Annotated in this window: 49 protein-coding genes (2 of these 49 cut by a window edge); 34 read left to right on the top strand and 15 right to left on the bottom strand. The window is 49.1% G+C overall.

What is annotated here, in order from left to right:
* The 4 genes from KJS65_RS20525 to KJS65_RS20510 all read left to right on the top strand — a co-directional run.
* Nucleotides 1–703 carry the 3' portion of a substrate-binding domain-containing protein gene (locus KJS65_RS20525; RefSeq protein ID WP_213651707.1) on the top strand. The gene continues 287 nt to the left of window position 1, outside the view, so only the last 703 of its 990 coding nucleotides appear in the window; the start codon falls outside the window, past its left edge; its stop codon occupies nucleotides 701–703.
* Nucleotides 700–2,169 carry a sensor histidine kinase gene (locus KJS65_RS20520; RefSeq protein ID WP_213651706.1) on the top strand — a complete coding sequence of 490 codons (1,470 nt, stop codon included), beginning with the start codon at nucleotides 700–702 and terminating at the stop codon, nucleotides 2,167–2,169. Before KJS65_RS20525 ends, KJS65_RS20520 begins: the two co-directional genes overlap by 4 nt.
* Entirely contained in the window at nucleotides 2,144–3,499 is a 1,356-nt protein-coding gene (locus tag KJS65_RS20515) for an AraC family transcriptional regulator (RefSeq protein ID WP_213651705.1), read from the top strand. The genes KJS65_RS20520 and KJS65_RS20515 overlap by 26 nt, the downstream gene beginning before the upstream one ends.
* Before the next feature lie 245 nt (nucleotides 3,500–3,744).
* The gene (locus tag KJS65_RS20510) at nucleotides 3,745–5,133 is read left to right on the top strand and encodes a sugar porter family MFS transporter (protein WP_374706202.1); all 1,389 of its coding nucleotides are present in this window, start codon (nucleotides 3,745–3,747) and stop codon (nucleotides 5,131–5,133) included.
* A 102-nt stretch (nucleotides 5,134–5,235) separates the two neighbouring features.
* Here KJS65_RS20510 and KJS65_RS20505 read toward each other — a convergent pair whose 3' ends face one another.
* On the bottom strand, nucleotides 5,236–6,153 hold the full coding sequence (locus tag KJS65_RS20505) for an aldo/keto reductase (protein ID WP_136607407.1): 918 nt from the start codon (nucleotides 6,151–6,153) through the stop codon (nucleotides 5,236–5,238).
* Between the two features lie 254 nt (nucleotides 6,154–6,407).
* On the opposite strand from KJS65_RS20505, the gene KJS65_RS20500 reads away from it, so the two are divergent.
* The 6 genes from KJS65_RS20500 to KJS65_RS20475 all read left to right on the top strand — a co-directional run bounded on the left by KJS65_RS20500 (nucleotide 6,408) and on the right by KJS65_RS20475 (nucleotide 13,532).
* Complete coding sequence (locus KJS65_RS20500) at nucleotides 6,408–8,108, top strand: sigma-54-dependent transcriptional regulator (protein ID WP_213651704.1); 1,701 nt, start codon at nucleotides 6,408–6,410, stop codon at nucleotides 8,106–8,108.
* Between the two features lie 170 nt (nucleotides 8,109–8,278).
* On the top strand, nucleotides 8,279–9,241 hold the full coding sequence (locus KJS65_RS20495) for a 2-keto-3-deoxygluconate permease (protein WP_213651703.1): 963 nt from the start codon (nucleotides 8,279–8,281) through the stop codon (nucleotides 9,239–9,241).
* A gap of 15 nt (nucleotides 9,242–9,256) precedes the next feature.
* Nucleotides 9,257–10,555: a four-carbon acid sugar kinase family protein gene (locus KJS65_RS20490; RefSeq protein WP_213651702.1), complete on the top strand. Its 1,299-nt coding sequence runs from the start codon at nucleotides 9,257–9,259 to the stop codon at nucleotides 10,553–10,555.
* Between the two features lies 1 nt (nucleotide 10,556).
* Nucleotides 10,557–11,564 carry a 4-hydroxythreonine-4-phosphate dehydrogenase PdxA gene (gene pdxA / locus KJS65_RS20485; RefSeq protein ID WP_213651701.1) on the top strand — a complete coding sequence of 336 codons (1,008 nt, stop codon included), beginning with the start codon at nucleotides 10,557–10,559 and terminating at the stop codon, nucleotides 11,562–11,564.
* Between the two features lie 153 nt (nucleotides 11,565–11,717).
* Complete coding sequence (locus KJS65_RS20480) at nucleotides 11,718–12,527, top strand: alpha/beta fold hydrolase (RefSeq protein ID WP_280531342.1); 810 nt, start codon at nucleotides 11,718–11,720, stop codon at nucleotides 12,525–12,527.
* A gap of 27 nt (nucleotides 12,528–12,554) precedes the next feature.
* On the top strand, nucleotides 12,555–13,532 hold the full coding sequence (locus KJS65_RS20475; protein ID WP_213651700.1) for a sensor domain-containing diguanylate cyclase: 978 nt from the start codon (nucleotides 12,555–12,557) through the stop codon (nucleotides 13,530–13,532).
* 70 nt (nucleotides 13,533–13,602) lie between these two features.
* Here KJS65_RS20475 and KJS65_RS20470 read toward each other — a convergent pair whose 3' ends face one another.
* Nucleotides 13,603–14,151: a helix-turn-helix domain-containing protein gene (locus tag KJS65_RS20470; protein WP_213651699.1), complete on the bottom strand. Its 549-nt coding sequence runs from the start codon at nucleotides 14,149–14,151 to the stop codon at nucleotides 13,603–13,605.
* A 148-nt stretch (nucleotides 14,152–14,299) separates the two neighbouring features.
* Here KJS65_RS20470 and KJS65_RS20465 point away from each other — a divergent pair, with 148 nt between their 5' ends.
* The 6 genes from KJS65_RS20465 to KJS65_RS20440 all read left to right on the top strand — a co-directional run bounded on the left by KJS65_RS20465 (nucleotide 14,300) and on the right by KJS65_RS20440 (nucleotide 23,648).
* Nucleotides 14,300–14,710, top strand: a complete 411-nt coding sequence (locus KJS65_RS20465; RefSeq protein WP_213651698.1) for a DoxX family protein — start codon at nucleotides 14,300–14,302, stop codon at nucleotides 14,708–14,710.
* Between the two features lie 23 nt (nucleotides 14,711–14,733).
* Nucleotides 14,734–15,504, top strand: coding sequence for a DODA-type extradiol aromatic ring-opening family dioxygenase (locus KJS65_RS20460; protein WP_213651697.1), 771 nt, complete (start codon nucleotides 14,734–14,736; stop codon nucleotides 15,502–15,504).
* 161 nt (nucleotides 15,505–15,665) lie between these two features.
* Nucleotides 15,666–17,033, top strand: coding sequence for an RCC1 domain-containing protein (locus KJS65_RS20455; protein ID WP_213651696.1), 1,368 nt, complete (start codon nucleotides 15,666–15,668; stop codon nucleotides 17,031–17,033).
* Complete coding sequence (locus KJS65_RS20450; RefSeq protein WP_244864668.1) at nucleotides 16,990–22,068, top strand: AAA family ATPase; 5,079 nt, start codon at nucleotides 16,990–16,992, stop codon at nucleotides 22,066–22,068. The genes KJS65_RS20455 and KJS65_RS20450 overlap by 44 nt, the downstream gene beginning before the upstream one ends.
* Nucleotides 22,065–22,718 carry a response regulator gene (locus KJS65_RS20445; RefSeq protein WP_213651695.1) on the top strand — a complete coding sequence of 218 codons (654 nt, stop codon included), beginning with the start codon at nucleotides 22,065–22,067 and terminating at the stop codon, nucleotides 22,716–22,718. Before KJS65_RS20450 ends, KJS65_RS20445 begins: the two co-directional genes overlap by 4 nt.
* 90 nt (nucleotides 22,719–22,808) lie before the next feature.
* Entirely contained in the window at nucleotides 22,809–23,648 is an 840-nt protein-coding gene (locus tag KJS65_RS20440; protein ID WP_213651694.1) for an SDR family oxidoreductase, read from the top strand.
* Between the two features lie 98 nt (nucleotides 23,649–23,746).
* On the opposite strand, the gene KJS65_RS20435 is transcribed toward KJS65_RS20440, so the two are convergent.
* Both KJS65_RS20435 and KJS65_RS20430 read right to left on the bottom strand, forming a co-directional pair.
* Complete coding sequence (locus tag KJS65_RS20435; RefSeq protein ID WP_213651693.1) at nucleotides 23,747–24,799, bottom strand: bifunctional transcriptional activator/DNA repair enzyme AdaA; 1,053 nt, start codon at nucleotides 24,797–24,799, stop codon at nucleotides 23,747–23,749.
* A gap of 108 nt (nucleotides 24,800–24,907) precedes the next feature.
* The gene (locus KJS65_RS20430; RefSeq protein WP_213651692.1) at nucleotides 24,908–25,951 is read right to left on the bottom strand and encodes a C40 family peptidase; all 1,044 of its coding nucleotides are present in this window, start codon (nucleotides 25,949–25,951) and stop codon (nucleotides 24,908–24,910) included.
* A gap of 175 nt (nucleotides 25,952–26,126) precedes the next feature.
* On the opposite strand from KJS65_RS20430, the gene KJS65_RS20425 reads away from it, so the two are divergent.
* From KJS65_RS20425 to KJS65_RS20410, 4 genes are all read left to right on the top strand, one after another.
* A complete protein-coding gene (locus KJS65_RS20425; RefSeq protein WP_213651691.1) occupies nucleotides 26,127–26,879 on the top strand; it encodes a hypothetical protein in 753 nt (250 codons plus the stop codon).
* A gap of 165 nt (nucleotides 26,880–27,044) precedes the next feature.
* Nucleotides 27,045–27,728 carry a hypothetical protein gene (locus KJS65_RS20420; protein WP_213651690.1) on the top strand — a complete coding sequence of 228 codons (684 nt, stop codon included), beginning with the start codon at nucleotides 27,045–27,047 and terminating at the stop codon, nucleotides 27,726–27,728.
* A gap of 190 nt (nucleotides 27,729–27,918) precedes the next feature.
* Nucleotides 27,919–28,980 carry an LLM class flavin-dependent oxidoreductase gene (locus KJS65_RS20415; RefSeq protein ID WP_213651689.1) on the top strand — a complete coding sequence of 354 codons (1,062 nt, stop codon included), beginning with the start codon at nucleotides 27,919–27,921 and terminating at the stop codon, nucleotides 28,978–28,980.
* Nucleotides 28,981–29,185: 205 nt separating this feature from the next.
* Nucleotides 29,186–30,142: a bile acid:sodium symporter family protein gene (locus KJS65_RS20410; protein ID WP_213651688.1), complete on the top strand. Its 957-nt coding sequence runs from the start codon at nucleotides 29,186–29,188 to the stop codon at nucleotides 30,140–30,142.
* A gap of 116 nt (nucleotides 30,143–30,258) precedes the next feature.
* On the opposite strand, the gene KJS65_RS20405 is transcribed toward KJS65_RS20410, so the two are convergent.
* A complete protein-coding gene (locus tag KJS65_RS20405; RefSeq protein WP_244864699.1) occupies nucleotides 30,259–31,395 on the bottom strand; it encodes an SEL1-like repeat protein in 1,137 nt (378 codons plus the stop codon).
* A gap of 265 nt (nucleotides 31,396–31,660) precedes the next feature.
* On the opposite strand from KJS65_RS20405, the gene KJS65_RS20400 reads away from it, so the two are divergent.
* From KJS65_RS20400 to KJS65_RS20355, 10 genes are all read left to right on the top strand, one after another.
* Nucleotides 31,661–32,638, top strand: a complete 978-nt coding sequence (locus KJS65_RS20400) for a ring-cleaving dioxygenase (RefSeq protein ID WP_213651686.1) — start codon at nucleotides 31,661–31,663, stop codon at nucleotides 32,636–32,638.
* A 253-nt stretch (nucleotides 32,639–32,891) separates the two neighbouring features.
* The gene (locus KJS65_RS20395; RefSeq protein ID WP_213651899.1) at nucleotides 32,892–33,476 is read left to right on the top strand and encodes a CatB-related O-acetyltransferase; all 585 of its coding nucleotides are present in this window, start codon (nucleotides 32,892–32,894) and stop codon (nucleotides 33,474–33,476) included.
* Nucleotides 33,477–33,552: 76 nt separating this feature from the next.
* Nucleotides 33,553–34,500: a phosphotransferase family protein gene (locus KJS65_RS20390; protein WP_213651685.1), complete on the top strand. Its 948-nt coding sequence runs from the start codon at nucleotides 33,553–33,555 to the stop codon at nucleotides 34,498–34,500.
* Nucleotides 34,501–34,606: 106 nt separating this feature from the next.
* The gene (gene ypfJ / locus KJS65_RS20385) at nucleotides 34,607–35,437 is read left to right on the top strand and encodes a KPN_02809 family neutral zinc metallopeptidase (RefSeq protein ID WP_213651684.1); all 831 of its coding nucleotides are present in this window, start codon (nucleotides 34,607–34,609) and stop codon (nucleotides 35,435–35,437) included.
* 443 nt (nucleotides 35,438–35,880) lie between these two features.
* Nucleotides 35,881–37,494, top strand: a complete 1,614-nt coding sequence (locus KJS65_RS20380) for an ABC transporter substrate-binding protein (RefSeq protein ID WP_213651683.1) — start codon at nucleotides 35,881–35,883, stop codon at nucleotides 37,492–37,494.
* Nucleotides 37,495–37,625: 131 nt separating this feature from the next.
* On the top strand, nucleotides 37,626–38,576 hold the full coding sequence (locus KJS65_RS20375; RefSeq protein WP_213651682.1) for an ABC transporter permease: 951 nt from the start codon (nucleotides 37,626–37,628) through the stop codon (nucleotides 38,574–38,576).
* A gap of 4 nt (nucleotides 38,577–38,580) precedes the next feature.
* Entirely contained in the window at nucleotides 38,581–39,426 is an 846-nt protein-coding gene (locus KJS65_RS20370) for an ABC transporter permease (protein WP_213651681.1), read from the top strand.
* A gap of 41 nt (nucleotides 39,427–39,467) precedes the next feature.
* Nucleotides 39,468–40,481 (top strand): ABC transporter ATP-binding protein, encoded by a 1,014-nt coding sequence (locus KJS65_RS20365; RefSeq protein WP_213651680.1) that lies wholly within the window; start codon nucleotides 39,468–39,470, stop codon nucleotides 40,479–40,481.
* A complete protein-coding gene (locus KJS65_RS20360; protein ID WP_213651679.1) occupies nucleotides 40,478–41,365 on the top strand; it encodes an ABC transporter ATP-binding protein in 888 nt (295 codons plus the stop codon). Before KJS65_RS20365 ends, KJS65_RS20360 begins: the two co-directional genes overlap by 4 nt.
* A 21-nt stretch (nucleotides 41,366–41,386) precedes the next feature.
* Nucleotides 41,387–41,821, top strand: a complete 435-nt coding sequence (locus tag KJS65_RS20355; RefSeq protein ID WP_213651678.1) for a hypothetical protein — start codon at nucleotides 41,387–41,389, stop codon at nucleotides 41,819–41,821.
* A 130-nt stretch (nucleotides 41,822–41,951) separates the two neighbouring features.
* On the opposite strand, the gene KJS65_RS29930 is transcribed toward KJS65_RS20355, so the two are convergent.
* The 5 genes from KJS65_RS29930 to KJS65_RS20335 all read right to left on the bottom strand — a co-directional run bounded on the left by KJS65_RS29930 (nucleotide 41,952) and on the right by KJS65_RS20335 (nucleotide 46,057).
* Complete coding sequence (locus KJS65_RS29930; protein WP_244864697.1) at nucleotides 41,952–42,389, bottom strand: WYL domain-containing protein; 438 nt, start codon at nucleotides 42,387–42,389, stop codon at nucleotides 41,952–41,954.
* Between the two features lie 25 nt (nucleotides 42,390–42,414).
* Entirely contained in the window at nucleotides 42,415–42,867 is a 453-nt protein-coding gene (locus KJS65_RS29925) for a helix-turn-helix transcriptional regulator (protein ID WP_244864666.1), read from the bottom strand.
* Between the two features lie 115 nt (nucleotides 42,868–42,982).
* Nucleotides 42,983–44,152, bottom strand: a complete 1,170-nt coding sequence (locus KJS65_RS20345; protein WP_213651677.1) for an epoxide hydrolase family protein — start codon at nucleotides 44,150–44,152, stop codon at nucleotides 42,983–42,985.
* 105 nt (nucleotides 44,153–44,257) lie between these two features.
* Nucleotides 44,258–44,911, bottom strand: a complete 654-nt coding sequence (locus KJS65_RS20340; protein ID WP_213651898.1) for a response regulator transcription factor — start codon at nucleotides 44,909–44,911, stop codon at nucleotides 44,258–44,260.
* Nucleotides 44,912–44,914: 3 nt separating this feature from the next.
* Nucleotides 44,915–46,057 (bottom strand): sensor histidine kinase, encoded by a 1,143-nt coding sequence (locus tag KJS65_RS20335; RefSeq protein ID WP_213651676.1) that lies wholly within the window; start codon nucleotides 46,055–46,057, stop codon nucleotides 44,915–44,917.
* Nucleotides 46,058–46,247: 190 nt separating this feature from the next.
* Between KJS65_RS20335 and KJS65_RS20330 the strand changes: the two genes are divergently transcribed.
* Complete coding sequence (locus KJS65_RS20330; RefSeq protein ID WP_213651675.1) at nucleotides 46,248–47,099, top strand: CPBP family intramembrane glutamic endopeptidase; 852 nt, start codon at nucleotides 46,248–46,250, stop codon at nucleotides 47,097–47,099.
* Between the two features lie 72 nt (nucleotides 47,100–47,171).
* On the opposite strand, the gene KJS65_RS20325 is transcribed toward KJS65_RS20330, so the two are convergent.
* From KJS65_RS20325 to KJS65_RS20310, 4 genes are all read right to left on the bottom strand, one after another.
* Complete coding sequence (locus KJS65_RS20325) at nucleotides 47,172–48,179, bottom strand: FecCD family ABC transporter permease (RefSeq protein ID WP_213651674.1); 1,008 nt, start codon at nucleotides 48,177–48,179, stop codon at nucleotides 47,172–47,174.
* Nucleotides 48,176–49,183, bottom strand: coding sequence for a FecCD family ABC transporter permease (locus tag KJS65_RS20320; protein WP_213651673.1), 1,008 nt, complete (start codon nucleotides 49,181–49,183; stop codon nucleotides 48,176–48,178). The genes KJS65_RS20325 and KJS65_RS20320 overlap by 4 nt, the downstream gene beginning before the upstream one ends.
* 5 nt (nucleotides 49,184–49,188) lie before the next feature.
* Nucleotides 49,189–50,130 carry an iron-hydroxamate ABC transporter substrate-binding protein gene (locus KJS65_RS20315; RefSeq protein ID WP_213651672.1) on the bottom strand — a complete coding sequence of 314 codons (942 nt, stop codon included), beginning with the start codon at nucleotides 50,128–50,130 and terminating at the stop codon, nucleotides 49,189–49,191.
* 63 nt (nucleotides 50,131–50,193) lie between these two features.
* Nucleotides 50,194–50,979, bottom strand: a complete 786-nt coding sequence (locus KJS65_RS20310; RefSeq protein ID WP_213651671.1) for an ABC transporter ATP-binding protein — start codon at nucleotides 50,977–50,979, stop codon at nucleotides 50,194–50,196.
* A 210-nt stretch (nucleotides 50,980–51,189) separates the two neighbouring features.
* On the opposite strand from KJS65_RS20310, the gene KJS65_RS20305 reads away from it, so the two are divergent.
* The 3 genes from KJS65_RS20305 (at nucleotide 51,190) to KJS65_RS20295 (ending at nucleotide 57,125) form a co-directional block, all read left to right on the top strand.
* Nucleotides 51,190–52,239, top strand: a complete 1,050-nt coding sequence (locus KJS65_RS20305) for an NAD(P)/FAD-dependent oxidoreductase (protein WP_213651670.1) — start codon at nucleotides 51,190–51,192, stop codon at nucleotides 52,237–52,239.
* A 376-nt stretch (nucleotides 52,240–52,615) separates the two neighbouring features.
* Nucleotides 52,616–55,414, top strand: coding sequence for a bifunctional diguanylate cyclase/phosphodiesterase (locus tag KJS65_RS20300; RefSeq protein WP_213651669.1), 2,799 nt, complete (start codon nucleotides 52,616–52,618; stop codon nucleotides 55,412–55,414).
* Between the two features lie 73 nt (nucleotides 55,415–55,487).
* Nucleotides 55,488–57,125 carry a thiamine pyrophosphate-binding protein gene (locus KJS65_RS20295; protein WP_136607373.1) on the top strand — a complete coding sequence of 546 codons (1,638 nt, stop codon included), beginning with the start codon at nucleotides 55,488–55,490 and terminating at the stop codon, nucleotides 57,123–57,125.
* Nucleotides 57,126–57,190: 65 nt separating this feature from the next.
* Here the strand turns inward: KJS65_RS20295 and KJS65_RS20290 are convergent, their stop codons facing one another.
* Nucleotides 57,191–57,671, bottom strand: partial view of a hypothetical protein gene (locus KJS65_RS20290; RefSeq protein ID WP_244864665.1) — the 3' portion only. The gene runs 269 nt beyond the window's last position; 481 of the gene's 750 nt are visible here — the last part of the coding sequence; its start codon lies beyond the right edge, outside the window; its stop codon occupies nucleotides 57,191–57,193.

The following is a 57,671-nucleotide window of genomic DNA, read 5'->3' as shown; positions in this document are numbered from 1 at the left end:
GCTGCTTGAAAAATCAATTGCCGCGAGGCCTGATGCGATATTGGTGCAAGGAATCAATGACCCGGACTATGATCTTCTTATTGGCAAAGCGATAGATCAGGGTATACCCGTCATTACAGTAGATGCGGATGAACCTGGGAGCCGGAGGCTTGCTTACGTTGGGACGGATAACCGGGAAGCAGGCGTACGGATGGGAAAGCTTGTTGTAAAAGATGCTGACGGAAGCGGCAGGATCGGTGTCATGATTGGCAGTGAACTGGCAGATAATCAAAGGCTTCGTTTGGAGGGATTCCGCTCGATCATTTCAGCGACACCCGGCTTTGAGATTGTAGATGTGCGCTCATCCAATATCTCGCGCATTGGAGCAGCTAAGCAGGCGGAGGCCATGCTGAAAGAGCACGGCAGCATCGACATTATTGTTGGATTCAGTGCCTTGGATGCAGCCGGCATTCTGGAAGGGGTAGAAGCAGCCCGCAAGGAAGCCGTGCAGATTTATGGGTTTGATGATTTGGAAACGACCCGGAAAAGCATCTCGCAGGGAGAAGTGATGGCTTCCATTGTTCAACAGCCTAGAGAGATGGGCTCGCAATCTATTCGTTTATTAGATCAATTGTTCAAGGGAAAGAAGCTCTCCGCGCATCATTTTATAGATATCTATATTCTGGATCGAGAGCACATCAAATCCGGGGGGAGCGGCCGATGAATATGCGTAGAATGCTGTTCATTGTCATCCCTTTGTTGTTTGTTTTAAATAATGCGGCCTCTTTCTTTATCTTTCAAAGCGGACGGACCGTGCAGCAGAGCTATAATATGATGCTGGATCGGGTATTATTATACAAACAGATTGATGGGAAAACGCGTGAGAATCTTCGTGCTATCAATGGTTACATCATGGACCGCAGCGACAGCAGCATGGAGAAGTATCGAAACGAGAGTGAAGAATTGACGCAGCTGCAGACAAGCTTGTCTGCACAAAATGCGATTCCATCAACCGAGCTTAACGTCCGGAGTTACCGTCATATGCTGGATTTATTCATTTCGCAGGAAGCGAGCATGATGAATGCATTAAACAGCCAGACACCCTTGGCTTATGCCGTTTCTTATGCCGAGGCTGAGAAAACAGCCGCTTTCATTCAGGAAGAAGCCTATCAACTCATTGACCTGGAGCTAAGCTATTATCAGCCGCTATACAAGAAGATTCTGGTGCAGACTGAAGTCATGAATCATTGGGGAGTTGCTGTTTTTATTCTGAATACGATCGTCAGCGTTCTGTTGGCTTATTGGATTTCACTTCGGATTACGAGACCCATCAAGGAGCTGGTGCAGACAGCTCGGCAAATTTCGGATGGGAATTTACAAGTTATTCCTCCTCAGATGAGCGCCCATAATGAATTCCGGGTTTTATCCGAGGCATTCAGTCAGATGCAGGAAAACCTGAAGCTGCTCATCAGCAAAGAGAAGGAAGGCTTGGAGAAGGACCGTCTGGTTAAAGAGCTGGAGCTGGAAGTGCTGCAGAATCAAATCAATCCCCATTTTCTGTTTAATTCCTTGAACGTGCTGTCCAAGCTCGCATTAATTGAGGGTGCGGAAAAAACGAGTGATCTTACGGTATCCATGTCGAATCTGCTTCGCTATAATCTCCGGAAGCTGGACCGCCCGGTACCCCTCAGGGATGAGGTAGAGCATGCCCAGGAATACTTCATTATCCAGCAGGCCCGTTTCCGCGAACGGATCCGGTTTGTAACCGAGATTGAGGAGGCAGGGCTGGAGGTGCTAGTGCCTGTGCTGACGCTTCAACCTATCCTAGAAAATGTATTTGTGCACGCAATGGAAGGAATGGAAGAAGGGGCTGTGATTAAGCTTTCGATTTCATGCAAAGCGGATGAGACCTGGGTTGCAATATCGGATAATGGAGTCGGCATGAGCGAGGAAGTGCGCAAGTCTTTGCTGGATGTGGATTCGGAACGACCGGGGGGGCAGGAAATTCAGGGGAAGGGCCAATCTACCGGCCTGGGTACACGTAATGTATTCAAGCGGCTGCAGTTATTTTATAACAAAAAGGATATGATCAACATTCACAGTGAGCCGGGCAAGGGGACGACGGTCCTCATACGGATTCCTGCTGCAGGAAAGGAGGATGGGCATGTATCGCCTACTGATCGCAGATGATGAGGCATTGGAAAGAGAAGGTATCGAATGGATCGTTAACCGGATGATGCCGGATACCTTTGAAATTTCCCATGCGGAGAATGGGCGAATTGCCATTCAGAAGGCCGCAGAGTTCCATCCTCATATCGTGATGATGGACGTGAGAATGCCGGGTATTCAAGGGCTGGAAGCGTTAAAGGAAATCAAAGCACTGAATCCGAATGTCAAAATGATTATGATTACCGCCTATGAATATTTTGAATATGCCAAGCAGGCGTTATCCCTTGGAGTGCAGGAGTATTTGGTCAAGCCGGCCAAGAGGGAGCAGATCGCAGCCGTGCTGGAGCGGTTCGTGCATGAAATTAAGGAAGACAAAAGAAAGCGCGATGAGCAGCTGGCAATCAGGGATAAGTTCTTTCAATTGCTTCCGCTGGCGGAAACGGAAATGGCGCTTCATCTGATGTCCGATCAGGTGAATGAGACGGAAGTAGATTACCTTGCCGATATTTTGCAGCTTTCGATCCATAAAGGATGCGCGCTGGTGCTTGCCTTTCCGGAAATGGGGGATGAGAAGAAAAAGGTCTATGACACGGTCAAAACCTTAACGCATGGGATGGTCAAAGGCAAGTGCGGCTCCGTGGTCAGTTCCATGGTTCACAGCCATATGGCCGTATTTCTGCTCGGAAAGCTCCAGAACGGTGATGAGGCGATCAGAGATGGCGCTGTGCAAATTGGATCGAAGCTGGCAGAAGCCCTTTACGGGCAGTGCGGTATCACGGTTTCTGTAGGAATCGGGTCTGTGCGGCCGGAAGTAACGGGAATCAGACGATCGTATTATGAGGCTGTGTTCGCATCCAAATTTGATAACAAATGGGGCAGCCTCTACCGGTTTGAGGATCTGAAAATTTCTGATAAAGCTGAATCGGGATGGGCTGCGGATCAACCACTGCCGGCTGATGATGCTCCGGCTGGGGAGAATATATACGTAGAATTAGCCATTAGACAAATCCGCGAAGAACGTGAGCAGAGTACAACGAATATGCTGGACCGGGCTATGGTTTATATGCGTGAGAGATTTGGGGAGGAGCTTTCCCTGGAGGATGTGGCGGAGCATGTTCATTTGAATCCGTATTATTTTAGCAAAGTGTTCAAGCAGCAGACAGGGGAAACCTTTATTGATTATGTGACCCGGCTTCGCATTGATAAGGCGAAGGAACTGATGAAGGATGGAGAGCTCAGCCTGAAGGAGGTTTGTTATTCCGTCGGCTACAAGGATCCTAACTATTTCAGCCGCGTCTTTAAAAAGGTTACAGGAGTTACTCCCTCGGAGTATCGTTTACAGCTTCAATAGATGATGTTCCAAGCGTCCATGCCATGAGGTGTGGACTTTTTTGTTGTGGACAGGAGAATTTGTGCTAATATACTGAGCCGCGAGGAAACGAAAGGATCCGGAAGCGATTTTATGCTGGTATAACGCAAATTAGTGAAGGGATTTGGCCGTTAGTTTGAAGAGAAGCCATGTTAAAATAATTCTTGTCATCCCGATTATTCGAGACGGAATCTTATGAGTTAAATACAGCTTAGAAGGGACATCAGATGATGAGCTCAAATATAAAGGAACAAGGCGAACAACAGGTGAGCATGAAGTTCGTTACCTTGGTATCTATTGTCGCGGCATTAGGCGGATTGTTATTCGGATTTGATACAGCTGTTGTATCGGGCGCCGTCGGCTTTATGAAAGAACGCTTCAGCTTAAGTGAGTTTGAAGTGGGCTGGGCTGTGTCCAGTTTGATTATCGGCTGTATCGTCGGTGCGCTTAGCACCGGGGTGTTGAGTGAAAAATTCGGCAGAAAAAAAATACTGATCACGGCTGCGCTTCTCTTTATTATCGGGTCAATTGGTTCGGCGCTCCCGGATACGTTCAGCGGTTTTATCATTGCCCGTATCATTGGAGGTATCGGAATTGGTATTACTTCGACCTTGTGTCCTCTCTATAATGCAGAGATCGCACCCGCCAAATACCGCGGTCGGCTGGTAGCTCTTAACCAGCTTGCTACCGTGACAGGGATCTTCCTCGTCTATTTCGTTAACCTGTGGATTTCAGGTCTCGGTGACGATGCCTGGGATGTATCTACCGCATGGCGCTGGATGTTTGGATTTGGCATCATCCCCGGCGTATTATTCCTGGTGCTTCTGTTCTTTGTGCCTGAAAGTCCAAGATGGCTGATCAAGCAGGGACGGGCAGCGGAATCTCTTCCGATCCTGCTCCGGATTCATGGCGAGGAGCTGGCCAAGCAGGAAGTGTTGGATATTAAGGAGTCATTCAAGCAGGAAAACGGCTCATTCCATCAATTATTCAGCCCTACGGTGAGACTGGCTCTGATTGTGGGCGTAGGATTAGCGATTCTTCAACAGGTTACGGGCATTAACGCCGTGATGTATTATGCACCGGAGATTTTCAAACAGACGGGTGCAGGCACGAATGCCGCATTCATTCAGACCATTCTCGTCGGTCTGATTAATTTCCTGTTCACGATTCTGGCCATCTGGCTTATCGATAAAGTGGGACGCAAGGTATTATTGCTTATCGGCTCTTCGGCCATGACGATCTGTCTGGCGGTCATCGGCATTGCTTTCCAAACGGGACATACTTCGGGTCCGTTGGTACTCATCTTTATTTTAATATACGTAGCTGCCTTTGCTGTATCCCTGGGACCAGTGGTCTGGGTGGTGATATCCGAGATTTTCCCGAACCGTATTCGCGGAATAGCCACATCCATTGCTTCCATGGCATTATGGGCGGCGGATTATGTGGTGTCTCAAGCCTTTCCCCCGATGCTTACATCGGCAGGCCCGGCGATTACTTTCTGGATCTTCGGCCTTATGTCTCTGATAACCTTCGTGTTTACTTGGCGTGTCATTCCAGAGACCAAAGGGAAGTCGCTGGAGGATATGGAATCTTTGTGGGCTCCGAAAAAGGTTTAGGTTGAATCAAAAGAGGATGTTCCAAGGTCACTGGACCTTTGGAACATCCTCTTTTTTTAACTTCGCATATAAATTTACTTGCCGCGTATTCCTGTTGCTTATTTATGGAAGAATATTGCCTGCCGAACGGTAAATGTCGTACCACTCTTCACGAGTAAGGCGAATTTCGGATGCTTTACAGCAATCTTTCAGGCGCTCGATGTTCATCGTACCGATGACCGGCTGCATGTTTGCCGGGTGGCGAAGCAGCCAGGCGACAGCGATCGTCGTGTTGCTCACTTCGTATTTGGCAGCAACCTCGTCAATTTTTTTGTTCAGCTCAGGGAACTTAGCGTTGCCAAGGAATACGCCCTCAAAGAATCCATATTGGAACGGGGACCAAGGCTGAATGGTAATATCATGCAATCTGCAGAAATCGAGGACGCTGCCATCACGGTTCACGGCCGCATCATTCTCCATGTTCACATTGAAGCCTTGGGAGATCATGGTGGTGTTCGTGATGCTTAATTGAAGCTGGTTGGCTACAATCGGCTGCTTTACATACTTCTGAAGCAGCTGAATCTGCATCGGGTTCTGGTTGGAAACACCGAAATGACGCACTTTTCCTGAGCTCTCCAGCAGATCGAAGGCTTCTGCCACTTCTTCCGGTTCAACAAGTGTATCCGGACGGTGCAGCAGCAGTGTATCCAAATAGTCAGTTTTGAGCCGTTTTAGAATGCCGTCAACCGAATTAAGAATATGTTCTTTGGAGAAATCGAACATTCCAGGGCGGATGCCGCATTTCGATTGCAAAATAATTTTTTCGCGAATGCTGGGGTTCATATGGATTGCTTCAGCGAATCGTTCTTCGGACTTGCCTCCTCCGTAAATATCCGCGTGTTCGAAGAAATTTGCACCTTCTTCAAGCGCCGTCTGGACGAAGCGCTCGGTTTGCGGCATGTCCAGCGAATCGATACGCATGCAGCCTACTGCAACAACAGGCACCTCTAACGTACTGGTGCCCAGCTTTATCGTTCTCATGATATGTACCTCCGTTTTTTTATAATTGGACGTATGACGGCGTTAAAGACGTCTCCTTATATATTGTGGCATACACGAAAAACAGTTTCAATGCAAGGATGCGATAACATCTCAAAATCATTTGATGCCGGTGGTAATTCTTTAGATGGCAAGGGTATTCCGAAACATTGATGCTAAGCTCACCTGAATTGCATACCACCTGAATATATGCTATGACTGAACTACAAAATAAAGGGATATAGGTGTGGTTAAGGATGAAGATAAAAGCTCTATTTGTGGCCCCGTATGCGGCAATGGAGAATTTAATAGAAGAATGCCGGGAAGAAGAGCATGAGCTGGATCTTCAGATCCTGATCGGAAACCTGCAGGAAGGAGTTAAGCTGGCGAAACAGGCGAAGGCAGAGGGCTTTAATGTCATCATTAGCCGGGGCGGAACGGCAAAACGGATCAGTGAAGAAGTAGATATTCCGGTGATTGATGTCCATGTCTCCGGATATGATATGCTTCGGGTGCTTACGCTGGCCAATGATTTTCCCAGGAAGAAGGCAATCGTGGGATTCCCTGCGATTACGGGCGGAGCCAAAGCGATTATTGACCTGCTCGATATTCCGATTGATATGTTCACAATCCATGATGAGGATGAAACGGAGGCCCTCTTGAGAAAACTAAAGCAGGAAGGGTATCAGCTGATCATGGGCGACGTTGTCACTTTCGAGACGGCTTCCAGGCTGGGACTGCTGGGGATTTTGATTCAATCCGGGAGGGAGTCTATTTTTGATGCGTTCAAGGAAGCTAAGACGGTTTCCCGCTGGATGACAAAAAGCAGACTCGAGATCGACCGGTTAAAAGGGATATTACATACGACCGCACGGGACGTTATGGTTCTGTCGGAACAAGGGGATGTTGTCTATGAACAGTGGACAGATTTCAGCTTCAGACCCGTAGCGGAAATCCCGTTTGAGAAGGATGTAATTCAGGGCGGCAGCTCCGGTCCGGAAATCATCCATACAGCCGATCAGAACGGCCAGCCCATAAAGCTGATTACAACGAGGATGGTTATCCACGAATCGCCTTATCTGGTGTGTGAATTTTCACGATATCCTGTTCATCAGGCAGCTCATGAAAAGGTGAAGATCCTGATGCAGCCGGCGCCTCTGATTATTCACCAAAGCGAAGCGATGAATACATGCTTAACGATGATCCACCGCAGCCTGTCTTACAGCCAATTTATCTTTATCGGCGGAAGGGGAACAGGCAAGAAGATGCTGGCCCGGTATGTTCATGATCAAAAGTTTCATGGCGAGGGTTTATTCGCATCGGTTAAAGCGGCAGATTTACTGTCCATGAGTCCCGAAGAAATCGATGCGGAGATCAGAACACTCTACATTCACTCCTTCGGCCCGTCGGATGACGAATTGAAAAATGTCCGTTCGCAGACGATAGATGCTCTTAAGGGACGGGGGGTAACTCTGATTTTTTCCATGACTGAAGAGCATCCCTTTGGGGAAAACAGGATCTATGAAGATGAAATGATCCGTATTCATATCCCCGATCTGGCGGAGCGCAAAGAGGATCTGAGGGAGCTGGTGACATCATCTTTGCTCCATTTTAGCCAGACGCTGGGCACCTCGGCGATTCGAATCACCGAAAAAGGCTTAGCCTTACTTGCCGATTATCGCTGGCCCGGCAATATTTCTGAATTAAAAGCACTGCTTCAGGAGGCGGTTATCCTGGAAAAGGGCTATGTCATCGAACATCCTTTAATTGAGCGCCTGCTAAACCGAAAAGGCGTAGAAACGGCAGTGATTTCCTCTGGACTTCTAAGCGGCTCCTTGGAGCAAATCGAGAAGAGAATTATTGAAAAGGTACTGGAGGAAGAAGGATTCAACCAGACGAAGGCTGCTAAGCGGCTAAATATCAATCGATCTACGCTCTGGCGTAAATTAAAGGATTAGCTACACCGCGTCATCTTCAAATGTGTTTAATAATGCAACGTTTTTGATCTGTTACTATTTAACAGGCCGAAAACTGTTGCATTTTATTTTGTAAGCGATTAATATAATGAGCGTAAACGCAATCATTTATTATAACTGTTGAAAAATACAACACAGGAGATGACACAGATATGAAAATCAAGGCGGCCATAGACAAAATTCCTGGCGGAATGATGTTAATTCCTTTGCTGATCGGAGCCGTTATCCGTACGTTTTTTCCGGGGATCTTTGATTTGCCTGAGTTCAAAAGCTCATTCACAGGCGGACTCTTAACAGGTACCTCCGCACTGCTTGCAGCTTTTTATATTTGTTTGGGATCAACGATTCGCTTTCAAGCAACCGGTTACATTTTGAAAAAGGGCGTCAGCATGTGGGTAGGCAAGATCGGTACTACATTTATTATCGCACTGCTGATCAAAGCCATTTTCCCGGATCAAAACAATTTGTTCTTGGGTCTGTCGGCTTTGGCTATCATCGCGGCCTTCTCAGACACGAACGGTGGACTTTACATGGCGTTGATGGGACAGCTGGGTAAGAAGGCTGAGGATGTTGCCGCTTACTCCATTATGTCGCTGGAATCCGGCCCCTTCTTCACGATGCTTATTCTGGGTGTTGCGGGTCTGGCGAGCTTTCCGATTACGGCGTTCGTCTTTGCAATTTTGCCGCTGATCCTCGGCATGGTACTGGGTAACCTGGACGAGAAAATGCGCGAGTTCCTCAGTAAAGGCCAGGATGTCATGATTCCGCTCTTCTCGCTGGCAATCGGTGCAAGCATTAACCTTGCCAACGTCGTTAAAGCCGGATCCTCCGGCATTATTCTGGGGCTTGCCGTTGTTGTTATCACAGGCGGCATGCTGTTCTTGATTGACCGTCTGACAGGCGGGGATGGCGTCGCTGGGATCGCGGCTTCTTCGACAGCCGGCAACGCAGCTGCGGTACCCGTGGCGGTAGCGGCTGTATACACCGGCTATAGCGACATTGCAGCTACGGCTACGCTTCAAGTGACTGCGGCTGTGATTGTGACAGCCATTTTAACGCCGCTCCTGACCACATGGTTTGCCAAACGGGCACAACGCCGGAAAGCACAAGTATAAGGGAGTCGTTCAGATATGCAGCATTTTTACATTATTGCAGATGATTTAACGGGAGCAAACGATGCCGGTGTGCAGTTATCGAAGATCGGGATTTCCTCTACGGTATTTCTTGATTTTAAGGAGTCGAAGGTGCAGCCAACCGGCGATGTTGCCATTATAGATACGGACAGCCGTGCGGTTAGTGAACAGGAAGCGTATGATCGGGTAGCTGAAGCGAGTACTATTTTTCATGAGCAAGGATATGAGCATGTATATAAAAAAATGGACTCTACGCTAAGAGGGAATGTGGCTGCGGAGCTGGCGGCCGTTGTCTCGGTCCATCAACCGGAATTGGTTGTCGTTGCTCCGGCCTATCCGAAAATGAACCGCCAAACGCTTCAGGGCTCCCAATATGTGAACGGGCAGTTAGTATCCGAGACAGAATTCGGCCGAGACCCGAAAACGCCGGTAAAAGACAGCTTTATTCCCAATCTGTTTCAGCAGTATGTGGATATGAACCGGATATGCCTTATCGGACAGGAGCTGCTAGGCGGCACAGAAGAGCGCATGATGGAGGAGGTTCTGGCGAATATAGCACAGGGCAGAACATGGTTTATATGCGATGCCAGGACAGATGATGATTTGCTCGTCATTGCGGAGCTATTTGCACGGGTGCGGAAAAGAACGGTATGGGCCGGGTCCGCAGGCTTGATTGAATATTTGCCGGAGGCCCTCCAGCTGCAAAAGACTACCGGACAGTCGCAAGAACAGCTTGCAATCCGCAAAACATTGACCGTTTCAGCAAGCTTGTCGCATGTGACGAAGCTGCAGCTCGAGAAGGTGCGGGCCATGCCGGATACCTGTTTTGTAGAACTCGATCCGGTGGATCTCATCCGTCAAACGTATGTATTGCAGGACGTGATGGATGTACTGTCCGGGGAATCGGATAAGAAGCATTTTGTATTGTTCGTGGACTCATCGGATAAGAATAGAGATGCGACAAGGCAGCTGGAAGCGGAGCTTTCTTTGGGCAAAACAAAAATCAGTGAGGCGATATCGGGAGAGCTCGGAAAAATCGCCCGCGAAATCGTAAGCTCCTTCGATGATATTCACGGGTTAATCCTGACGGGGGGCGATACGGCAAAGGCCGTGTGTAACCAGCTGAACATGAATCAAATGCAGCTGTATACCGAAGTCGAAGCTGGACTGCCGCTCGGGAAGCTAAAGGATGCAGCGGGCACGAGCATGTACTGGACTGTAACGAAGGCCGGTGGGTTTGGTAACGAGAATTCTTTAATGAATGTTCTGAAATATATGAGTGGAGAGGATGAATGAAATGAATCATACAAAACCGATTATCGGGATTACAATGGGAGACGGCGCAGGGGTTGGACCGGAAATAATTCTGAAAAGCCTGCAAAGCCGGGAAATTTACGAGCTGTGCAATCCTGTGGTCATTGGGGACAGCAAAATCCTCAGCCGGGCACAGTCTTTTGTAAATAGTGATCTGCAGATCAAGACCATTACCGATGACCAGCTGGATCAGCTGGCGTTCGAGTTTGGAACCGTCTATTGTCTGGACCTGGATTTACTCCGTGCAGATTTGCCAATCGGGCAGGTCTCCGCTGAAGCGGGACATGCTGCATTCGAATACTTGGCCAAAGCGATTGATCTGGCTAAAAAGCAGCAGATTGATGCGATCTGTACAGCCCCGCTCAACAAAGAGGCACTGCATAAAGGCGGGCATCAATACCCTGGACACACCGAAATTTTGGCTGATTTAACGAATACAAGTGAGTTTTCGATGATGCTTTCCGCCCCTAACCTAAAGGTGATTCATGTGACCACGCATGTCGGTATCATCGATGCGGTAAGAATGATTAATCCGGAGCGGGTCTACCGTGTTATTCAATTGGCACATGAAACGCTGACGAAATCGGGTATCGAAAATCCGAGAATCGCGGTCTGCGGAATCAACCCGCATGCGGGAGAGAATGGTTTGTTCGGTTACGGCGAGGAAGACGAGAAAGTGGTGCCCGGCGTCAAAAAGGCGCAGGAAGAAGGCATTAACGTTGTCGGACCGCTGCCGGCAGACACTTTGTTTTTCCGCACCGTACGCGGAGACTTTGACATTGTCGTTGCCATGTATCATGATCAGGGGCATGGACCTGTTAAGGTGCTTGGCCTGGATGCAGGCGTAAACATTACCGTAGGCTTGCCGATTATACGGACCAGTGTCGACCATGGAACCGCGTTTGACATTGCCGGCAAAGGAATCGTTGAAGAGAAAAGCATGATGGAAGCGATCCGCCAGGCGGTGGAGCTTGCGCCAAAAAGAAAGTAAGCCGGATAAACGGTTGTAACGAGACGGGAAAGACCATTCCAGTGACGGGATGGTCTTTTTTGGCATGATACCAATCCTCAAGTATTTACTTGATATTTCCAAGCCGTACCTTCAGAATGATAGGAAAGCTATTGATAAAGGGAGTTATACGAAATGATCGATGTTGCAGTACGCAATAATGTGAAAGTGATTGGCGAAGGAGAGCGAACCATCATTTTTGCGCATGGATTTGGTTGCGATCAGAGCATGTGGCAGTATATTGCGCCTTCATTTGAGAAAAAGTTTCGAATCGTTCTGTTTGACTACGTGGGCTCCGGAAACTCGGATTTAACCGCATATTCCTCAGAAAAATATAGCTCGTTTCATGGTTATGTCCAGGATGTACTGGATATTATTGAATCGCTACAGCTTAAAAACGTGATTTTCATAGGTCATTCGGTGAGTTCGATGATCGGGATGCTGGCATCCATCGAGCGGCCGGATGTTTTTGATAAATTGATTATGATCGGACCATCCCCGCGTTATTTGAATGATGGGGAGGATTATTTCGGAGGCTTCGATCGAAGTGATATTACTGAACTGCTGGATATGATGGAAATGAATTTTGCAGGCTGGGCCAGCTTTTTGGCGCCGCTTGCGATGAACGCCCCAGAGTCGCCAATGTTAACCAAGGAACTGGAGCGGAGCTTTATTTCGGGAGATCCGGTCATTGCGAGAGAGTTTGCCGAGGTAACCTTTTTATCCGATCATCGACAGGAATTATCCAATTCTACGGTCCCCACACTCATTATGCAGTGCTCGGATGACAGTATCGTACCGATTCAGGTTGGGGAATATTTGCATGAGCATCTGAAGCACAGCACGCTGCGTCTTATGGAGGCCAAAGGCCACTATCCGCATATCAGCCATCCGGAGGAAACGATTCGTGATATTCATGAATATCTTGGAGTGGATTTGCTCTGATGATGCGTATGGAAAGGATATTGGATCATGGATGAGCGGCTGAAATATGCACCATGTGGATATGTCTCTATTACTCATAAAGGAACAGTAACAGATGTGAATCAGACCTTCCTGGATTTGATGGGATATCAACCGGAGGACTTGGTGGATCAGCATTTGGAATCCATCATGTCTACGGCCAACAAGCTTATTTTCCACTCCTACTTTTACCCGCAGATCAATCTGAATGGACATGTAGAAGAGCTGTTTATCAGTTTGAAAGATAAAGAAAAGCAGTCGATACCCTTTATACTCAATGGAAGACGATTCGAAAACGATGGCGTAGAGGTTATTGATTGTGTACTCGTACAGATGAGAAAACGCATTGACTACGAACAGGAGCTCCGATCTGCGAAAAAGCAAATCGAAGAGGCCTATTGGGAGAAGGATCAGGCGCTGGTGAAGCTCGAACAAATCCATAAGGAGATCGAGCAGAAACAAGCTGAGCTGATGGAGATCAATGCGGTCTTAGTCGAGCTGTCTATGACGGATAAGCTGACGGGGCTCAAGAATAGAAGATTTTTTCAAGAGAAGCTGGAAGAGCAAATGAATCTATACAGCGAACAAGGATTGCGTTTTTCACTGGTTATCATAGACATTGACCATTTCAAGCAGGTGAATGACACATGGGGACACCAGGCGGGTGATGATGTTCTGGAATCGCTCGCGAAAATCCTTACCTTCCATGTCCGTGAAGAGGATATGGTGGCACGGCTAGGCGGGGAGGAGTTTGTGTTGATCCTGCCTAACACCGCTGGACCTGACTCTAAGAAAATAGCTGATCGTCTACGGACTGCAGTCGCCGAATCCTCTTGGGAAATCGGCCGCATTACGGTGAGTATGGGCATAGCTACATCGAGTCCGGGTGATTCCGAGACATCCATACTGAAGAATGCGGATCAAGCCTTGTATGCTTCAAAAGAAAACGGAAGAAACCAGGTTACTCATATCATGGAAATTAAATAAGTCATACAAAAAGAGCTCTTCTCCACACTGGGAGAAGAGCTTTTTGCGGTTTGAGAAACTCTGTATTTACTTAGAACAAATCCCCGGCCTGATCCGATTCTGTATAAACCGCGATCAGGATAATGGCCAGCTCATCACCAATATTTTTCACTAAATGCGGTGTACAGGCATTCCACGAGAAGGAATCCCCTTCGGTAAACTCAGCCGAATCCTCTCCTTGCTCAGCATAAATTTTCCCTTTTATTACTACATGCACCTCTTCGCCCTCGTGAGCATGGGCTTCTCCGGTTGAGGCTCCGGGAGGGGCCTCGACGATCATCATTCGTACGTTCTTTGTCGAGCTGAGATGGGCCACCTTGAGCTTTTCGATGCCGCTAGTCGTAATCTTCCGTTCGTCTTTACGGACAATATGCATGCGGTCTTCTTTTTTTAGCAGCAAATAAGCCAAGGGAACCTTGAGAGCCTGTGCAATATTTTCTAGTGTGGCAATGGATGGCGAGGTTTTATTCGTTTCAACCTGGCTTAAAAAGCCTTGCGAAAGTCCTGTTTCCTCACATATTTGGGCAATGGTGATATTTTTTCGTTTCCGGATTGCACGGATGTTGGAGCCGATGTCCATGGATTCACGCGTCCTTAAAAATATTTGTAATACTGATTTAATATTTATATTAACAAATAAATTGTTGACATGCCAGTAAATGACGAGTTATATTTCTTATATAAAATATATTTTATTATTACTAATATTTTAGGATGGAGAGGATCAAATGATTAAGAATATATGGGTACCAACTCTACTGCGTGTGGTACTTGGAATTATATTTCTCGCGCACGGCATCAGTAAATTTCAGATGGGACTTGGCAATGTGGAGGCGTGGTTCAGCTCCATGAGCGTGCCCGGATTTATGGCTTATGTGGCGGCGATTGCCGAAGTGGTTGGCGGTATTTTGCTGATTATCGGATTGTTCACCCGTGTGGTATCTGCGCTGTTTGTCGTATTGATGATTGGAGCGATCGTGACAGTGAAGCTGTCTGCCGGTCTGCTCGGTCATGATCAGGTGGCCGGTTATGAGCTGGAGCTAAGCCTGATTCTCATCTCGGTATATCTGCTTGCATCGGGACCAGAAGCTCTTTCGGTGGATCATTTCATTTATAAAAAGCGTAGTAAGGTCCAATAATATAAAAAAGGGAGTGAGTTCATATGATGCCATCTTACTTTTTCGCGCATGGTGCGCCTTCGCTTGTACTCGAGGAGCATGCATATACAGATTTATTAAAAAAATTTGCAGCAGGGATGCCGAAACCAAAGGCCATTGTGATCTTTTCTGCCCATTGGGAAGAATCGGTTCAAACGGTGAGCTCAGTGGATCGGTATAGTACCATTTATGACTTTGGCGGGTTCCAGGATGAGCTGTACCGGATGACCTATCCGGCTCCAGGGGAACGTTCACTTAGCGAACAGATCCGGTCGCTTTTCACCAAAGGCGGAATCCCGAGCAAGCCGGATGAGGCAAGAGGGCTCGATCACGGTGCTTGGGCAGTTCTGAAGCTGATCTATCCGGATGCGGATATACCGGTCGTGGCGCTCTCTGTTAACCGTTACCTCACGAATGAGCAGCAATATGAGATCGGCAAAGCATTGTCTGAGCTAAGAGAGCAGGATGTGCTTATTATTGGCAGCGGCGGGACCGTTCATAACCTGCGGAGCGTCAATTGGCGTGCGCAGGGTGTTGACGAATGGGCGGGAGCATTCGATAACTGGCTGCAGAGCAAGCTGGAGGCTTGGGATACGGCTTCGCTGTTTAACTATGAGACGCTTGCTCCTAACGCCCGCATGGCGGTACCGACAAGCGAGCATTTTATTCCGCTGCTGATCGCGATGGGTACGGGGGATGCGAACCGGAAGGCAAAATTGCTGCATCGCAGCTATCAGTACGGTAATTTAAGCTTAAGCTGCTGGCAGTTTGATTAATAGAAAGAAGAATGATTTCTGAAAAGACCACCCTGATGCGTTCATCGCATCAGGGTGGCTTTTTTTGTCACATGACAAAAGTCATGACAACGCTCACTATATTACTTCTAACAATTGCAATATATTAGAAGCGACAATTGAAATAAGAAGGAGTGATGAGCGTGCACCCGATCCCGAAGAAGTGGAGGATACTTCTCAGTAAGACATCTGTGATCCATTTTTATCCGAAATTTTCGATCTCCAGGGCAGATTCAGTCGCCCAGCTGAGTGTCACAGAAGTTAGCGCTGCAGAAGACCACTTCCTTGCTCTGATGAGTGATGGAACGGTGATGGCTATGGGCTGCAATCAACACGGACAACTGGGAAACAACACATGGATTACCGGGCAGGCGGCGTCCTTTGTAGTAACCAATGAAGGGGAAGATCGTCTCTCTAACATAAAGGCAGTTTCGGCGGGGAACTTTCATAACCTCGCACTCGATGAGCAGGGTCAGGTTTGGGCTTGGGGAGATCATCGAAAGGGTCAGCTTGGTATTGGCCAAATGAATACGGTGAGATCGATCGCTGCTGCAGTTCAGATTAAGTTTCCTCATCATGCGAAAATAGCAGCTATTGCTGCGGGTGCCGAATTCAGCCTGGCGCTGGATGAAGAAGGACAGGCCTGGGCCTGGGGAGATCATGAGGAAGGCCAGCTGGGCACTGGACATCAACCATGTGCACAGCAGCAATATTCTCCGGTCCGGGTGGAGACAGAGCAGGGACCCTTAAACGGCATCCGCTCCATTTCCGCGGGCTTGTATCACAGTCTCGCACTGGATGAAGAAGGACGGATTTGGGGATGGGGAGCGAATTGGGAAGGTGCACTGGGATTTGAAAGAGGTACTCATGCAGACTTTCTCATTGGAGACACCGTAAGCACGAAAGATTTCTACGCGTTCATAGATCATATGACTGAGCATGACGCACAGAATATGATTTGGACGCTTGCCAGACCAGTAACGGGTGCCGGGGATATCTTTACGGGAATATCGGCAGGATTAATGCAAAGCCAAGCGTTGAAGGCAGATGGCTCGGTGTGGGCTTGGGGGTATATGAAGGATCAAACGAATGATGCAGGAAGATTGGTGAATGGTGAGAGACTGGAGTCAAGGGCTGAATCGACTGGAACGAAAGAAAACGGAGGGAATATGTCACAGGCGTATGGCGATTATTTCCCGCCTCGTACCGGATCAAAATGGAGCCTGATTCTATGCGCGGATGAGCCGGATATTGAAGCTTACCCAAGCCCATATGTCCCCCTTCAAATGAGTGAGTCGGTTGATTTTGGTACAAATGGTCTGGGATATTTCAGGGCTGGCCGCAGCAGATATACGACAGAATGGGTATTGGGGAAATCGGTGGTTCATCTGGGCGGTCTAATGTATTCAGAGTATAATGGGCTTAATCTATCATCGGAGTTGTACCAGTGGAGGGAGAGGGCGGATTTTGAAAGTTCCAGGGCATCAAATCATAGAGGAAATGGGGCATAACGGTGAAGTCATACTCTACCGGACGGTAAGGATCATTGACCAGAAAAGATTTGTTGCCAAAACGACCTGTGACGAATATCCGCCTTTTGCTCTTGCAGCTTCCTTTCAATATGAATATGAAATGCTTCAAAAATTGAAAGGTAAAGGAACTGCAGCAGCATACCACCTGGAAAAGGTGGGAGAGCGGCCTGTAATGCTGCTGGAGGATACCGGGGGAATGACGCTCGAACGGTTCATACATAATCATACCGTACCCATAGAGCTTACGGACTTTCTGCGCATAGCCGTGTCTGCGGCTGATTGTCTCAGTCAGCTGCACAAGGAGCATATCACGCTTAATGAGCTGACTCCCTTTCACTTTGTGGTGAATCCGGATACTTGCGAGGTGAGGTTGACCGACATCCGGATGTGTTCGAGTGATAGCGGTGAAAGTCCGCTGGCACAGGTCAAGAGCAGGCCTATTTTCGCCCTGCCATACATTTCTCCGGAGCAGACGGGCAGAACGGGGATTATTCCCGATGATCTTTCGGATATCTACTCATTTGGTGTGATTCTTTATGAATTCTTTTCGGGACAGCTGCCGTTTGAGTCCGGGGATAAACTGGGGACGATGTATCATCATCTTGCAAGCGTTGCCTATTCCGTTCATGAAAGATCCCCTTTTATTCCGGAGATTGTGTCCGAGATGATTGGCAAATGCATGGAGAAAATGCCAAATGCACGATATGCCAGCGCATATGGGATTAAGCATGATCTGGATGAGTGTCTGATCCGGCTTTGTGCCTCGGGGCATATCGAACCTTTCAAGCTTGGGGAACGGGATGTTTCGGACAGATGGGTATTTCCCTCCACTTTTTATGGGCGGCATGAAGAGCGGCAAATCCTTCACGAAGCAATCCACCGGGCTGCCAAGGGGGCTGTGGAAATCATATGGGTTAGCGGAAGCGTGGGAAGCGGGAAGACGACCTTTGTTAAGGAAACTCTGGATCGGGAGAATGCTTTGATTGGCTTTATGGCTTACGGTAAATTCGGTCCGGATGATGAAGCTGGGCCCTACCACAGCTGGGTTCAGGTGCTGGATGGTCTTGTGCGGCAATTACTGACAGAGAGCGAACTGCAGCTGGAACTGTGGAAGCTGCGGATCATGAATGCGGTAGAGGCTTACGGGCAGCTGCTAATTCAGCTCGTTCCCAGGCTGGAACTCCTCATTGGAGAGCAGCCCAAGGTTCCGGAGCTTCCGCCTTTCGAAGCGCAGCAGCGGTTTCATTTGATCATGACCCGGTTTATCAAGCTCTTTCTTGACGAGGAGCATCCTTTAGTTATATGTCTTGATAATCTCCAGTGGAGCGATGAGGCATCTCTGCAGGTGCTTAATTATTTGTTAGGCGATAGCGAAATGAAAAACCTCATGGTGATTGGTATTTACCGGGGCGTGGAGGTTGCTTCGCAGCATCCATTTTATCAATTCATGACGGAGCAGGTCATTCAGAAACGAAAGACAGAATCCATCCATCTGAGGGAATTAACCATGACCGATTTGATGGAGCTTCTTGGAGATGCGATGCACTGCGAGCAGGCAAAAACCCATGATCTGGCCGTGGAACTGCTGTATAAGACCGACGGTAATCCATTTCTTCTGAAGCAATTGTTACAGGATATGATTCAAGAGCAGCGGATAAGCTTTGATCAGGTCAGCCGCTGCTGGCAGTGGGAATTAAAGGGGATTTCCGATATGAGTGTTCCTAATAATTCGGCTGCGTACCTGCTGGAAAAATGGGTGCATCTCCCGAACCAGATGATTCAGGTTCTTAGACATGCCGCACTCTTAGGTAACCAAGTCCATGTGGATGCCCTGTCCTCCATTATGGAATGCAGCAGCGCCCAGTTAAAAGAGGTGCTTGATTATGCTGTACGTGAACGCCTGCTGCAGTCGGCCGATGCGAATGGCCTACACTATCGTTTTCAGCATGACCGAATTCAACAGATTGCCTATGGACTTATTCCGGAATCAGAGCGGTCCGGGCTGCACTTACGGATGGGGCGCATCCTCCTGGAACGGCGTAAGGCGGGTGAGGATGTAAATGTATTTGAGGTTGTTCACCAGCTAAACCGCGCTATAGAGTCGATCGACAACAGGGATCAGAGGCTGGAGCTTGCGGAATTGAATCTACAGGCGGGACTTGCCGCCAAACAGTCGACGGCGTACGAGAGATCCCGGGTTTATCTGCGTCAGGCTACGGAGCTGCTGGACGGGGAAAGCTGGAATACTCACTACAAACTGGCTGTTCAGGCATATCAGGAGTGCGCTATGGCAGAGTATCTCTGCGCCAGCTTCGAGGCGGCGAATGAACTGTTCGACCTGCTTCTTCATAAAGCAGCTACCCCTTTAGATCAAGCGCGTGTTTATATTTTAAAGATACAGCTCGAGTCTAACCAGGATAACTATGAGGAAGTCATTTTCATGGGGAGAAAAGCGCTGAAGCTGCTGGGCATCCATAACGTCTATGAATCAGGAAAAATCAAGGCGTCGCTACGGTGGATACGACTGCGGCAGCGGCTTCGCAAGCACAAAAGTGAATCTTTGGATCTGCTGCCCCCCATGGAAAGCGAAGTTAGCAAGGCTGCCATGTCAGTACTTGATTATACAAGCCATGCCTATTATACGGTTGATCCCACAAACTGGGCAGCCTCGGTACTTGCAATGGTGGAATTGACGCTGAAGGAGGGCTGGACGCCAGAGTCTTCGGTTGGATTTGCGGGGTATGCATTGATGCTAAACTATGTTTTTCGGGATGATGAAGCAGCTTACTATTGGGGGATGTTTGCTTATGAAAAGTCCCGGCCGTATCCGATGCTGCATACCAAAGTGCTTTCAGCCTTCTCGATTTGCTTTGACAGCTGGCGCCGCTATAATCCGAATTTGCTGGAAGCCTTCAGCGAGCATGCGAGCAGAGTGGGTCTGGAGTCTGGCAATCTGTGGCATGGCAATCAATCGGTTATCTTGATTAGTGTCTTGCTGTTTCAATACGGTTATCCGCTCGGGGATATTTATGATCGCTTGCTTTCCCAGGCTTCCAATCTCCGGAGAAACAACAACAGCTTGCACTGGAGTCAAGCCGTCATCTTTTCGGCATTACTCGCCAAGTTAACCGGGGAACGGGCTTCGGATGATCCGTTTATGATTCAGGTTGATGAAATGAAGGACTTTGCTGCCAATGTACAGGGGGATCCCCATCATATCGTACGTGAACTCGTATATACGTTCCACTATTTAACGGCATATCTCCTTGGGAATTATCCGGCCGCGAATGAAGCTCTTATACAGGCAAGATCGGTCTTAAATGGGCGGAGGAAGGATATTTCCGAATCCTTTGTATGCAGTCATTATGAGTCACTCGTCTGGGCGGAGCTGTGGGAGGATGCAGAACCTCACGAACAAAAAGAGTATGTGGCCAAGATCCTGGATCGATTGACTTTGATGAAAGCGTACGCTTCGCGTTGTCCGGAGAATTACAAAGATAAATATTTGCTGGTTAAGGCAGAGCTGTCTCGTCTGAAAGGGGAGTATAAACAGGCAGAGGAGCTGTATGAGCAGTCTATTGAGCTGGCAAGCCATCACGGACATCTTCACGATGCGGCGATTGCTTCAGAATGCTATGGCAAATACGGACTCCGTCAAGGGAAAATGAGGCATGCCAAGGTTTATCTGACCGAGGCGTATGACTACTATTCTAAATGGGGTTCCAAGACAAAGACAGAGGATTTGCAGCGGAAGTATGGGCATCTTCTGCAGGTGAAACGGTATTCGGAGCTCGATCAGACGGATTATCTGTCCGTTGTATTGTCGGCGCAGGCTTTATCGGGTGAAATGGAAATGGATCGCTTGCTAAATGCACTCTTGCGTATTATGCTGCAGAGCGCTGGAGCGGATTATGGCGCCCTCGTTTTCATGAACCAGGAACGATGGGTTGTGGAAGGGTATGGAACGGCGAAGGAAACGCATCTGGAATCCGTTCCGCTGGAGGAAGCGGGCCGCATTGTTTCAACGGCTATTATCGGGTATGCAGCCAGGACGAAAGAGGAGGTCGTATTGCATGATGCTGCGCACGGGGGCCTATTCATGAGGAATCCTTATGTGAAGGACAGCGGGCTGAAATCCGTCCTTTGTCTTCCGGTTATGCATCAGAATAAGCTGATCTGCCTGCTGTATATGGAGAATAAGCTGTCGGCGGGCGTCTTTACACCGGAGCGGATGGATGTGCTGAGGATTCTCTGCTCGCAATGTGCCATTTCCATTGAAAACGCCAGGTTATACTCCGGTATACAGCAGCTCAAAAATAGCCTGGAAGCACAAGTGAAAGAGAGAACGCTCCGTCTTGAACGTTCGATGCGCGAGACGTCTGCGGCATTGGCTGAAAAGTCTATTTATGAGGAGCGCAGCCGTATTGCCAAGGAGATCCATGATATTGTCGGTCATACGCTGACTTCAACCATATTGCAGATTGAGGCCGGGAAGCGCCTGCTTCAAAAGGATATGGACAGTGCGGTGGAAAAGCTGCAGGAAGCGCAGCAATTGGTCCGTCACAGTCTTAATGAGATCCGCGGCTCAGTGCACATGCTCAAGGAGGACAAATTCTATCAGCTGGAACAGGCCTTGCATCAATTGATCCGGAATACAGAACATAATACAGGCGTAACGATACATGCCATGATCCATGAGCTGCCGAATCTATCCATCGCTCATAAGAAGGCGATCTACTTCGCATTGCAGGAAGGATTAACCAATGGACTTCGGCATGGTGGGAGTACGGAGTTCCGCTTTAGTCTAGAGCATACAGAGGATGCCTTGGTGTTCCGGCTTGCAAATAACGGGAGAAGCACAAGCGGGATTGTGAAAGGATTTGGTCTCAAGGCTATGGAGGAGCGCGCAGAGCAGCTGGGCGGAAGTTTATCATTCGAATCCGGATCCAATCAGGGCTGCCTGCTGCGAATCGAACTTCCCTACCCGAAGAGTAGAGTGGGGGATAGAATATGAAACCAATAAGGATCGTCATTGCCGACGATCAAATGTTAACCCGTGAAGGACTTCGAACCATTCTCGATTTGGAGGATGATCTGGAGGTCGTCGCGCTGGCCAGGAATGGGCTGGAGGCCTGCGAGATAACGGAGGAACTGCGGCCCGATCTGGTGCTGATGGACATCCAAATGCCCGAAATGAGCGGGATCACTGCCCTCAAGAGAATTAAGCGGAGCTGTCCGGAAACGTCGGTCCTCATATTGACTACTTTTATGGAAGATGAATATATCATTGAAGGTCTGGCTAGCGGAGCCAGCGGTTATATGCTGAAAGATATGGAAAGTGACAAAATGATTGCTTCGATCCGGGACACGGTATCGGGTCAGTTTATTTTACCGTCAGCAGTGGCTTCCAGATTGGCGTTAAGAATGACTCGTCTTACGGAAGAGCATGATCTGTGGCAAAGGAATAGTCTGGAGCGGATTAAGCTGACGGAGCGGGAAAAGGAGCTGGCTCAGCTTATCATCAGGGGATTGAATAACCGCGAAATAGCTGATGAGCTGTTCATTGCTGAAGGTACGGTCCGCAATTACATCAGCAGTCTCTACGGAAAGCTGGGAGTAGTCGATCGGGCGCAGGCTATCGTTCGTTTGCAGGGCTTGATCTAATCAGAACAGTTGATTTTGTTCCGCGGGTACGTAGCTGCAGACTTGGATTATATTAGACTTGGAATGAATGATAAAAAGGAGTGTTGATGGATGAGCCGGACTATCGCTATAACAGGTGCCTCTTCAGGAATCGGATTAGCCACAGCCCTGATGCTGGCTGAGAAGGGATGGCGTGTATATGCCGGGACACGGCATGTTGACCGGGATCAGGAACAATATGCAGGAATAGACAACCTCCATTTTGTTGAAATGGAGGTCACAGACCCCTCTTCGCTGCAGCTGGTGTTTGATCGAATCGATCATGAGCAGGGGAAGCTGGATGTCCTGTTTTGCAACGCGGGCTTTGGATACTTACGTGCCTTGGGACAAGCTGATCCTGCTGATATTCAGCGTGTGTTTGATACGAACGTGCATGGTGTCATGCACAGCATACGCGGAGCTTTGCCTCTCCTGCGCAAGTCAGATAACGGTTATATCATTGCTACATCCAGCGTTGGCGGTCTGGTCGGGCAGCCTTTTAACGAGATTTACTGCGCCAGCAAATTTGCCATAGAGGGTTTGCTTGAAAGTCTTGCAACATATTATAAGCCGGCATTCAACATTGATATTACGCTGCTTGAGCCAGGTGCGATAGCGACGAATTTTACAGATACCGTCATGGATCAATTGAACCGGACAGGCGGTATTTTGGATGATGAATACAAACCGATTCTAACGAGCTACCTCGATGCATTCAGCAAACGAACCTCCGTACCGCAAACGGCAGAATCCGTTGCCGAGGTCGTGTGTGATTTATTACAGATGGATACGAAGCCGCTGCGCCAGCGGACCTCCGAGTCCGCGGAAACCTTTGTCCGCTTCAAGGCAGAGAATGATCCGACAGGCCTCGAAGGGATGCTCAATACCCGCAAGCTTCATTTGAATATGTAGGCAGAATGTACAGATATAAAAAAAGACTATTCCGATGGCAGCCGCAATCAGCGCCAAGGGATAGCCTTTTTTTGAGAGATGATTTGTTATTTAACAGGTTACTCGGATATAAAGGATTTTTCATGCTGCAGCAGCCAGTCTTTACGTGTCAGTCCGCCGCCGTAACCGCCCAAATCTCCGCTTGAATTAATAACACGGTGGCAGGGGATCACCAGCGCAAGCTGATTCGCGCCATTGGCCTGGGCCACAGCCCGATAGGCGGTGGGCTTACCGAGCGAAACAGCGATTTCGGCATAGGACCGTGTCTCTCCCGGAGGTATTTTCATGAGCTGCTCCCACACGCTTTTTTGAAAAGGTGATCCCAGTAGATGCAGCGGCGTTGTAAATTGGCTCCGCGTTCCGTCAAAGTATTGGGTGAGCTCATGCTCAATCGAGCGGATCGGCCCCGTGGTTCCCGGGATAATCGCTGTTTTCGTTCTTTGCCGCAACCGTTCCACTTCGCGCTCAAGACCCCGGCGGTCTACAAACTCCAGCAGATACACGGCTTCGTCATCCCCAATAGCCATCATGGGGCCAAGCCGCGTATCGATCCAGGAGGCTTTTAGTACCTTGCCATCCTCGAGCAAAGACGGGGCTGCGCCCATAATGCGGGAAAAGGCGTCCCTGAAGCCGCTGCTGGATTCATAACCGGTTGAGAGCTGCGCATCCAGGACCGTTTGTCCTGAGCGGATGTTCTTCATCGCAAGCCCCATGCGGCGGGCACGGGCATATTCTACAAAGGTCATGCCGAAACGCTTTTTGAATTGGCGCCGCGCAGTGGATTCATCCACCGAGAGCTTCTTGAAGTCTTCTTCCTTCCACCGCTTTTCGGGATTTTCCTCAACTGCCTCGACAAGCAGACGGACAATGTCAGAGACATGATTCGGATGCGATAGCGGCCGACAGCGTTGACATGGGCGGTAGGAAGCCAAAAGCGCCTGCTGGGCATTGTCAAAAAATTCGCAATTTTCAAACTTTGGCTTCCGGGCCGGACAAGTCGGGCGGCAGAATACGCCGGTTGTCTTGACCCCTACATAAAATACGCCTTCATATTCCGTCCGTTTTTCCAACAAGGCTTTGTAGTATTCTTCATTCCGTGTGTCTGTCGCCATGCTTACACTTCCTAACCTCGGATATTGTCCTTATTATATCCTCTCCTTCACATCCATGCGGCCGAAAATCAGGCATCTATTTTTAGAAATGGGAACCGTTTTTGTCTTCTAAAAAACCCGGCGTGCGGTGACGAACCGCTTTTTCCATTGTCCGTCAAAGGTTTCCACATGAACGCCAAGCTCTTTGGAGTACGTGTGCAAAATCTGATTGTTTCCTGCATAAATGGCAACATGGCCGATATCCAGATTCCGGGCGCTGAAGAATAGCAGATCGCCTTTACGCAGCTCGTTTATGCTGACTTCTTTGCCAGCCTTGGCTTGATCATAGGAAACCCGCGGAAGATCGACCGACAGTGTATCCTGGAATACACGCTTCACAAAAGAGGAGCAGTCAAAGGTATCCGTTTGATCTGGGGAAGCCCCGAACACGTATGGCGTGCCCAGATATTTCTTGCCGTAAGCAATCAGTGCATCACCCTGCTGGTCAACAAGAGAAGGGCTCGAGTAATTGGTATATTTTGGTTTGGCCGATATGTATCCGGTCTGGTTATCCTGGGTTCGCACCTCAAGCCAAGTGGCGTTAACTTCCCGGGTGACATGGACCTTCTCACCTGCAGCCAGCATCTTCAGGGAGGAGCCTTTCCCGGCATCCGGTAAACTCCGCAGATTGACACCCCACAGGATGGATGTTTCATAGTTGACTGTGGATGTGATGCGGACTGTCTTGGTGGCTGGATCCCACTTCACGTTGCTACCCAAGGCTTCGCTGACAAAGCGCAGCGGGATTAAGGTATACCCATTCGTAATTTGACCGGGAACATCCACGGTGAGCGCTTGTCCATTGAGAGAAGCCGTATGTTCGCCAATACGATAGGTTAACGTTGTATTTCCTTTGGTTGCTGTAACGGTTTTACTTGTGTTATTCCAGGTTAGCTTGGCACCCTCTTCTTCAAATACTCCGCGCATCGGAACGAGTACCGTTCCCTCTACATTGAGCGGGGCTACTTCAGGTTGAAAATGGTGTCCATCCAGATAAATGGTGACCGGTTTAGAAGCCCCTTGAGCTTGAGTTGCCGTTTCTGCATGAGTAGGGACCGAATATAACAGGGAAGCGGTTAGTAGAAAAAGAAGAGCGGGTTTACTTTTTGTCATCTGTTCATCACCTTACTGTTAGATTTGTTCATTCTATATATTGGACGATGGCTGGCATCATTGGTTTTGGTGCCAAATGATGGTAATGGGTTAGCGGTTATCTTGAAAATCAGTAACATTATCCGTTTTACGAGCGTCTGAAAGGGTAAGTTTGGAATAAAAGGGGAGGGAGCTTATGGCAATCGCAAGAAGAATGGGATGGATAACCGCGGTCGCTCTCATACTGCTGATCGCTGCGTGCAGCGGGAAACCTAATACGACAACGGAGCCGCAGCAGACGCAGGGAAGTCCACAGGAACAGCCGCAGCAGGAACAGCCGAAGCAGGAACAGCCGCAGCAGGAGCAACCGCAGCAGGAGCAACCGCAGCAGGAGCAGCCGCAAAATGAGAAGGCGCCGGACCCAAACGATCAAGAAGGAGTCCCGCCGACGGCACTGGAGGCGGCGGCAACGGTGATGACTGCGCTTCAGAATGGGAATATGAAGGCTCTTGCGTCATGGGCACATCCCGATAAAGGGATACGTTTTTCGCCATATGCATATGTCGATACGAAGACAGACCTCGTGTTTAGCAGGAATGAAATTGAAGGTTTGATGCAGGATTCCAAAAAACGCGTTTGGGGGACATTTCCCGGCTCAGGCGAGCTGATCAAGAAGACATTTGCCGATTATTATAAGAGCTTCGTTTATGATGCTGACTTTAAAAAGGATGGAGAAATAGCGCTTAACAAAGGACTCGGACAAAGTACGATGATCAATAATTTGAACGAGGTGTATCCCAAGGAAAGCTATGACTTCGTCGAGTACTATATCGACGGTATCAGTCCCGCGATTGATGGGACGGACTGGCGCAGTCTTCGGCTTGTTTTCGAAAAAATAGGCGAAGATCATGCACTGGTAGGCATTATTCATGATCAATGGGCGCCTTAGATTAAGGCTATCTGCCATCAGCACTATTCCCCGGCTTTTGTTCCTTGGAAACGGGGAATTCTTTTATGGGAAGTTTTTTAATGATCTGATAACATTGTGCTGATATAACCGAAATGCTTCACTGATAGGATAAATGAACCAAATCCTATTTGTGAGGTGTATGGAATGCATGAACAGGGCAAGGCGAAGTGGTTCGCGGTTCTGATGATGTTATCCGTTGCATTTGCTGCGGCTTTTCACGGATCGAGCATTCAAGCGGTTGCTGATTTTTTCCCGGGAGGAACTTCGGCAGAGGTTCATAATCAAAGTTTGACCAGCTCGGAAAAAACCAACATCCAACTTCTGCATTCAAACTCCACCTGGAGATATCTCGATAATGGCTCCGATCAGGGAACGGCATGGCGGACGACGGAATATAACGATTCGGCATGGAATGTAGGAATGGCTCCTCTTGGCTATCCGGTATTCAAGACAACCTCCTTGTTTGGCGGCATTAGAAAGACGATCAGCTACGGAGCAAACAGCAGCATGAAGCATCGGACATCTTATTTCCGGACAGCCATAAACGTCTCCGACCTGGCCGATTACAGCAAAATCATAGGGACCTTCGGGATGGATGACGGGGTAATTCTATACGTTAACGGACAAGAGGTATACCGTTATAACATGCCGGAAGGCGAAGCGAATGATCAGACGCTTAGTAGCGCGACTGTAGAGGAACCTGTCACGGAAACGGCCGACTTGACCCAAGCTTTGAAGGAAGTTTTACATGAAGGTGTTAACACATTTGCCGCAGAGGTCATCAGCGCAGCGACAACAGCTCTGACCTTTACTGGGAAATGCAGCTAATCGCGAATCCAGCCGGGAGCATCTAAGTGTTCCTGGCCTTTTCTTATTAGCAGTAGCCGCCCCCATTTCGGACTTCAATCCAACTTGAAATTTACCGCATAATAGTTCAATATAAAGATATCAATTATTAAAATTTACATGCTTATTAAAGTAGCTTATAAAAAACGTGTTGATATAGGAGGGACTGCTCATGGAGATCGGAATTAGTACATTTGTAGAAACAACGCCGGATGTTCATACCGGTGAGGTGATAAGTCATGCACAACGTCTGCGTGATGTTGTGGAGGAAATTGTCCTTGCAGATCGGGTGGGGCTGGATGTGTTTGGTGTAGGTGAGCATCACCGGAAGGATTATGCGGCCTCTTCTCCAGCAATGGTGCTCGCAGCAGCAGCGCCGCAGACGAAACGTATTCGTCTGACCAGTGCAGTAACCGTGCTTTCGTCCGCAGACCCAGTGCGCGTATTTCAGGATTTTGCCACACTTGATGGCATCTCGAATGGACGAGCAGAGATCATGGCAGGCCGTGGCTCCTTCGTTGAATCCTTCCCGCTGTTTGGCTATGATCTGAACGATTATGATGAACTGTTCGACGAGAAGCTCGAGCTGCTGCTCAAAATCCGGGAGTCCGAGAAGGTCACATGGAAAGGCGGACACCGGCCGGCGATTAACAATCTGGGCGTATATCCGCGTCCGGTTCAGGATCCTTTGCCGGTATGGATTGGAAGCGGGGGCAACCAGGAATCCGTTATCCGTGCGGGTCTCTTGGGGCTGCCGCTGGTGTTGGCGATTATTGGAGGAAGACCCACGCAGTTTGCGCCTCTGGTCGAGCTCTATAAGCGAGCGGCTGCTCATGCGGGCCATGACATATCGAAGCTGCCTGTAGCATCTCATTCCCATGGCTTTATCGCTGAAGAAACAGAGCTTGCTGCAGATAAATTCTTTCCGTCCACACAGGCCAGCATGAATGTGCTCGGCAAGGAGCGGGGCTGGGGGCCTTATGACCGTTCGAGCTTCGACTTCGCGCGGAGTTTTGAAGGTGCGCTGTATGTAGGTGATCCGGAGACGGTTGCCAAGAAGATCATTCATCTCCGCAAAAATGTAGGTATCTCGCGCTTTATGCTCCATGTACCGGTGGGAACCATGCCGCATCAGGATGTGATGAAAGCCATCGAGCTGCTTGGAACCGAGGCCGCACCCATGGTGCGCGAGGAAATCGCCAGATGGGAAGCTGCGGGTGAACCGAAGGAATAAAGTTAGCTATAATAACGAAGAGGGGGCGCTGAGCCTCCTCTTTATTTATTGTGCAGCACCTCATGCAGGATGCCTACCCGTATCGGCAATGATTAATCCGGAGCAGATTTCAGTAATATTTTCCCATTGTCGGGAATCGTGGATAGGCGTAGAATAATCCCTAATTATTACGTAGATGTTTACATGGGAAGTGAGGTTTGGTGCGATGAACACCGTTGCAAAAGTAAGCCGTTTTGTAGGAGGAACATTTTCTCTTTGGGTCATTCTATTTGCTTGCTTAGGCTTTTTTTTACCCGAGGCCTTTAGCCATTTAAAGGGGTACATTTCTCTTTTTCTCGGCATTGTTATGTTCGGAATGGGACTTACGCTATCTTCGGCTGACTTTCGCGAAGTTTTCCGCCGCCCCCTGGAAGTGTTGATTGGCGTTGTCGGCCATTTCGTGATTATGCCGCTGCTCGCTTATGTACTGGCACTTGTGCTGAATCTGCCGCCCGATATCGCAGTAGGAGTCATTCTCGTTGGTTGCTGTCCAAGCGGCACCTCCTCGAACGTCATGACACTGCTTGCCAAAGGTGATGTTGCGCTTGGCGTTTCTATTGCTTCCGTGTCCACGATAATCGCTCCACTGGCCACACCAGCTCTGATCAGTCTGCTTGCGGGACGCTGGATGCCCATTGATGGGGGAGCGCTTATTAAAGACATTCTGATGGTCGTTATTGTTCCTATTATCTTAGGTGTTATCGTTAAGACGCTGTTTAAAAAGCAAGCCGAAGCCAGCGTTCAGGCGCTTCCGCTCGTATCCACACTGGCGATTGTCCTCATCGTGGCGATTGTGGTCGGCGGCAGCAAAGCCAAAATTATCGAGAGCGGCATGCTGATCTTTGCCGTCGTTATTTTGCATAACATGCTCGGTTACGCCCTGGGATACTTATTTGCCAAGCTGTTCCGGATGAATCTGGGCAAACGTAAGGCGATCCTTTTCGAAACAGGAATGCAGAATTCCGGACTCGGAGCTGCGCTCGCAGCAGCCCATTTTAACCCGGTCGCGGCCGTTCCAAGTGCGATCTTCAGTGTATGGCATAATATTTCCGGCTCTCTGCTGGCCACCTGGTTTGCACGCAGGGCTGAGAAAGAGAACATGAAGGTAAGCCAAACGGGTTAAGACGGACTGTGAAATCTATCCATTCAAAATCACAAATAAAGGCCATCCCATAACGGGATGGCCTTTTCAAGCTAAAACAGTTATCGATTATATATGGATCGCCCGGCGGCATTGAACTACCATTCCACGCCGTTTTTCTCCAAGAACCGCTGACTGACTTCGAGCCCTTGTCTTGCAGCAGCCTTGTACATATCCAGCGCTTCCTCGATTTGTCCGATTTGCTGGAGCATGATGGCATAGTTATACTGCGCCATGGAATCTCCCTTTCGCGCAGCTTGCCCGAACCACTCAAATGCTCCGTTGGTGTCTCCTTGTTCGCCCAGGAGAGAAGCCAAATTATATTGTGCGTCTACATTTCCTTGTTCTGCAGCGAGAGTATACCACTTGATGGCTTCCTTTGGTTGATTCTCCTCTTCAAGCAGGGAGGCGATGGTAAACTGGGCACCAACATGACCTGCATTCGCCGCCAGCGTATAGTGCTCCAGTGCTTCCCTCATCCGGCCTTGCTTTTCATACAGGGAGCCAAGGTTATAATCTTCGAGTGGATTGCTGCTTTCTGGCTTCTCCTGTTCATGACTGTCCTCTGAAGCATCCATTAATGCCTGCTTGGCCTCTGGATGTCCATGCTTTACGGCCTCTTTGAGCCACGGAATGGCTTCATTCGTATACCCCGCTTCAATTAAGAGAGAACCGATATGATAAGAGGCCTGCAAATCCTGATGATCATAAGCTTTTTTATAGTAGATGATGGATTGCTCGGGATTTCCTTCATTTCGCTCCAACATGCCAAGGCTGTTCCAGGCATCCACCTCACCGAGTTCAGCAGCCTTTAAATAATATTCCCTGGCTCCGGCGATGTGTTCTTCTTCATAGAGCAGATCCCCATAGGTATGAAAAGCAAGAGGGTAATTGTCTTCCAGCGCTTCTTCAATAAGTGTTAGACCCGCTTCACGAGAACCGGATTGTATATATAGGATGCCCAAATTATATTTTGCCGCAGTGTTATGGTCCTTGATGGCAAGCTTGTACCACTTTTCCGCCTTCTTCGGCTTGTCCAGTAAGCGGTATGCTTCGGCAGCTCCGTTTTTGGCTTGGGCATTGCCCTGCTTGGCTGATTTTTTATACCAGTTCAGGGCACTTTTATAATCACCCTCGTCCATATAATAACTTCCCAAGGCGCACTGGGCGTGATTGTCACCCCTCTTGGCTCTACGCGTCATTTCTTCAATTTCCATGTGTTCTTCCACTTGCATACTCAAGCCGTATCCATCTCCTTTTCTTCTCCTCTTAAATTCATGGTAGCAGGATGGTCAGACCGATAAAGATATACTTCATAATTTACACTATAAAGATAGGTCATGGAAACCTTAGGTTGTTTTCATGCATGATAGTTGACATAGAATAATCATCGTGATATTATTATCTTAAATTAAAGATTCTTTATTAGAAGTTATCGACGTCGGTTTGTTGATTTTAAATATTCATTTGGGAAAACCTAAATACGAGGAGGAAATGATGATGAACGGATTAAAAGGTATACACCACGTGACTGCGATTACAAGCAGCGCAGAGAAAAACTATCAATTTTTCACATATGTGCTGGGGATGCGTCTGGTTAAGAAAACGGTAAACCAGGATGATATACAGACCTACCACTTATTTTTTGCGGATGATAAAGGCAGTGCGGGAACGGATATGACGTTCTTCGACTTCCCCGGAATTCCCAAGGGAGTGCATGGTACGAATGAGATTTCCAAGACCTCGTTCCGGGTACCCACGGATGCAGCGCTCACTTACTGGGAACAACGCTTTGATCGCTTGAATGTCCAGCATTTTGGCATCAAAGAAATGTTCGGGAAAAAGACGCTGTCCTTCGTGGACTTCGATGATCAACAGTACCAGCTTATTTCTGACGAACATAACAAGGGCATTGCTTCCGGTACGCCATGGCAAAAGGGACCGATCCCACTGGAGTATGCCATCACGGGTTTGGGTCCGATTTTCGTACGGATCGCGAATTTCGATGATTTCAAAGAAATGCTGGAGAAGGTCATGGAGTTTAAGGAAATCGGGCAGGAGGATTCATATCACTTGTTCGAGGTGGGTGAAGGCGGCAATGGAGCGCAGGTCGTTGTAGAATATAACGCCGTATTGCCTCCTTCCCGGCAGGGCTTTGGCACTGTGCACCATGCGGCGTTCCGGGTGGAGGATCGCAAAGTGCTGGAACAATGGATTACGCGCTTGGATCAGTTCGGATTCTCAACCTCCGGCTACGTAAACCGCCATTTCTTCGAGTCGCTGTATGCGAGAGTGGCTCCGCAAATCCTGTTCGAGCTTGCTACCGACGGTCCGGGCTTTATGGGTGATGAGCCTTATGAAACGCTTGGTGAGCTATTGTCTCTGCCGCCGTTCCTGGAGCCTAAGCGTGAACAGATCGAGAAGCTGGTTCGTCCGATTGACACGGTTCGCAGTACGATTGAATTCACCAAAGAATAAGGGAAGCAGCAAAGAGGAGTGCATATACACATGCACTCCTCTTTGTAATACATAATCGATGAATCTGCAGTTAACGCGCAGCGCATGACCTCTTCCCGTACAGCCAATTCCCCTAGCATGATAACAGGATCCTTCTAATATATATGGCGGAGGGAACGTCAGATGATGATTAGGGGGATCCAGGATGACAGGAGCGAAAGATGAAGCCCATGCGACGCTTGTAACGGGCTCAGGTCCGGAGCGGAGCCTTCTTATGGAACGGCTTCAGCATCAATTTCCGGAGCGGCGGGATGAGTGGGGGAAATTTATGATTGGAGCCTATACCTACGGCATGCCGGTCGTCCGTTCTTGGGGAGAGGATGCCATACTGCAGGTGGGCAAGTTTTGTTCCATTGCAGATCAGGTAACCGTATTTCTTGGTGGCGAACACCGGGTTAACTGGGTTTCAACGTATCCATTCAGCGCACTGCTGCCCGAGTTTTCCCATATTCAGGGACATCCCAAGAGCAAGGGAGACGTCATCATCGGCAATGATGTGTGGATTGCCCATGGAGTGACGATTTTGTCGGGTGTACATATCGGGGATGGTGCTGTCATTGGGGCTAAGGCTGTGGTATCCAGGGATGTTCCGCCTTATACGATTGTAGCTGGAAATCCGGGTGCGATTGTGAAAAACAGGTTTGAGCCCGGCGTTATTGCCCGTTTGCAAGACATCAGGTGGTGGGACTGGGAGCTTAAGTATATTGAAGAAGCGGTTCCGCTGCTGCTGAGCCAGGATGTTGAAGGGCTTATTCAATATGCAGAAAATCATGCCCTCGGCCGTAAACTTTCATTATAAGTAAACTCTCCCGGGAATCGCGAATGGCTTTCCTATACAATCAAAGACAAATCAAGCGATGAAGGAGCCTATGCCATTGAATAAAAAGGAAGCCCCAACCATCGAATCGGTCGCAGAACTTGCGCGTCCATTTTTTCATACTTCCCATTTCCGGATTGAGAGGGAGCTAAGCGGGGTCTCCACTTACGTGTACCGTATAGATGCAGGGAAGGAAGTTTTCTATTTGCGGATTCTTCCGGAACAAGGCATGAGCTTCGGGGTGGAAGTCCAAGTACATCACCTGCTGCGGCAACAGGGAGTACAAGTTCCGGAAGTGATAGGTTATGAAAATCAACACGAGACGCTCGGAATGTCCATCATGCTTGTCCGTGAAATTCCCGGCTCGCAGGCCGGACAAGGGATGGCCAAAGAAGGATACGAGCATACCTTAAGGGAAGCCGGCAAGCAGATTGCCCTTGTGAACCGGGTTCCGGTGGATGGCTTTGGCTGGATCAGTCGGGGAGCGGGTGAGGACAGCACAGTTTTACGGGCGGAGAAAAGCGCAATGGATGAGTACCTTAACGAGTTTCTGGAGGGAGATTTATGCTTTTTATCCGAACAGATTCTCCGTGAGACAGAAGCTTCCCGGATTCAAACCGTTTTGAAGAGCGGTGCCTCACTCATGACAAGACATGAATCGAAGCTGGTTCACGGGGATTTCGATGATTCGCATATTTTTCAGCTGAACGAAAGGTATACAGGCATGATTGACTTTGGTGAAATCCAGGGGAGCAGTCCGCTGTATGACCTCGGTCATTTCAAGCTGCATGATGGACAGCATCACACGGGATATCAGGCATTAGCCGGTGGTTATGGAGAACTCCATCCCCTCACGGCTGAGGACCAACTGGAGATTGACCTGTGGGCTTTGTGGATTGGGGTGAGGAGGCTGGGAATCGTAGGCCGGAGAACCACCGGAAGCTACCTGAATCATTTGACGAAAATGGTGCGGTATGAATTGGACATGATCAGCAGCAAGCTTTGATATTTGCCTTTGCTATTTTCAGGAAGCTTCAATCCACCTGCCATTGGGTTATTTAACTTACATCAGAGAACATTTTGAACTCCAATGGAGCAGGAGAGGGTTATAGATGCAATGGAGAGGCAGAAGGGCAAGCTCGAACGTGGAGGACCGCAGGGGAAAAGGTGGAGGACTTGCGATTGGCGGCGGCATCGGCGGAATTATTCTGGTGCTGCTTGTGACGCTGCTGGGCGGGGGAAATGGCGGTGATATCCTGAATTCGCTAACGGGCTTAGGATCGGAAACCAGTACACCATACCAGGAAACCGCTGAAGAAAAGGATCTTTCGCAGTTTGTGTCCGTGGTTCTGGCCGATACGGAGGATGTGTGGACGGATATATTCAAGCAAAAGGGCTTGGTTTATGAAAATCCGACGCTCGTATTGTACACAGATCGTGTCCAGTCGGCATGCGGCACCACGGGTTCATCGGTGGGCCCCTTTTACTGTCCGGGGGATCATAAGCTGTACATTGACTTGAGCTTCTACGACGAGCTGCGGCAAAAGTTTCAGGCACCTGGCGATTTTGCTATGGCTTATGTGATTGCGCATGAGGTAGGGCATCACGTACAGACCCTATTGGGTGATATCAACAAAAAGGCGGCAGGAGGCCAGAGCGCAAACCAGCTTTCCGTGCGTACCGAGCTTCAGGCAGACTATTATGCCGGGGTGTGGGCGCATCACGCGCAGGACATGAATGTGCTGGAGCAAGGGGATCTTGAGGAGGCATTGACCGCAGCCAGTGCAGTCGGCGATGATACGATCCAGAAAAAAGCTCAGGGGTACGCCGTACCGGAGAGCTTTACGCACGGAACAGCCGAACAGCGTATGCGATGGTTTAAGAAAGGCTTCGATTCCGGCACCATCGAGGGCGGAGATACGTTCCGTGCCAATAAACTGTAATTTCTCAATGAGCTCTTGCTGAAGCAGCAGGAGCCTTTTTGTTGCAAATTTCGACAGTGAATTTCGACAAATTCCGAAAAATAGCTATAGCAATTTTTAACGTTTGCCACTAAAATTAAGTTAGTAGATAAAATAAATTAAAGTCGAAAGACAAGCTTTAGTTTCATTTTAGTAGATAAAATAAACTAAAGTCGAAAGACAAGCTTTAGTTTCATTTTAGTAAATAAAATAAACTAAAGTCGAAAGCAAGCTTTAGTTTCATTTTAGTAGATAAAATAAACTAAAGTCGAAAACAAGCTTTAGTTTCATTTTTATCGAGATATTTTATCCGAGTACCATGTTAAATTGGCAAAACCTTGTATAATCCGGATTGACATTGCAATTCCTAGTAATCCGATATACAATAAAAATCAGTTTTATAGAGAGATGGAGGATAAGACATCATGCGTAAATATTTTTCAGGGGTCATTATTTTGGCTTTATTGACGATGTTGGTCAGTGCGTGCTCGGGAGGTAATTCCGGCGACTCTGCTTCATCGACTGACGCTCCTTCCGATGCGTCGCAGACATCCAGCGGGCAGCCGAAAGACGGCGGTAATCTGATTATCGGCGTAGCGGCCGATCCGGTCATCCTGAACCCGAACTACGCAGGCGACCGTGTCAGCTTGACGATTGACCAAGCACTTTATGCACCTCTTTTCCAAGTGAATAATGGTAAAAAAACGTTCTATCTCGCGGACAGCCTCGAGCCATCTGCAGATAACTTAACGTATACGATGAAGCTCAAAAGCGGCCTGACTTGGCATGATGGAGAGAAGCTGACGGCTGATGATGTTGTGTTCACGATCGACAAGATTTTGGATGAGAAACAAAACAGCATGCTGAGAGGCAACTTCATTATCGGGGGCAAGCCGATTAAAGCGGTGAAAGTCGACGATACGACGGTAGAATTCAAGCTTCCGCAGGTAAGTCCGGCATTCGAAGCAACATTGGTGCAGGTATCGCCAATTCCGAAGCATATTTTTGAGAATGAAGCGGATATCGAGAAAAGCCCTAAGAACAACACACCTGTAGGTTCCGGACCATTCAAGTTCAAGGAATATAAAACAGGCGAGTATGTCACTCTGGATCGCTTCGATAACTACTTCGGCGGCAAACCGCATCTGGATTCGGTCACATACCGGATTTCCAAGGATGCGAATGCATCGAATCTGGCACTGCAAAACGGCGAAATCAACATGAAATATGTAGATCCGCAAGATGCAGCGACGATTGAAGCCACAGGCAATTTTGATATGAAGAACTATAGTGAAGGCCGTCTGTCTTACCTGCTCTTTAATGAGAAGAGTGACACAGGCCTCCTTGCTAAAAAAGAAGTCAGAGAAGCATTGTCCTACGCTCTGAACCGTGAAGAACTGATCCAGGTAGCTTATACTTCACCTGATTATGCGGATCCGGCCAAATCATTTGTTACACCTGACGGCCTATACCATGACAACAACGTGACGACGTATGATAATGATGTGAATAAAGCAAAAGAATTGCTGCAAGCTAACGGTGCAAGTGGAATGAAGCTGCGCTTCATCGTATCCGGCGGCAACAAAGCTCAGGAAGCTATCTCCCTCTATGTCCAGCAAAAGCTGAAAGAGGTTGGGGTGAACGTGGAGATTCAATCCATGGACGCTTCCGCATTTGGTGACAAGTTTACAGATCCAAACGCAAGCGATTATGAACTGTCGGTAGGCGGATATATTATGGGCTTCGATCCTGACGCATACTCTATGCTGTATACAACAGGCAGCGACTCCAACTACAATCATTATTCGAATAAAGAAGTCGACGAGCTCTTCAAGCAAGGCGCCGGCGAGGCTGACACCACCAAGCGTGGAGAGATCTACAAAAAGCTGCAGGAAACCATCGCTTCCGATGCGGTTATCTATCCAATCGCTTATACGAAAACGATCGTTGCTGTAGATAAAAAATATGGCGGTCTGGATGAAGCTGTACTGAAACCCGTTGTAATCTTTGAAGATTTGTCTAAACTTTACCTGAAATAAAACGGTTATATTCGAAGTTTATCGTGAGTGGAAACGGAGCTGCGCCTTAGGGTGCAGCCGTTTCTGTTCTACTTGATGTATTCAGAAAGATCAAAACCGTATTATCAGAACGAAGCTAGGAGACTAAAAGCATGAGAAGACTGATCGTCAGAAGATTATTGCAAACTTTGCCTATGCTGTTTTTTGTGTCGATCGTCTGCTTCATTTTGGTGAAAGTGGCGCCCGGAGATCCCGTGCGTTCTTTTGTTACACCGAACATGCATGCGGCGGACATTGAGCGCATCAGGCATAACCTCGGTTTGGATAAGCCGGCATACATTCAATATTTTATTTGGCTGAAGGAATGCCTGACCGGCAATTTCGGCTATTCGCTTGTGAATCATAAACCGGTGCTGGGACAAATTGTAGAGCGCTTGCCTGCAACGGCCGGACTCATGGCATCAGCCATCGCTTTGGCCGTCATTCTGGCTATTCCCATGGGCCTGGTTGCGGGAGCAAACCGCAATCGCTGGGTGGATAAGCTCGTCAATATGATCGCGTATATTGGTATTTCGCTGCCTCTCTTTTGGCTGGCCATATTGCTGATGTACTTTTTCTCCATTAAAATGCACTGGCTGCCGAGCATGGGGATGCGCACGATCGGCACAAATTCTGCGCTTGATGTGATCAAGCATGGTCTTATGCCGTGCGTGGTGCTGGCCATAGGCTTCTTGACGGTATACGTGAGGTATATCCGTTCAAGTACGATCAGCCAGCTCAAAGAAGATTACGTACAAATCCAGTATGCCTTTGGCTCGGCCAAGCGTATTATTTTGTTCCGGCATGTCCTTAAGCATGTTCTGCTCCCTGTGATCACCTTGCTGGGTATGTCCATGGGCGACCTGGTCGCCGGGGCAATCGTGACCGAGACGGTATTTTCCTGGCCGGGCATTGGCTCGCTCGGTATGACAGCTGTACGGGGGATGGATTACCCTGTCATTATGGGCATTACATTATTTTCTTCCGTTCTGCTGATCCTGGGGAATTTGCTCGCGGATATCCTGTATGGCATCGTGGATCCGAGAATTAAAACAACGAGGTGATCTCATGAAACGGAGTAAATGGGTTAATGTAGCCCGTGAGCTTAAGGGAAACAAGCTGGGGATCGCCGCCGTTATTCTGCTGCTTGTGATTACCCTGGCTGCGATATTTGCATTTTTGTCCTCCAAGGACCCGAACCAGATTAACGCTTTGGAGAGGCTGAAGCCGCCAGGTCAAGGACATTGGTTCGGTACCGATGATTATGGACGGGATACGTTTGCACGAGCGCTGTACGGTGGCCGCGTCTCGCTAATGGTTGGTTTCTTATCGATGATTATCGCAACGGCGATCGGCGTAACCGTCGGCATTATTAGCGGTTATTTCGGCGGATGGATTGACAGCCTGCTGATGCGCTTTTTGGATATTATCATGTCTATTCCGTCTTTTCTGATCTTGCTGCTGCTCAGCGTGTACTTGAAGCCGAGCGTGGGCAACATTATTATTATTATTTCACTGCTCATGTGGATGAGCATCTCCCGGGTAGTCCGGGCAGAGACGATGGCGCTCAAACAGAGGGAGTATGTTCTGTATGCCAAAGCATCGGGTCAAAGCTCATTCGGGATCATCTGGAAGCATATATTACCTGGTCTGCTTTCCGTTATCATTGTTAGTGCAACCAATAACATCGCTTCGGCGATTATGATGGAATCATCCCTCAGCTTTCTCGGCTTTGGCGTGCATCAGCCGGATGCGACATGGGGCAGCATGCTGAACGGGGCGCAAGGCTATATTGCTCAAGCGCCTTATATGGCAGTGTTCCCGGGTCTGCTGATCTTCCTGACGGTACTCTGCTTTAATATACTCGGTGATATTCTGCGTATCGGTCTAGAACCGAAGCTTGGCAAAAGATAAACCCGCCGGCTCCAGGCGGCGTGAAGGAGTGAGAAACGAAGATGACTAAACAACTGCTAAGCGTGGATGATCTGAGAGTTTCATTCCAAACCCGTGACGGGCAGAACCAAGCGGTACGCGGTGTCAGCTTTCAAGTTGGCGCAGGCGAAACGGTAGGCATTGTTGGGGAATCCGGGAGCGGCAAGAGCGTGACGGCAAAAGCGATCATGGGTCTGATCGCCCCTCCAGGAAAGATAACGAATGGCGAAGTTCTTTTCCAGGGGGAGAACCTGCAGGAGTTAAGCGAGAATGAATGGCGCAAGCTGCGGGGAAATCGGATCGCCATGGTGTTCCAAGATCCGATGACTTCACTGAATCCGGTGAAAACGATCGGTTTTCAAATGGCGGAGGTTATCCGCCGCCACCGGGGGCTTGGGAAAAAAGAGGCGATTCAGGAAGCGGTAGAAATGCTGCGTAAGGTGGGCATCTCCGAGCCGGAGCGCCGCGTGAAGCAGTATCCGCATGAATTCAGCGGAGGTATGCGTCAGCGGGTCATGATCGCGATGGCCCTTTCTTGCAGTCCGGAGCTGCTGATTGCCGATGAACCGACAACGGCGCTCGACGTGACGATTCAGGCGCAAATTCTTGATTTGCTGAAGCAATTGAAGGAACAATCCGATACCGCAGTACTGCTCATCACCCATGATTTGGGAGTCGTTGCTCAGGTATGCTCCCGCGTCGTCGTCATGTACGGCGGAATGGTCATGGAAGAGGGAACGGTTGAGGATATTTTCTATCGTACGGGACATCCGTATACGCAAGGCTTGCTTCGTTCGGTACCGAAGCGTGTGGGCGCGAACAGGGAACGGCTGGTGCCCATTGAAGGCTCGCCGCCGGATCTGATTGATCCGCCCGCCGGCTGTCCGTTCAGAGAACGCTGCCCGTATGCTTTTGAGAAATGTGGGGAGCTTCCACCCATGGCGGAGCTTGGAGAAGGGCACCGGTCCCTTTGCTGGCTTGTGCAGGATAAGAGCACGCTGGAACAGGCATTGGCGGAGGGAGGAACAGGCAAATGAGCGAAAATATCATGGTCGATGTACGGAATCTGAAGAAGCATTTTACAAAAGGCCCTGAAGTGCTGAAGGCTGTCGATGGTGTCAGCTTTCAGATCCGCAAGGGTGAAACGTTTGGCCTTGTAGGCGAATCCGGAAGCGGCAAATCAACGGTTGGACGCTGCCTGATCCGTTTGTATGATTATACGGACGGAGAGGTTTATTTTGACGGGCAGAAGCTGTCCAAGCTCGGAGATAAGCAGCTGAAGCCTTTCCGTCGGCGGATTCAAACGATTTTTCAGGACCCGTATTCCTCGTTGAATCCCGGCATGAGCGTGCTGGATCTGATCGGTGAGCCGATGGATATCCACGGCATCTATAAGAAGGCGGATGAGCGCAAAGAATTCGTCGCCGGCTTACTGGAAAAAGTCGGACTCAAGCGCGAGCATCTGTACCGTTATCCGCATGAATTCAGCGGCGGGCAGCGCCAGCGGATTTCGATTGCACGGGCCTTATCCGTGCGTCCTGACTTTGTTGTTTGTGATGAGCCGATTTCGGCGCTCGACGTATCCGTGCAGGCACAGGTCGTCAACATGCTGGAGGATTTGCAGGCCGAATTTGGTCTGACGTATCTGTTCATCGCGCATGATTTGTCCATGGTACGCCATATTTCCGACCGCATCGGAGTGATGTACAGAGGGCGCTTGGTGGAAGTGGCGGAAAGTGATGAGCTGTACGACAATCCGCTGCATCCGTATACGAAGGCGCTTCTCTCTTCCATTCCGATTCCCGATCCGCGCACGGCAAATGAGAGATTGGCGATTAAATATGAAGTGCCCACAACGAATGAGGGTACGGTGCCGGAACTGCGGGAAGTAAGTCCGGGCCATTTTGTGGCGGATCATTAAGTTAGGGGAGGAACCTTGAACATGGGAGCTAATCATCGCGTCAAATTATCACAGTGGGATGCATTAATGCTGGAAGGACTTCGGGCATACGGCTGGTCCAATGAGGAACTGCTGCGGAGAATAAGTGAACGGGATCTTCCGGTGGATACCAGTATTTTCGAATTTGATTATCTGGCATTGGCTGAATTTGCTTCTGCAGAGCCGGTAACCTTTGAGTCGGCAGTCAAGGATGGTTATTCCATCAAGTACAATACGCTTGGCGGCCTTCGCTCCTGGATCGCGGTAGCATACGGCTTGGAGCCGGAGGTCGTGCGGGAACCGGGGCAAGAGGCCGTCATCGCGGAATTGACTCCGGAACAGAAGGAACGGCTCGCGTCCGTGATCTCATTCGGGTGGTCGATTCAGGATGAAGCCGGCAAGCCCGGAGTGTACCGTATGGAGCCCATCCAAAGATAACGATAAACGTAACATGCGCTTTCTCAAGTCAACGGCTTGGGGAGGCGCTTTTTTTTTGGTTGTATGCATGCACAGTTGGAAACCTTCGTTAGACCGACTGATATCCGGGGATCAAGAAGCGCACGGTTTTTTAAAGTCCATACTTCCCTGCCATCTCCGCGATATGCCGCTTAAGCTCCTCGATCACCTCCGTCGGTTCCAATACCGTCACGCTGCTGCTATAACTCAGTATATTTTGCATCGCCTTATCCATGGAGGAATAGTGGGTGGTCACGGAGACCGTGCCATCCGGATGGGCATGGACTTGGTCGAATCCGTATTCATCCCGGACGCGTGTCTTCACTTCCGGATTGAAATGCAGAACGGCTCTAATCTTCTTAAAATTGGCCATGCCCATAAACTGCTGCTCCACATCCTGGAGGGTGTAAGGGCGGCGCAGGAATGTCTGGGGCAGGCTTTGCAGCTCGGTCATGCGGGTGAGCCGGAAGACACGAATGTCAGAACGGGTCAGGCAATACCCGTACAGATACCAGACGTAGCCTTTAAGAAAGAGACCCATTGGCTCGATGGTCCGCCCCGATTCCTCACCCTTGTTATCGAGGTACTGAAACCGGATCAGGTGCTGCCTGCTGAATGGGCGTGATTTTCTCTTTCACCATCGGTTCGGGCTGAAAGTCTAGATCGACATGCCCGCTGCTTATGCTGATTAAGCTGCCAGGTGCAGGCATTAATGCTCCGATTCGGTCCAGCAGGCCGTCAATGTCCGTGCTGTCCGTGGCCGACCGCGCGCCGCGAAGGGCGGTACAAATCGATGAGAAATCCTCCAGGGATAGGACCTGTTTGTCAATACGGTAGCCTGACATAATCTCATATCCCCCATCCGAACCGGCAAAAGAAACGATCGGAATCCCGGCCTGGTTAATCGCATCCATATCTCGATAGATCGTTCTCAGGGAAACCTCAAAGCGTGCAGCCAGCTCGGTTGCGCTGACCCGGGGCTGATTTAACAGAATCATGGTAATGGCGAGCAGCCGGTCCAGCTTCATAGACAGTCCCCCTCCTAACCGCTAATCAGACGGTCGATTCATTGATTTTTTCTATCTTCTGCATACAATGGCTCAAGACCTGCTTGGCTGAAAAGGAGAGAGTGGCCCATTAAATCTACTTTGCTCTTAACGGACGGAAGAACGTCTGTATATCGGAGGAAAGCGCCTCAGGCTCATCCATGGCGGCGAAATGGGTACCGCGCTCGAATTCCGACCAGTGAACAATATGACTGTTATCGCGTTCGGCGAAGCGCCGGATGGACTTGAAATCATTGCCGAACACGGCAACGCCGGTTGGAGCTGTATTCACGCCTTGGGCTGCATCGGGATTTCGAATGTTTTCATAATAAATACGTGTCGAGGATTCTGCGGTATTCGTCAGCCAATACAGCATAACATTGGTCAAAAATGCGTCCCGGTCGATAAAATCCACATGGTCTCCGAAGCCGTTGAACAGATCCGCAATCCAGGCAAGCTGGCCAACAGGGGAATCTGCAAGGCCATAAGCAAGGGTCTGCGGGCGTGCCTGCTGTATGGCGTTAAAGCCTGCATTCTCGAAAAACTGCCCCAAGAATTGAAGGCGCTTCTGATCCTCCTCGGTCAGATCAACCATTTCCGCCGGATCACCGGAAGGGAAGGAGAACAGCTGCAGCACATGGATGCCGCGAAGTCCTTTCGGCTGCTGCAAGCCCATCTCTCGGGAGACCAGCGAGCCGCAATCACTGCCATGGGAGCCATATTCTTCGTACCCGAGACGTTTCATGAGCGTATCCCAGGCTCTGCCAATACGGGAGATATTCCAGCCGGCATCCAGAGATGAACCGGAGAAGCCGAAGCCGGGAATGGAAGGTATGACCAGATGAAAGGCATCAGCCGGATTCCCGCCGAAGGCCTGCGGATTGGTCAGTGGACCGATCAACTCCAGAAACTCGACAATCGAGCCTGGCCAAGAATGTGTAAGGATCAGCGGGAAGGCATCCGGTTCAGGGGACTTAATATGCAAAAAGTGAATATTCGCTCCATCAATTGTCGTTGTGAATTGCGGGTATTCATTCAGGCGCGCCTCATGCTTGCGCCAGTCATAGCCTTGCTGCCAATAGGCGGCCAGCTCTTTCACATAATCAAGGGATACGCCATATTTCCAGCCTGCACCCGGTAGAGCATCCATCCAGCGGGTGCTGGAGAGACGGTGCTTTAAATCATCCAGCTCGGCTTGCGGAATGTCGATCTGGAACGGGCGGATTTCGTTTTCTGCGGCTTTATGGCTTTGGTTTGAAATGGTCATGGATTGGGCCTCCTTAATAGGCAGTGGATTTGTTTTGCTTATATATCCATCTTAAGCCAGGCACCCTGACAGCCTTATGTCAGGGTGGAGAGGAGGGTGAATTTTTTAATTATTTTGCAAATATAATATCAGCTCGGCCCGGCTGCTCAGTTCAAGCTTGTCGAGGATATGCGAGACGTAATTTTTAACAGTGCCTTCTGCCAAAAATAACGCATCACCGATAGCTTTATTGCTTTTCCCCTGCAAAATCTGCTCAGCGACCTCAATCTCCCTTGGAGTCAACAGCAGGGTCAGATCCTTTTGAACCTTAGACTCACTTCCGCTCATGGCTGCGGTATTGTCAGTGGTATGAAGTGCTTGAATAATCCGGTTTGTAATTTCCGGCTGGAGCAGCAAATTGCCTTCATAAGCGGCGTGGATAGCTTTAATCATTTCCTTGGAGCTTGTGTCTTTCAAAATATAGCCGTCGGCGCCATTTTTCAGACCGCTGAAAATATACTCATCCTCATTAAAGGTGGTCAGGATAAGCACTTTTACGCCCGGATACTGCTGTTTTACGATTTTGGTTGCATCAATTCCGTTCATGACAGGCATGCGGATATCCATAAGAATCACGTCAGGAACCTGGCTTTGCAGCAGAGCGAGAAGCTCTTCCCCATTGGCGGCCTCCGCAATCACATTGATTTCCTCATATAAGCTCAAAATCATGTTTAAGCCGTCTCTCACAATCCCTTGGTCGTCGGCAATCATTACTCGGATCATTTAGTTCAACTCCGAACCTGTAAAATATGGAATATGGGCCATCACGGCAAACCCGCGGTTACCTGCGGATGAGAAGTGTACGGTTCCCTGCAGGGAGTCAATACGTTCTTCCATTCCGCGAAGCCCATGTGATTTATGGATATGCGTGCAGCCGGCCCCGTCATTTTCAACAAGGATATGAAGCAGGGAGCCTTTTTTTTCGACAGCGATCACAAAGGATTCGGCATCTCCATGCTTCAATCCATTGGTCACGGCTTCCCGGACGGTATTATACACTCCTTGTTTGATATCCGGGCGGGCATCCTCTACGGATGGATCGAATTGCAGGTCGAATTTCAGCCGTTCGGCAAGCCGGAGGCTATCAATCATGTCCTGAAGAGATTCCTGCAAATGCATCACGGGAGGAATCTTAGCTTCCTTGAGAACAGAAACAGCCTTCCGGAGATCGGCAATGCTTTTTTGGGATATGGATAGGGCTTTGTGAATGACCTCTTTGGATTTCTCCGGCTTTTTGTCCACCGTATTCTCGGCAAACTCCAAGTGCATCCGGATGGCAACCAGTCCATGACCGATCGAGTCATGAAGCTCCTGGGCGATCCTTGTCCGTTCCCTGACAATGGTGATTTCCTTCAATTTGGCATTGGCTTCGAGCAGCTCCGCACTGAGTGTGACGTTCCTTTTGCGCTGCAGGCTATTGTTGCGGAATAGATATACGAGCATAAGCATGGCCATGTAAGGAATGACAGAGCTCACCACACTGGCTTTGAGCATCATCATGGCCGTCAGGAACACCAGAATATGCACAATGACCAGACCAACCTCCAATCGGGCGCTGTATAGAAACATTTCGGCAAGCGGGAAGAAATAATAGAGATCCGCCCCAGGACTGTCAAAGAAAATCATATACAGACCAATGCCGATGATGCTAACAACCATGGAAAGGATATACCAGGCTCGGTTTCTTTTAAAAAGGGGGAGGGTGGCTCTCCCGAAATCATTCGCCTGGATAGCCAGAATACCGGCAATGGCGGCGGCTTTAACAACCGTTGATAGCTCGTAGCGGGTCACAACGTCGACGGCGACAATGAGGACGATCACAATTCGGAACAGCAGAAGCAGGAATAGGGGCTTATCTTTAATCATCGCATCACTTCCAGAACGATTCATATTTCCTAAATTATACTATTCCAGATGCGAAAAGGGATAGATTACTAAAGTCATATTCCACATGTTTACGAAAGTCACGGTGAACAGATGACTTAAGTTTCTTCAGACCGCCTTTTAATCGCTCTACAATGGGAAATGTAAGCAAATGAATCCCGTGAGGAGCGTTATGATGATGAGAAAAGAAATGTCCCCGAACAAAGCTGCCCTATCCTATATTTTTACGGTACTGGTCGCTTCATGGCTGATCACCATCATTCTATTTATCAAGCCGGAGGTCGGCATCAAGACGTTTTCAATCATCATGTTTATTCCTGCGGTGGCAGCGATTATATTTATCAAGCTGCAGGGAGGGAAGCTGAGAGGCCGCGGGAAAAGAATGAATGCCAAAGCACTCGGCTTCGGAATTTTATTCCCGCTTTTACTCGTTGCGATGTGTGCCGTGATCTCCATCCTTTCAGGAGCAGGGTCGTGGCGGCCGGTGCAGCCGGTTGATTTGAAGGCCGTCATCACGGTGGTTGTGACCATCGTTGTCAATCTTGTCGTGGTATTAGGGGAGGAGTACGGCTGGCGCGGTTATCTGCTGCCTGAGCTCACCCGGATTTATGGAAAATTAAAAGCGACATCCAGTGTAAGCATCGTATGGGCTCTGTATCACATGCCTGCTGTCTATCTGTTGGCTAAAGCCACCGATATGAGCCATCCGCTGTTAACCTGCGCCGTGCAGGCCGGAGTGGTTTTTGCCGTCAGCTTTGCCTTCTCATACGCATACAATTTGTCCGGCAGCCTCATTCCTGTACTGTTCTTCCATTCCGTATGGAATGTGGTCAACACGACCGCACTCGGCGATATCTATACCAACAAGCAGGGTCTGCTCCAAGGGAACCTGTTCATCATGAACGGGGAAGGCGTGATAGGGCTTATTGTGAGCGGGGTGCTGATGTTATGGTTTATCTGGAAGCTGCATATACAAGGAGAAGCGAAGGCCATAGAAGCAGGGACATTGCAACGCGTCGTTTAAAAATAAAAATGCTCAAGCAGCTTACGGAATCAATCCGTGCTTTGCTTGAGCATTTTCTGTAGCTGGAGCATTTTATTTTTTTAGCAATAAATAGATAAAATAAGGTGCGCCGATAAGGGCAACCACGATACCCGCCGGAAGTCCATCCGGATCAGCTACCTGGCGGCCAATGGTATCAGCAAGCACCAGCAGCCAGCCCCCGGTCAGAATCGCTACAGGGATAAACATTTGATTCCGGGGTCCGACGAGCGCCTTGGCGATATGCGGAGCCATCAGCCCGACAAATGCGATGCCACCCGTAACGGATACAGCAGAAGCGGCGAGCGCAACGGCGGTTAACAGCAGCACGATCCGCTCCTTGTTCAGCGAGATGCCAACACCAATGGCTACAGGCTCGTTCAGAGACAGCAGGTTTAATCGATTGGCCTTATACAGCGTAAAGGGTATCAGGATGACCAGCCAAGGCAGAAGCGCCCAGATAAAGGGCCAATCGGCGCCCCAGATGCTGCCCGCAAGCCACTTGGAGATAAAATCGACCTTTTCCCTCGGAGCCGAAGAAATGAGCACGACCATCACGCCGGAGAGTGCCATGGAGAACCCTACCCCCATCAATACCATCTTTACCGGCTGCAGGCCCGTCTTCCGGTTATATGAAAAGAAATAGATGAGGCAAGCGGTAAGCACGGCTCCGATAAAGGCCATCACTGGCAGCAAATAAATAAACGAACCGGCATGAATTGGCGCGAACAGGAAAAACAGTGCCACCGCTACGCCAGCCCCGGAGTTGATGCCGACAATACCGGGGTCTGCCAGATCATTGCGGGTGATCCCCTGTAAAATCGATCCGGACAGCGTCAGTGCCATGCCCGCCAGCAGTGTAATAACAATCCGCGGCAAACGCACGGAAAACAGCACGAAGTTCTCTTTGAACGTTCCTTGTCCGAACAGCGTCGGCAGGAGCCGGTCAAAAGATAAGGTAGAGTATCCGAGTCCCATGCTGACGATAATAGTCAATACGATAAGTACGAACAGGATCAGCATAATAAGGCGGTGTTTCTTGATGAGAGATGGATGAATCATGAGAATGCTCTTCCTCCTTTACGCACAATGACGAGGAAGAAAGGTAGGCCCAGGACGGCCACAATGGCAGCCACCGGTGCCTCGTAAGGCGCGCTGATGGTCCGGGCCAAGGTGTCGGCGAACATCATGAACGCAGCACCCACGAGGCCGGACATCGGAATGGTATAACGGTAATCAGTTCCGACAATCGCCCGCACGATATGCGGAATCATGAGTCCGATAAAGGTCAGGCTGCCGACCAGAGCGACAGAGGCGCCTGCCAGCATAACCGTTACGACAAACAAAATGGTTTTTATACGAGCGGTCTTTTGGCCGAGACCCACGGCAACTTCCTCGCTGAGACTTAAGATCGTCAGCTGTTTAGATAACAATATCGCAATAATGATGCCGACAACGATAAAGGGTACGATGACCTGAAGCTGCTCCCAATTGGCTCCGACCAGACCGCCGGAGGTCCACATGGATACGTCCTTCGAAATCTTGAAAGTAATTCCTACACCGTCCGCGACGGCATATAGAAAAGCCGAGATGGCAGCACCGGCCAGAACGATGCGCAGCGGGGAGAAGCCGCCTCTTTTGACTGCGCTGATCCCGAATACCAAAGCTGCACCGACCGCAGCACCGATAAAGCATGCCACCATCAGTCCGAAATAATTGACTGAGGGAATAAAGGCAATCGTCACCGCCAGCGCCGCATTGGCTCCGGCCGTCAGTCCCAGAAGCCCTGGATCGGCCAGCGGGTTGCGCGTCATGCCCTGCATAATCGCACCGGAGACGGCCAGCGCCGCCCCAACGAAGATCGCGGCAATTTCGCGAGGCAGGCGAATTTCACGGATGATGGATAATTTTTCCCCGTCATTACTGCTTGTTAGAGCTGACCATACATCTTTGATCGAAGTATCTGCTGCCCCTAACACCATGGCGAGCATAAAGATAGCAATAAATAGCAATACCGCCGCGAGTATTTTGTAGATAAATGGGATGCGTTCAGCTTTTGTCTTCATTACGCTTACTTCCCTAGAAAGCTTTTAGTAAAGAATTCCAGCTGGTAATCCAGCGTCAACGGATCATTGAAATAGAATGCTTTGGCATCCGCAACATACACATGGTTGTTTTTAACGGCAGGAATATTTTTATACGTGTTGGTTCCCTCGAACGAATTATCCGCATCCTTATTTTTGCTGAAAATCACATAATCACCTGCGAAATCAGGCAGTACTTCAGGAGATATGGCGTAGTAGCCTTCCTTCAGTGCTGCGTCCTTCACTTTTTGAGGCATTTTCAGCTTCATTTGCTGGTATAGAATCTCTGTACCGCGGCCCCAGTTATCGCCGAAGACATACAGCTGCTTGTCGAAACTTTCAATAACGGAAACGGTAGCATTCTCGCCAATCTTGGCTTTGATTTCATCGCCGGCTTTTTGAGTGCGGGCCTTGAAGTCATCCACCCATGCCTCTGCTTCCTTTTCTTTGTTCAACAGCTTGCCGATTTCCAAGTGCTGCGTTAAGTAGTCGACTTTACCATAGGTATAAGTAACCGTCGGAGCAATTTGTTTTAGCTTATCGATATTTTTGATGTTGGAGAGACCGATAATCAGGTCCGGGTTCAGCTCAATGATTTTTTCCAGATTCTCATCGGATACTTCCTGAACATCCTTCAGTTTATCCTGGAAATTCGGATTCATTTTCGACCAGGAGTCGACGCCGACCAGATGGACGCCCAGGGACATCACATTACCGGTAAAAGAAGAGAGAACCACGACACGCTTCGGATCAGCCGGAACTTCAACGGGGCCGTCTTCTGACTGGTATGTGATGGTTTGCGGCTTGGCGCTTTCAGCGGCCGCATTGCCCTCGACTTTATCGACGGATGGCTCGCTGGTGGTTTTGTTGCCACAGGCGCTTAAGATAAGAATGAAGCATAATAAGAGTGGTATGAAAGCTTTTTTCATGAGAGTAAACTCCTTCTTGGGATAAAGTTAGATGGGATCCAAGTTCAGGATTAGTAGCATCCTTTATTTAATAAGGTTATATGTGACGCACATTGGCTTATCAGTACGGGGATCAAGTCCGATGGCCGCGTCAATTTGATACACCTGCTTAAGTACTTCGGGACAAATGACTTCCTCGCTGCTGCCGGTTTTGACGATTTCACCGTCTTTTAGGGCTACAAGATAGTCGGCAAACCGCGCCGCCTGGTTGATATCATGCAGTACCATGACAATCGTCCGTTCTTGTTCCAGATTCAGCTTTTGCAGAAGCTCCAAAACTTCAAGCTGATGCGCCATATCAAGGTAGGTAGTCGGTTCATCGAGAAAAATGATATCCGTCTCCTGAGCTAGCGCCATGGCAATCCATACCCGCTGGCGTTGTCCACCTGATAACGTATCAACCGAACGGAACTTAAAGTCAAGGGTACCTGTTTTCTCCAGTGCCCAATCGATGACCTCATAATCTTGTGTCGTCAGGCGTCCAAAGCCCTTTTGATATGGAAAACGTCCGTAAGATACCAGTTCACCGACGGTTAGACCTGCAGCACTTTCCGGTGTCTGCGGCAGGATGGCCATCTTTCTCGCCAACTGCTTCGTATTTTCCTTGGCAATATTTTCACCGTCCAGAATAACCGTACCGCCTTGATGCGGAATGATCCGTGTGATGGCTTTCAGCAGTGTGGATTTGCCGCATCCGTTGGAGCCGATGATCGCGGTTATCTTCTTGTCGGGAATGTTCACACTGAGATTCTTCACAATGGAGCGTTCGCCGTATCCAATGTTTAATTCCGTTGTGTACAGTCGAACCATGACTTTGTCCCCCTATTTTTCATGTATCTTTTATTTTAAATAAATAATTGATAATGATTCTCAATATCGACTAAATCATAAGTAGAAATTGAATAAATGTCAATACAATCTTGAAAAGTAATCGTAGTAAGTGTATATTTGATTGAGAATGAGAATTGTTATCAATAATAACACTGCAATTAACAATAAATTTCTGAGGAGCGAGCGGGAATGGTTCAAGAAGAAATTTTCGATATGACAGTGATCGGCGGGGGTCCGGCCGGACTTTATTCCGCATTTTATAGTGGCTTGAGAGAAATGAAAACCAAAATTATCGAATTTCAGCCCGAGCTTGGCGGCAAAGTTCACGTATACCCGGAGAAAATGATCTGGGACGTTGGCGGCTTGACACCGATGCCTGCCGCGAAGCTGATCGAGCAGCTGGTGCAGCAGGGACTGACGTTCAATCCCGAGGTCGTGCTGAATGAAAAGATCGAATCCATCACGCGAAGCTCGGACGGAATTTTCGAGCTCCACGCCGCTTCGGGGCGCGTCCATCTCTCGAAAACCGTCATCGTGGCGGTCGGAGGCGGCATCCTGAACCCGCAGAGGCTGGATATCGAAGGTGCAAGCCGCTTCGAAGTCAGCAACCTTCATTATACGGTGAAGTCCTTGAAGCAGTTCAAGGATAAGACCATCATCATTTCCGGCGGTGGCAATGCGGCCATCGACTGGGCGAACGAGCTGGAGCCGATCGCGAAGAAGGTCTATATCACATATCGCAGGGAATCGTTATCAGGTCACGAGGCAACGGTGGGACATCTGCTGAACAGCTCGGTGGAATGCCTCTCCCATACCTCCATTTCGAAGCTGCATGCACGCGGCGATCATGAGGTGATCGAGCGCGTGGAGCTGATGCATCACCAGACCGGTGAAGTGCTGGAGCTGGAAGTGGATGAGGTAATCATCAATCATGGCTATGAGCGCGACGCTTCCCTTTTGGAGAACAGCACGCTCCAGATCGACATCGCAGAAGATTTCTACATAGCAGGCACGGCCAGCAGCGAATCCTCCGTTCCGGGCCTATACGCAGCGGGAGATATTCTGAAGCATGAAGGCAAGCTGCACCTGATCGCGGGAGCGTTCCAGGACGCGGCGAATGCCGTCAACAAAGCGAAGATGTTCATTCAGCCGGATGCCGACGGATACGCCATGGTCTCCTCGCATAATGAACTGTTCAAAGACCGCAACAAAGAGCTTGTGAAGAACATGCTGGTCTGAGCCCTTTTCCGCATATACACGCAAAATAATAGTTGAAAGTCCCCTCGCGCGAGGGGGCTTTTTATGTAGACCAAGACTCCCATGTCTAAACCACTAGTAAACCGCGAAAAAAGCCCTAGTACGACAGATTATTCCACTCTCTAAGCCTATCTATCGCTTACTTTGTTAAAATAACTAAAAATTACTATTTTTTTAGGATTGGATATATAAAAAAGATACCGATCTGAGTTAAAATAAGGAAAATAGGACCTTATATCAGAGAAAGTATGGTAGAAGTTTAGGATTGAGAGATCATACGCTTGTATAACATAAGTAGTTCATATTTAGCAGGACCATACATCGATGCCAAACGAAGATGACAAGGGGAGAGCGTGTGATGGTGAAGGAGCAAACGAGGTATTCCCGGCTTGCGAACATTACGAAATTGATCAACACCAAGCTGGAATTACGAGAGGTACTACAGCATGTAACGACTGCAATCTCGGAGGAAATTGTCCAATGTGATTCGGTGGGAATTTATTTGCCGCAAGAAGATGGGACTTTCAGAGGATATGTCGGCAAACCGGAAACCATTAACGGCATGACGCTGGACATGCACATTATCGATACCCGACGTGATCAGCTGGCCAAAGAAGTGATCGAAACGCAAAGAACGATCTACATTCCCGACACATCACAAGATGAACGCCCCGACTCCTGGGCTATCGAGGGATTTGAGATCAAATCACTGCTCGTTCTTCCCATCTCGTATGAGAAGGAGCTGTTTGGACTCGCATTTTTGTTTGATTACGGCATTCCGATGAACCTGACAAATTCGGAGATTCAAACCGTCGAGGCTTATGTCAATATGGCGGCTGTTGCCATCCGTAACGCCAACAATTTGACGCATAAGGAAAATTTGATCGCTGAGAAGCAGCTCCTGCTCGATGTGACACGCAACCTGTCAATGTGTTCTACCATGCAGCAAGGACTGGATACAAGCTTCTACTATATTGCTAAAGTACTGAACAACTATAACGTCGGAGCGCATCTGCTGGATCCGCTGGCAGGTAAACGAATCAAACCGGCTAAGCTCAGTAAGGACAGCGACTGGACTGAAGAGGACTGGATGCGAACGCATCAAAAAATCAAAATCGACCCGGAGAATGACGCGGTTTTTCAAGAGGTTATTAGCACCAAAAAGGTAATCATCATTCCCGATGTCTTCGAGGATGACAGACCGAACCATGACGCTTGCCGCGATTTTGGGATCAAAGGGATGTTCATGTTCCCGCTCGTGTCCATGGGAGAGGTACTGGGTGTCATTGCCGTCGTAAATCTGGGGGAGAAAATCACAGCGTATTCCGAAGCGACCGTCCAGCTGTGCCAATCCATCGTGGAAGCCACAGCCTCAACGCTGTCCAATCTGCTTTATATGGAGAAGCAGGAGGTCATTATCGAGGAGAGAACCTCGGAGATTACTTTTAAGAACAAGGAGCTTGAACGGGTTATTGCTGAGCTCCAGCATCTGAGCCGGGAGAAGGAATTGATTCTTAACTCGGCGGGTGAGGGGATTTTCGGCCTGGATCTGGAGGGCAACATTACATTCTGCAATCCGGCCGGTGAGGCCATGCTGGGCTATGAAATGAAGGGCGAACTGATCGGGCAGCCGGGCAGCATTGTTTTCAATGGGAAAAAAGCGAGGAAACAGCAGGAAACCTATATCAATCAGCGCGCATGGAGCAACTGTCATACCGATGACCGCTTCTACCGCAAGGATAATTCCAGCTTCCCTGTAGAGTATGTCATCTCTTCTATTAAGGAAGGGGAGGACATCGTGGGGGACGTGGTCACCTTTAAGGACATTACGCAGCGGAAGCAGATGGAAGAGGAAATCAAGTACCATGCTTATTTTGACAGCGTGACGGATTTGCCTAACCGGGTTCTACTCAAAGACAGGCTGAATCAGGGCATCAAGTATGCCCAAATGAATGGGGGAAAAGTAGCGCTCCTGTACCTGGATTTGGATCGCTTTAAATTCATCAATGATACGCTGGGGCATTCCTACGGGGATCTGCTGCTGCGCGATGTAGCCAAGCGCCTGAGCGCCTGCATTCCGAAAAGTGCTACGGTTTCGCGCCAAGGCGGAGACGAATTTACCATCTTTTTACCGAACATCATGAGCAGAAAAGAGATTCTGAAGGTCGTCAATCAGGTCATTGCATCATTCGCCGAGCCCTTCTATGTCAAGGATAATGAAGTATATATCAAAACGAGCATTGGCGTCAGCCTGTTCCCGGATCATGGAGATACCAGCGAAACCCTAATCAAGAATGCGGATACGGCAATGTACAAATCAAAGGAAATATCCGGGAATAGCTATCATTTCTTCAGCACGGGCATGGATACGAGAACCTTTGAAATTGTTAAATTCGAAAATGCTTTATATAAAGCTCTCGACCAGGACGAGCTGTTGATCTACTATCAACCGCAAATTAATTATAATACCAATACGATCGTCGGCGTGGAGGCTCTGCTGCGTTGGAACCACCCGACGGAGGGGATGGTATCGCCGGATGAATTCATTCCGATTGCCGAAGAAACGGGACTGATCGTCCCGATTGGAGAATGGGTTCTGAGAAATGCCTGCAAGCAGATCAAGGAATGGCATAGACGGGGCTTCCCGCTCATCAGTGTATCGGTGAATCTGTCTGTCCGGCAGTTTGAACAGGATAATTTATTCGGTATGGTTAAAAGCATCCTGAAAAAGACGGATTTATCACCGGAATACCTTCATTTGGAGGTTACGGAGAATCAAATCATCAAGAACACGGAGATTACGCTCAAAACCATGGAGCAGCTAAAGGGACTTGGTATCAGTATCGCTATCGATGATTTTGGTACGGGATACTCGTCACTCGGATATTTGAAGAACTTCCCGATCAGCACGCTGAAGATCGATAAATCCTTCGTGCAGGATATCATCAAGGATGATGATAATGCGGCCATTACCAACACGATCATCACGCTGGCGCAGAATCTGGACTTGAATGTAATTGCCGAAGGGGTCGAAACGAAAGAGCAGGCCGATTTCCTGGCTGCCCGCGACTGCTACCTGATGCAGGGTTATTATTTCAGCCGCCCGATGAGGGCGGAGGATATTGCTGAATTGTACCTATCCTGTGGGGTGAACTAAAGCCCAGGGGCATTTAGTTCACTCTGTTACACCATAGATGAATATAGAAATAGAAATTCTAGGAGGTTTTTTTATGAAAGCGGCACGCGCAGTATTAGAGTATTTGAAGGGTCAAGGCGTCAGACATATCTTCGGCATTCCGGCTGGCTCGGTTAATGTACTGTTTGATCAATTGGTGGAAATGCCTGAAATTACGCCGGTAGTCACGAAACATGAAGGGGCTGCGTCGTATATGGCGGCGGCCTATGCCAAATATTCCAACCAGATGAGCGTCGTTATCGGCTGCAGCGGTCCTGGCGGTACCAATCTGGTGACCGGCGCTGCCAATGCGATGCGTGAGCATCTGCCCGTTTTGTTCCTGACTGGCGCGGTTCCGGTAAATACACTCGGACTGAATGCATCGCAGGAGCTGGATGCCGAGCCGGTGTTCCGTCCGGTGACCAAGTACAGCGTGATGGTACGCGAATCGAAGGATCTGCTGGCAGAAGTGGTCAAAGCAGTTGAAATCGCGGTCTCCGGAGTGCCTGGACCTGTTCATGTGGCCATGCCAATCGATGTACAGCAGGGAGAAGTTCAGCATGTGATGATTCCCGATCCTCCCAAAAGAGCGCCAATGGTGCCGGATCTTGATACCATCAAGCAGGTGGCACAGGAGCTGGTGCAGCGCGAGAGCGGGTATATTTTCGCGGGTCAGGGCGTTCGAAATTCGGTGGATCAGCTGCTGGAGCTTGCGGAAATGCTGAACTGGCCCATCTTGACTTCTCCACAGGCCAAAGGGTTTATTCCTGAGGAGCATCCACTGCAAGCTGGCGTTTTCGGCTTTGCGGGGCATGAAGGTGCATCCGCTCTGATTAATGAAGGGGATGGACAAGCTCTGCTGATCCTCGGTTCAAGTCTGGGAGAGACTGCGACAAACAACTGGAATGCGAATTTGACGAAGAACCGGTTTTGCGTACAGATGGATTTTGACCAAACGGTATTTAACCGTAAATACGAAATCGACATTCCTGTTCTAGGTGATATCAATTTGAGCCTGATGTTCCTACTGGAGGAGCTGAAGGCACTGGGACTGCCAAAAGAGGCCGCGAAAGCTTTGGAGAAGCCGCAGGGCTATGTGGTTACGGAAGAATACAATACGCAAAATGTGCTCAAGAGCCTGCAGAAGCAGCTGCCTGTGGATACTCGTTATACCGTGGATATCGGCGAGTTTATGTCTTACGTCATCAACTATATGAATGTGCTGGATTACAATACATTTGATATCAACGTGCATTTTGGCGCAATGGGCAGCGGTATTGGCTCGGCCATCGGCTCCAAGCTTGCTGAACCGGATCGTCCGGTCGTATGTATTACAGGTGACGGCTGCTTCTTCATGCATGGTATGGAGATTCTGACAGCCAAGGAATACAACCTGCCGATCCTGTTTGTTGTCATGAACAATGCCCGCCTCGGCATGGTTTATCATGGCCATGAGCTGCAGTATAAACGTTCGCATGCCTCCTTCGGTCAGAAGGAGATCAGCATTGCAGCGATGGCGGCGGCGATGGGGATCCCAAGCTTCCGCGTGGAAGAACTCGGCGACCTGAATCAGGAAGCGCTGAGCAGTCTGCTGAATGCAGGCGGTCCGGCGGTTCTGGAGGTCGCGCTTGTGGATAACAATACGCCTCCAATGGGAGATCGGGTGAAGTTCCTGTCTTCGTTCGGCAAATAAGAATTATCAAAAGGGCTCTGATCTGTGATCAGGGCCCTTTTTTTGTATGATGAATGGAATTTTGCTTATAAATGCGCGTAGTCGCTCCGAATGGCTGCCATAATGGCCCCCATAGTTTGCCCTTTAAAAGCATCCGGTACGGCTTGTCCGTCAGGATCAGCGTAATAGCAGGTTTTCTGGTTCGCATCCAGTTGATAACCCAGAGACTGAAGTATGTGCCGGAGCTCTGCCGGAAGTTCATTCTGTCCCGTTTGCTCCACAAAATAAGAGGTCGGGTACACTTTGACATCCACATCTCCCTCGCCGGTGTATACCACAAACAGGTCATGTTCATGCTGTACAATCCATTGGTCTTTGGAAAATAACGAGATTCTTGCTTTTTCCAGCGAGGATATGGCATCCAGATTCACGCCAAACATTTGATTCAGCATGCTGCGGATTTCGGGGCCTGTAATAAGTCCGCCGTATACAGTGAGACGGGAGTCCATGACAGCACGGGCCAATGAGCCGCTGTAAGGAGATGTTCCCGCTTCCGTGTTTTGGGCT

It is taken from the genome of Paenibacillus sp. J23TS9, from assembly GCF_018403225.1.
In the GTDB taxonomy this organism is placed as follows: Bacteria; Bacillota; Bacilli; order Paenibacillales; family Paenibacillaceae; genus Paenibacillus_AQ.
This window is presented reverse-complemented; position numbering and strand designations above follow the sequence as displayed.

Coding starts and splice junctions, on each gene's coding strand:
- pdxA (WP_213651701.1), top strand. CDS start 10,557: ATGAATCATACAAAACCGATTATCGGGATTACAATGGGAGACGGCGCA.
- KJS65_RS20370 (WP_213651681.1), top strand. CDS start 38,581: ATGAAACGGAGTAAATGGGTTAATGTAGCCCGTGAGCTTAAGGGAAAC.
- KJS65_RS20295 (WP_136607373.1), top strand. CDS start 55,488: ATGAAAGCGGCACGCGCAGTATTAGAGTATTTGAAGGGTCAAGGCGTC.
- KJS65_RS20520 (WP_213651706.1), top strand. CDS start 700: ATGAATATGCGTAGAATGCTGTTCATTGTCATCCCTTTGTTGTTTGTT.
- KJS65_RS20345 (WP_213651677.1), bottom strand. CDS start 44,152: ATGACCATTTCAAACCAAAGCCATAAAGCCGCAGAAAACGAAATCCGC.
- KJS65_RS20500 (WP_213651704.1), top strand. CDS start 6,408: ATGAAGATAAAAGCTCTATTTGTGGCCCCGTATGCGGCAATGGAGAAT.
- KJS65_RS20460 (WP_213651697.1), top strand. CDS start 14,734: ATGATGCCATCTTACTTTTTCGCGCATGGTGCGCCTTCGCTTGTACTC.
- KJS65_RS20400 (WP_213651686.1), top strand. CDS start 31,661: ATGAACGGATTAAAAGGTATACACCACGTGACTGCGATTACAAGCAGC.
- KJS65_RS20495 (WP_213651703.1), top strand. CDS start 8,279: ATGAAAATCAAGGCGGCCATAGACAAAATTCCTGGCGGAATGATGTTA.
- KJS65_RS20325 (WP_213651674.1), bottom strand. CDS start 48,179: ATGATTCATCCATCTCTCATCAAGAAACACCGCCTTATTATGCTGATC.
- KJS65_RS20420 (WP_213651690.1), top strand. CDS start 27,045: ATGCATGAACAGGGCAAGGCGAAGTGGTTCGCGGTTCTGATGATGTTA.
- KJS65_RS20440 (WP_213651694.1), top strand. CDS start 22,809: ATGAGCCGGACTATCGCTATAACAGGTGCCTCTTCAGGAATCGGATTA.
- KJS65_RS20510 (WP_374706202.1), top strand. CDS start 3,745: ATGATGAGCTCAAATATAAAGGAACAAGGCGAACAACAGGTGAGCATG.
- KJS65_RS20490 (WP_213651702.1), top strand. CDS start 9,257: ATGCAGCATTTTTACATTATTGCAGATGATTTAACGGGAGCAAACGAT.
- KJS65_RS29925 (WP_244864666.1), bottom strand. CDS start 42,867: ATGAAGCTGGACCGGCTGCTCGCCATTACCATGATTCTGTTAAATCAG.
- KJS65_RS20380 (WP_213651683.1), top strand. CDS start 35,881: ATGCGTAAATATTTTTCAGGGGTCATTATTTTGGCTTTATTGACGATG.
- KJS65_RS20395 (WP_213651899.1), top strand. CDS start 32,892: ATGGAACGGCTTCAGCATCAATTTCCGGAGCGGCGGGATGAGTGGGGG.
- KJS65_RS20515 (WP_213651705.1), top strand. CDS start 2,144: ATGTATCGCCTACTGATCGCAGATGATGAGGCATTGGAAAGAGAAGGT.
- KJS65_RS20505 (WP_136607407.1), bottom strand. CDS start 6,153: ATGAGAACGATAAAGCTGGGCACCAGTACGTTAGAGGTGCCTGTTGTT.
- KJS65_RS20430 (WP_213651692.1), bottom strand. CDS start 25,951: ATGACAAAAAGTAAACCCGCTCTTCTTTTTCTACTAACCGCTTCCCTG.
- KJS65_RS20470 (WP_213651699.1), bottom strand. CDS start 14,151: ATGGACATCGGCTCCAACATCCGTGCAATCCGGAAACGAAAAAATATC.
- KJS65_RS20315 (WP_213651672.1), bottom strand. CDS start 50,130: ATGAAAAAAGCTTTCATACCACTCTTATTATGCTTCATTCTTATCTTA.
- KJS65_RS20425 (WP_213651691.1), top strand. CDS start 26,127: ATGGCAATCGCAAGAAGAATGGGATGGATAACCGCGGTCGCTCTCATA.
- KJS65_RS20300 (WP_213651669.1), top strand. CDS start 52,616: ATGGTGAAGGAGCAAACGAGGTATTCCCGGCTTGCGAACATTACGAAA.
- KJS65_RS20355 (WP_213651678.1), top strand. CDS start 41,387: ATGGGAGCTAATCATCGCGTCAAATTATCACAGTGGGATGCATTAATG.
- KJS65_RS20405 (WP_244864699.1), bottom strand. CDS start 31,395: ATGCAAGTGGAAGAACACATGGAAATTGAAGAAATGACGCGTAGAGCC.
- KJS65_RS20360 (WP_213651679.1), top strand. CDS start 40,478: ATGAGCGAAAATATCATGGTCGATGTACGGAATCTGAAGAAGCATTTT.
- KJS65_RS20365 (WP_213651680.1), top strand. CDS start 39,468: ATGACTAAACAACTGCTAAGCGTGGATGATCTGAGAGTTTCATTCCAA.
- KJS65_RS20305 (WP_213651670.1), top strand. CDS start 51,190: ATGGTTCAAGAAGAAATTTTCGATATGACAGTGATCGGCGGGGGTCCG.
- KJS65_RS20320 (WP_213651673.1), bottom strand. CDS start 49,183: ATGAAGACAAAAGCTGAACGCATCCCATTTATCTACAAAATACTCGCG.
- KJS65_RS20465 (WP_213651698.1), top strand. CDS start 14,300: ATGATTAAGAATATATGGGTACCAACTCTACTGCGTGTGGTACTTGGA.
- ypfJ (WP_213651684.1), top strand. CDS start 34,607: ATGCAATGGAGAGGCAGAAGGGCAAGCTCGAACGTGGAGGACCGCAGG.
- KJS65_RS20480 (WP_280531342.1), top strand. CDS start 11,718: ATGATCGATGTTGCAGTACGCAATAATGTGAAAGTGATTGGCGAAGGA.
- KJS65_RS20445 (WP_213651695.1), top strand. CDS start 22,065: ATGAAACCAATAAGGATCGTCATTGCCGACGATCAAATGTTAACCCGT.
- KJS65_RS20330 (WP_213651675.1), top strand. CDS start 46,248: ATGATGATGAGAAAAGAAATGTCCCCGAACAAAGCTGCCCTATCCTAT.
- KJS65_RS20435 (WP_213651693.1), bottom strand. CDS start 24,799: ATGGCGACAGACACACGGAATGAAGAATACTACAAAGCCTTGTTGGAA.
- KJS65_RS20410 (WP_213651688.1), top strand. CDS start 29,186: ATGAACACCGTTGCAAAAGTAAGCCGTTTTGTAGGAGGAACATTTTCT.
- KJS65_RS20375 (WP_213651682.1), top strand. CDS start 37,626: ATGAGAAGACTGATCGTCAGAAGATTATTGCAAACTTTGCCTATGCTG.
- KJS65_RS20475 (WP_213651700.1), top strand. CDS start 12,555: ATGGATGAGCGGCTGAAATATGCACCATGTGGATATGTCTCTATTACT.
- KJS65_RS20415 (WP_213651689.1), top strand. CDS start 27,919: ATGGAGATCGGAATTAGTACATTTGTAGAAACAACGCCGGATGTTCAT.
- KJS65_RS20310 (WP_213651671.1), bottom strand. CDS start 50,979: ATGGTTCGACTGTACACAACGGAATTAAACATTGGATACGGCGAACGC.
- KJS65_RS20335 (WP_213651676.1), bottom strand. CDS start 46,057: ATGATTAAAGATAAGCCCCTATTCCTGCTTCTGCTGTTCCGAATTGTG.